We start from the raw sequence: 57671 nt of genomic DNA, 5'->3' as shown, positions 1-57671 counted from the left end.
CATGAGAACCCGGGCGGCGCCGGTCTGTCCCCGCTCCGCCGTCACCGTGGCCACGTCGAGCGCGCGCGGGCGGTCGCCGTGCCATTGGTAGGGATCATCGATGGTGAAGCGGAGTGTGCGCTCGCCCGCGGCTGCGGGGTCCGCGTTTCCCGCCACCCAGGGGAACAGGAGAAAGAGCCCGGCACCCGCGGCGAGAAGGGTGGAGGGGAGGAGCGCCGCGGGGCGGACGGAGCGGATGAATCGCCACGCCGCCCAGAGCGCGACGGGGGGGGCGAGGAACGCGCACAGGTCCCAGTCGCGGTTGCCGAGAAAGGGTTTCACGGTGACGGTGAAGGCGAGAAAGGAGAGGGCGGCGAGGGCGAGGAAGGAGCCGGTTCGGCGATCGCGGAGGTTTTCGGCGGGGCGAACGCCGCGCGCCGCGCCGGCCAGGAGCGCCGCCGCGGGAACGGGGACGAGAAGGACGAAGAGGTTGAACAGAATGAGGCCGTGCGCGGCGGAGAGATGCCCGATCGAAAAAGGATGACCATGGCTTGTCCAGGGATGGAAGGCGACGAGCATCCGGAGTTGCGCGCCCGTGGGGGGGAGGAGGAGAAGGGCGACGACGCCGGACCACGCGAGAATCCGCGCCGGGCGGAGAAGAGCGGGGCGGAGCGTCGCGGCCATGAGGAAGAGGACCGCCGGCAGGAGGAGAACGCTTGCTGTGTGAAGAAAGACCGCGACGGCGAAACAGAGTAGGGGGAGGAGGGGGCGACGCCCCGAGAAGAGCGTCTCCGTTCCCGTCGCCAGGAAGGCGAGGAGGGGGACCTGAACGAGGGAGTAGTTTTCCACGTGTCCGAAGAAGAGCTGCATCGCGCCGGTCGTGAGCAACAGGCTCGCGCCGATCGCCGCGCCGACGCGCCTTGCCTCCGGGGGCAGATCCGCCGCGACGGCCCGCGCCCCCCTCGCCGCCAGGAGCACGGAGGCCGCGCCGGCCAGAGAGGAAAGAAGGGCGAAGGCGTAGAGCTGCGCGCTCGCCGCCCCGAGCGAAAGGAGGGCGCGGTAGACCAAGCGGTGGATCCAGATTGTCCCCCAACCGGGGCGAAGCGCGATGGGGTCGTTGTTCCTCTCTAAAAAGGTGGTGAGGAGCCAGCCGTCGCCGTGAAAAAGGTTCCGGGAACGAAAATGGAAGAAGAGCAGAAAAGCGGCGGCGGCGACCACGGTCATGACGAGGGGGGGCGGGGGTGTTCGCCGCCTTCCCCCGGCCGGCCGTTCGCCGCCACCGGTCCGGCGCGCGGCGAGGAAGAGGAGGAAGGGGATCGGGGCGCAGGCCGCCCAGACCGCGCGCGCCGCCGGGCCGAGATCCGCGCCGTTCGAAAGCGCCCAGAACGTCGTGGAGGGATGAAAGGCGAAGAAGACCGCCGTCGCGACCGCCGCCGCGACGAGGGTCGCGAAGATCCCTTCCCGGCGGGTCATCGCGACTCCCCCGCCGTTTCGTCCTTCTCCTCGGGGAGACGGGCGAGCGCCGCCACGTACCACGCGGTCCGTCGTCCCTTCCTTTTCCGTCCGGCCCGCTCCATCCTCTCCAACCGGTCGCCGGCGAAGCGGTCCGCCGGGATGCGAAGAACCCGGAGCGCGCCCAGCAACGCGGAACACCAAACCCTTGGTACGTGAAATATGTTCCTTCGGTCGAGCACGCGGAGCCCGAGCCGGGCCAGCTCCTCCTCGAGCCGCTCTCCGGACAGAGTCTCGCCGAGGCGGAAACGCAACACGCCGAGCCGATCGAACAGCCGGGCGAGCGGATGGAAAAGCGCCTCCGGGTTGTCGAGCGCGACGATGAGGCGCCCTCCCGGCCGCAGAACCCGGGCCGCCTCGGCGATCCCGCGGAGCAGGGCCGCTCGTTCCGGAAAGTGATCGAGTGTGGAACAGCTATATACCACGTCGAAGGCGCCGTCCCGGAAGGGGAGGCGAAGGGCGTCTCCCGCGGCGACGTGGACCGGCCTCGATCGCCGCCCGCCGAGACGCCGCGCCGCGCCCGCGGCGATGCGCGGCGCGATGTCCACGCCGAAGACGCGCGCGTCCCCCTCCGGGTCGGGCCAGTCGGGAAGGATCCGGTCTTCGGCGAGGGCCTCCTCGAAGAGGTCCGTTTTCAGAACCCGCTCCCCGGCCGTGGCGGGGCACCACTCGCGGAGAAGGTCCAGGTGGACCTTTCTCTTGTGGCGCGCCATCACCGGGTCCAGGTGGTAGCCCGCCTCCATCCGCTCCGCGACGCGGTCCCAATAGCCGCTTTCCAAGGTTTCTCCGGTCTCCGAAAAAGATTGCCTCCGCCGCCGCCGGCGGATAAGGTTGCACAAACCTTACGTTAGGTTATCCATCGGGCAAAGGACAAAGCGAGAGGGTCCATGCTCTCCATCATTATCCCCACTTACAATTCCTCCCGGACCCTGGTCAAGCTGCTCCGTTCCATCCGCGGGTCCGGTTTCGACGACTGCGAGATCCTCGTGGTGGACGACCTTTCCACGGACGACACGGTGGAGGCGATCCGCCCCTTCGGCGTCCGCTATTTCCGGATGCCGCGCAACGGCGGACCCTCGGCGGCGCGCAACCTGGGCGCCCGGGAGGCGCGGGGTGATGTCCTTCTTTTCCTCGACGCGGACGTGGTCGTTTGGTCGGATACGCTCGAGAGAACGGCGCGCTTTTTCCGGGAGCATCCGGAGCGCTCGGTCATGATCGGCGTCTACGACCCGGAGCCGGCGAACCGGGGCGCCTGGCCGCTCTACAAGGCTCTTCAGTGCTACAGTTATTACCGCTCTTTCCCCGAGGTGCGGCGGGTGACGTTGCTCTGGGCGGCGGTGGCCGCCTTCCGGAGGGACCTCTATCTCGAAAGCGGCGGGTTCGACGACCGCTACGATCTCCCCTGCATGGAGGATTTGGAGCTGGGCCGGCGGATCTCGAAGCGAACGCCGATCTATCTGAATCGGGCCGTGCGGGTACGGCACCACTTCCCCGTCACGCTCCGTAAGAACGTAAAGGACCACTTCACGCGCGGATCGCTCTGGGTGGAGATCTGGTTCACGCACCGGATTTTCGACGATTACCTGAGTACGCCCCGCCGTGCGGTGGGCAGGCTCGCCGCGACGGCGGCGGTCGTCGCGCTCCCCTTCGCGGCGCTCGCTCCCCACGCCCTCGTCCTCACCGGGGCGGGGCTCGCCGTCTACCTCGCCTGCAACCACGACCTCTGGCGCACCGTGGCCGAGAAGCGCCCCCTCTTCCTCCCGGCCGCCTTCGGCATGGATTTTCTGCTCGGTCTCGTCCTCGGAGCCGCCGCCTTCCATGTATTCGCCCGGGAGAGCCTGCGTCGCCTGCGCGCCGTTTTCCGCGGTCCGGCGGCGGCGATCGAGCCGTTCGGGCCCGACGCGGACGCGGAGCCCGCCTCCTATCCCTACGGCGACGATTAACTATTTAAGTACGAATCGCATCGATGTCGCGCGCCAGGCTCTTCGCGAGCCCGGCGGCGTAACGCCGCGCCGCCGCCCGCCGCGCCGCGGGGAAGAGAAGGCCGGTCCGTTGCAGTACGAGGCCGAGGAGGAGAAGGCGGGGGCGGAGCCCCCGGACCGCGCGTTCCCTGCGGGTGTGGGCGAGCCGCTCCGCGAGAGCCGCCGGCGCCGCGCCGAGCGAGTCGGACCGCCGGAGGAGATGCTCCACGACGTCGCCGATCAGCGCCGACGTTCGCTCCAGAACCTCCGTCTCGCCGATGCCGGCGTGGGCGAGCGCGCCCCCGAGAACACCTCCGGCGTTCACGACGAAGTCGGGAAGGACGAGTACGCCCCGCGCCTCCAGCGCCGATCGGGCGCCGGGGGCGAGGGGGTCGTTGGCGCCGGGGACGATCACCGGCGCGGCGAGGCGTCCCGCATCCTTCTCGTCGATGGTATGGATCGTCGCGCACGGAAGGAAGGCCGTCACCGGTAGGGCGAGAAATTCTTCGTGCGTCAATGGAGTCGCGCCGGGAAACCCGGCGATCTTCTCACAGCCGGCGCGGCGGGCGAAACCGGCCCAGTCCTCGGGATCGATCCCGCCGGCTTTCGCGATCCGGCCGTAGGCGTTCGCGATCGCCGCGATCCGTACTCCGCGGCGGGCGAGCATCCGCGCCGCCTCCAAACCGACGGCGCCCACCCCTTCCACGGCGACGGACAGGTCCTTTTCCGGAATCCCGAGGGCGGCGACGGCGCGAAAGAAGCTTTCCGTTACGCCGGCGGCGGTGAAGCGTCCGGACAGCTCGTAACGCCACAGGTCCCCCGGACGGAACGGAGCGCCGCTCGCCCGGAAGAGGGCGCGGATCCTCTCGTCGTCGGTTCCCATGTCCGGTCCGGGTATGTACGCGCGAGAGAGAATGAGCGGGCGGATCACCCTGCCGAACCGGGCCAGTAGATCGAACACGCGCTCCGGGTCGTCCTCGGGGTCGTGACGGATCCCCGCCTTGGCGCCCCCCTTCGGCATTCCCAGGAATGCGTACTTGCGCGTCATGGTCCGGGCGAGGAGACGGAGTTCGGTGTCGTCCACCCGCGGATGCATGCGGAGGCCGCCGCTCGATTGTCCCGCCACCGCGCTGTCGATAACGACCCAGCCGAGGAGCCCGGCCTCGCGGTCCTCCACGGTGATGACTCGTGGCTCCTCGCCCTTCAAGACGTTCCTCGGCCGGGACGGCGGGGCGGCCCGCTTCTGCCCGCGGCGGAATGGGTCAATGGGTGATCAGCCGGCCGAGCCGCTCCGTCAGCCGCCGGTTCTCGGAGTAGTCCACAGGGACGACGACCACGCTCGGCCGCTCCCGCTCGGTGAATGCCTCGCGCATCGCTTCGGAGAAACCCTCGGCCGACTCGACCCGGAAAGCGCGGGCGCCGAAGGCGGCGGCGAGGTTCACCAGGTCCGGGTTCCGGAATCGCACGTGGGAGGAGCGGCCGAAGTGCAGCTCTTGGTTCCACTCGATCAGTCCGTACCCGCCGTCCTCCCAAACCAGGATGACGCAGGGGACGCGATACTGCACCGCCGTGGCCAGCTCCTGCAGGTTCATCATGAAGCCGCCGTCGCCGGAGAGGCCGACCACTTTCTGTTCCGGATAAACCATCTTGGCGCTGATCGCGCCGGGGAGCGCGATCCCCATGGAGGCGAACCCGTTGGAGATGACGCAGGTGTTCGGCGCGTAAACCGGATAGTGGCGGGCGATCCACATCTTGTGGGCGCCCACGTCGGAGATCAGGATGTCCTGCTCGTCCATGAGGAGCCGGAGGTCGCGGAGAATTCTCTGCGGCTTCATCGGAAAACCGTCCGACCGCGCCTTGGCGGCCGCCTCGCGATCGATGTCGTCGTGGGGACAGCAGGCGAGTTCCGGAAATCCGAGTTCGTAGACCAGGTGGTCGCGGATATGAGTGAGCAAGGGATAGTCGAAGCGGACCGAGTCGCCGATCCGCTCGTTGATGCGGGCGAGCGCCGAGGCGATGTCGGAGACGATCTCCACTTCGCATTGGTAGTGGTCGTCCACCTCGGCGGGCTCGAAGTCGATGTGAATGATTTTCTTGTCCAGCCCCCGGTTCCACCGCTCCGGGTGCCACTCGATCATGTCGTAACCGATGCAGATCACCACGTCCGCCTTCTCGAAAGCCTCGGTCACATGGTCCCGTGAGCCGAGTCCGGCGGTGAAGAGCGAATGGGCGTCCCTGTCATCGATCGCCCCTTTACCCATAAATGTGTGCGTCACCATCACGCCGGTGCGTTCGACGAAACGTTTGAGCTGCTTCGAGGCGCGCCGGCGGATGCATCCGTTGCCGGCGAGGACGATCGGCTTCTTCGCCGCCCGGAGGATCTCGACGGTCCGCTCCACCGCCTTTTCGTCCGCCGCGGGCCTTCGAAGCTCCATGGACGGCACCGGCAGGGGGACCGCGTCGGTCTCGCTTCGCGCGATGTCCTCGGGAAGCTCGATGTGCACCGCTCCGGACTTCTCGGTGGTGGCGAGCTTGAATGCCTTGCGAATAACCTCGGGGATGTTCTCCGCCCGGCGCACCGACGTAGACCATTTGGTGATCGGCGCGAAGAGAGCGACGGCGTTCATGTTCTGGTGCGATTCCTTGTGGAGGCGGCGGGTCGGCGCCTGTCCGGTGATCGCCACCACCGGAGACCGGTCGAAGTGGGCGTTCGCCACGCCGGTGACCAGGTTGGTCGCCCCCGGTCCCAGCGTGCCCAGACAGACGCCGGGCTTGCGCGTGAACCGCCCGTACAGATCCGCCTGAAAAGCGGAGCCCTGCTCGTGCCGATTCATGATGAACCGGATCGGCGAGTCGAGGAGGGAGATCATGATGTCCGCGTTCTCCTCGCCCGGGACTCCGAAGATGTACTCCACTCCCTCCTCTTCCAGGGCGCGGAGAAACAGGTCGGATGCCTTCATGAAGCTCCCCCCGGTCCGTGACGGCGGCGGTATCCGCTCGGTTTCGGCGCTCCGCTCCCGGGCGTTCTCTCCGTCCCCGGCGGGCGCGTCTCCGATTCGTCACGAGAAAATCATAATACAAGGAAGGGCGCGATCCAACAGGGCTCTCGCCGAGCGAGTCTTCGTCGCGCATCCGGTCCGGCGAATCGAAAGAGAAGCGCGCGGGTGAATACGAGTTAAACCGAAAGGATACCGTTTGAAAACCTCAACACGGGAAATCTCTTGATTTCATGCTGTTATAGACAGAATTCTGTTGATCAAGGGGGGGGTGTTTCGACTATTCTCGCGGGAGGCGAGCGGAAATGTTTTCCCCCGCTGGTGGGGGAAGGAATGGGGAGGTACCGAATGAAGAGAACCATGTTGGTTTCCGCGATCTTGGCGGCGGTGTTGATCGCGGCGCTGCCGGCGATCGCGTCGGCGGGGAAGGACTGTTCTTTCACCGGCTGGAAGAACGGTTTTCAGATCGTCGATGAAACGGGAAATTACTCTTTCCTCTTCACCGGCGGGATGCAGCAGCGTCTCCAGGTTTACATGCCCGAGGTAGGGGAAGAGAAGCCCGAGCTCAGCGTCGAGAAAGCCAGGATCATCTTCAAAGGTAGCGTGGTCGATCCGCGGCTCAAATATTATTTTCAATATGAACTGTCAAACGCGACCACCACGCAGGTCAAGCTCCTCCACGCCCGACTGGATTACGAGTTCGCCGACGAGTTCCAGCTTCGCGCGGGCCGCCAGAAGACCGGGTATTCCCGCGGCTACCTGACGGGATGGATGAAGAGACTCACGCCGGACGTCAGCATCGTAACGGGTGAGTTCTCCCTCAAGTTCGACACGGGCCTCAAGGCGGTCGGCTCCTTCCAGGATCACCTGGTCGAGTACGAAGTGGGGGCCTGGAACGGGAACGGCGGCAGCGCCAGGGTGAACGACGACACCAACTTCCTCTATGCCGGCAAGGTGCTTCTCCATCCCCTCGGCGCGCTCGCCTGCGACGAGACCGGCCTGGCGAAGCCCGAAGATCCGCTCCTCTCCATCGGCGGCAAGTTCTACCTGAACAAGACCGACGCCACCACCACCGATCCGGTGACGGACATGACCGGTTTCGGCGGCGAGGCGGTCTTCAACTGGCGGAAGGTGATCGCCCAGGCGGAGTACTTCAGCCGGAAGACCGAGCCGGACGGCGGCGCCGAGTCGACGGACAACGGCTTCTACGTCCAGGCCGCCGTTTTCCCGATCCCGACCGCGGAGAAGGTTCAACTCTTCGGCCGCTTCTCCACGATCGATTACGAGGGGGACCCCGAGGACACGGAGATCACCGCCGGCGCCAACTACTACTTCCACAAGAACAACTGGAAGGCGAGCGCCTCTTTCTCCACGGTGACCGAGGACGACGGGCAGAACGAGGTCACCAACGACAAGTTCGTCGTGCAGATGCAGATTTTCCTGTAAGCCGGCGAATCGGCTTGTTCGACATCAAGGGCGTCGCGGGCGAGAAGGCCGCGGCGCCCTTTTTTCACCCGCCGCGCCTCTTTCGCGGACTCGATCGGCCGCCGCATCGTCCCCGGCGGTCCGATCAAAAAAACGGGGATCTTTCTCCGACCGGCTCCGTCTTAATAAGTGATATTGTTCCATGGAAGCCACCGGCGGCCCACCGGATCCTCCCGCGGGAAGGGAAAGGAGAATCAAGAAGGATGAGACACTGGAACACCTTGTTTATTCGTCTGTTCGCGCTATCGGTCGCCCTCTGCGCCTTCGGGGCGGCCGCGCCTTTCGCGGAGGCCCGTTCCGGGTATCTGATGGACCCGGACATCCACGGCGATCGGTTGGTGTTCACCGCGGAAGGAGACCTCTGGACCTGCACATCTTATGGAGAGCAGGTGCGGAGGATCACCACCCACGTGGGATCGGAGGTCTTTCCGCGTTTCTCGCCCGACGGGAAGTGGATCGCCTTCACCGGATCCTATGACGGCAACACGGACGTGTTCGTCATCCCCGCCGACGGCGGCGAGCCGCGGCGGCTCACCTGGAGCCCCTTCATCGACCTGGTCGTCGACTGGTCTCCCGACGGCAAGAGCGTCTTCTTCATCAGCAACAGGAACACGCTGATGAGGACGGCCGCCCTCTGGTCCGTCCCCGTCGCCGGCGGCGATCCCCAAGAGGTCCCCATCGGATACGTGCATGATTTCTCCGTCGATCCGTTGACCGGGCGGTACGCATTCACGCGGCTCCGCGGCGGCGGCACCTGGAAGCGGTACCGCGGCGGCACGGCGCCCGAGATCTGGGTCGGCGATCCGGAGAGGTCGGATTACAGGAATGTGACCGGTTTCGACGGGATCGACCATAACCCGATGTGGCACGGCGGGAGGATCTGGTTCCTCCGCGACCAGGGCGGGACGATGAACATCTGGTCCATGCGTCCCGACGGGAGCGAGCTCAAGAGACACACCGATTACGGCAAATGGGATATCCGGCACGCCGCCATGGGGCCGGAGGGGAAGATCGTCTTCACCGCCGCCGGCGATATCCACCTCTTCGATACGGCGAAGGGGACCGACGAGGTGATCCCCATCGATATCCCCAGCGAGCGGCTTCGCACCCGCGTTCGCTATCCCGACCCGGGGCGCTATGTGTCCTCCTTCGCCCTTTCGCCGGACGGTGAACGGGTGGCGGTGGTCGCCCGCGGTGAAATCTTTTCCATTCCCGTCGAGAAGGGGATCACCCTTCCCCTCACCCGGGGGAGCGGCGCCCGCGAGCGTTGGATCGACTTCGATCCGAAGGGGAAGCGCGTCCTGTACGTCTCCGACGACAAGGGGGAGGAGCGCATGGTGAGCGCCGACGCCTGGGGTCGCGGAGAGGAGAAGGAGATCGCCGTTCCCGTGGAGAGCAACTGGCTCTTTCCGCCGATCTATTCGCCGGACGGGAAGTGGATCGCCTTCGCCGATCAGACCCAGAGCCTGAGGGTCGTGCCCGCCGACGGCGGTGAGGCGCAATTGGTGGACCGCGGGACGATCGACGAGATCCGCGAGTACGCCTGGAGCCCCGACGGCCGCTGGCTCGCCTACGCCAAGAACCATGAAACGGAATTCTCCTCCATCTTCATTTACGACACGAAGGATCGGAAGACCCGCCGGGTCACGAGCGAGCTGGCCGACGATTACTCCCCCTCCTGGGATCCGGACGGCCGCTATCTCTACTTCCTGAGCCAGCGGGCGGTGCAGCCCTTCCAGGGGATGCGCGATTACGAGACGGTCACCCTCTACCCGTCTCTCGTCTACGCGATCCTGCTCCGGCCGGACGTGGAGAATCCCTTCCTCGAGATGGAAGGGCTCCCCCCGGGCGACGAAGAGGATGACAAAGCGGAGAAGGACGAGAAGAAGAAGGACGACGACGAGGAGAAGGGCGGGGAGGACGAAGCCGTCGAGCCGGTGGAAATCGACTTCACCGGAATCGAGGAAAGGACCCTGGAGCTTCCCGTCGACCCGGGCCGCTACTACAACCTCCAGGCGACGACGGACAAGGTCTTCTTCGAGTCTTGGCCCCACTTCGACCGCACCGGCGAGTTCCGGAAAGGGAAGCGCTCCGCCGAGCTGATGGCCTTCGATTGGGAGGAGAAGGAGGCGGAGAAGTTCCTCGGCGGCGTCACCCACTTCGAGCTGAACCCGAAGGCGGGGAAGATGGTGGTCGCCAAGGGGGAAGGGGACCTGTACGTGATCGGCGCCTCCTCGAAGCCCGGTGACGATCTCTCCGACGCCGCCGTCTCCTTCGAGAACGTGCATATCGAGCTGGACCCGCTCGACGAGTGGCGCCAGATCTACTACGAAGGCTGGCGGATGATGCGGGACTTCTACTGGGACGAGGGAATGCACGGCGTCGATTGGAAGGCGGTGGGCGACCAGTACGCCGCGCTCCTGCCGCGGATCTCCACGCGCGAGGAACTGCAGGATCTGATGAAAGAGGTGATCGGCGAACTCTGCAACTCCCATACGTACATCTGGGGGGGCGATTCGGGCGTGAAGGTTCCGAGCCGTTCCAACGGCGACCTGGGCGCCGTGCTGGTACGCGAGGGGAGTGCCTACCGCGTGCAGCGGATCTACCGCGCCTCGATGGTCGATCGGATCCGTTCGCCCCTCGACGAGCCGGGCGTGAACGTGAAGGAGGGTGAATACATCCTCGCCGTGAATCGGCTTCCTTTCCCGGCGGATCGTCCCTTCGAGGCGAGCCTGGAGGAACTGGCCGGCAAGAAGGTGCTCCTCACCGTGAACGACCGCAACGATCCGAAAGGGGCCCGCGAGATCGTGATCGAGCCGATGGATAGCGGGGACGCTTTCCGGCTCCATTATCACGATTGGGTGCGCCGCAACCGGGAGTACGTGGCGGAGAAGTCGGGCGGAAAGATCGCCTACGTCCACATCCCGGACATGGGAGGCTGGGGACTTTCGGAATTCGACAAATGGTTCTACCCGCAGCTCGACAAGGAAGGGATGGTCGTCGATTTCCGGTGGAACGGCGGCGGCAACGTCTCGCAGATGATCGTGAGCCGCCTGCTTCGGAAACCGATCATGTGGGGCCGCTCCCGCGGCGGCGGTGTCTCGAGCTACCCGGACAAGCTGCTGAACGGTCCCTTCGTGGCGCTCACGAACGAGTTCGCCGGATCGGACGGCGACATCGGACCGAACGCGATCCAACTCACCGGCGCCGCGCCGGTGATCGGCAAGCGCTCCTGGGGCGGCGTGGTCGGCATCCGCGGCGACAAGCCTTTCGTGGACGGCGGGATGGAAACGCAGCCCGAGTACGCCCACTGGGACCGGGTCCGCGGCTGGGGGATGGAAAACCGCGGCGTCGATCCGGATATCGAGGTGGAGAACCTGCCCCAGGATCTCGGCCGCGGCGTGGACGCTCAACTCGATCGCGCGATTCAGGAGGTGCTCCGCCTGCACGCCGAGCATCCGCCGGTGAAGCCCGAGTTCGGGCCCGCCCCCGACTACAGCCGTGAAGCCTTCCGCAAGGAGCTGAACCGGTAATGCGATTCGCGGGAGGGCGGCGGTCCCCGCGGCCGCCGCCCCCCTTCTCCTTTCCCGATGGAGCGTTTGCAGGAGAGACGCATGCCCCCCGTCGAAATTCGATATCGAAAGTGCCGGAAGAAGGACCTGCTCGCCGCCACCCGCCTGATCCTGTCCACCGCGAACGATCTGCGGGTCCGGACCGGTAAAGAGGTGATGCTGAGCCGCGTCACCGGGCCGTCCCCTCTCATCCGGCACGTGTTCGAAACCGATCCGGACAAGATGGTCTGCGCCTGGGCCGGCTCGCGATTGGTCGGTTTCGCCGGCGCGCTGCAGCGCGGCCGCCAGTGGTATCTGGCCTGGCTTTTCGTCCATCCCCGCTACCAGGACCGCGGCGTCGGCGGCCGGTTGCTCCGGAAGGTGTGGCGCGACGGCCCGGGCATGGTCCACTCTCTCGGCACCTTCACGTACAACATGCAGGCGGTCGGGCTCTACAGCAGCTTCGGCATGATCCCGAAGGAGCTGATCACACTGATGGAGGGTCGCCGGGAGAAGATACGCCTCCCCGAACCGGCCGGCCTGGAGAGGGTTCTCGACCTCCGAGAAGAAGACTTCGCCTGGATTCACCGCCTGGAAAAGAGGATCCGCGGCTTCGCCCGGCCGGAGGAGTGGGACTTCTGGCGCGGCGAGGGGGGCGGGCGAATCGTCCTCTTCCGGCGCGGGGGGCGCCGAGTCGCCTACGGCATGCTGGATGAAAGGGGCTTTCTCGCCCCCGTCGGCGCGGCGGATCCGTCGGACCTGATCCCGGCGGCGGCGGAGACGGCGCGTTTCGCCCTGGAAGAGGGGCGGGACGGGATTCTCGTCTTCTGCCCGAACAAAAATGGAGAGATGTACCGGTTTTTCCTCGGCGCCGGTTTTCGGAACAGGGAGATGCTCCTCTTTCAGTCCGACCGATCCTACGCCGACATGAGCCGCTACCTGCCGGCCACCCTCGCGTTCTTCTAGCCCGGGCCGCGTCGGAAGATTCCGTCACGGGCCCTTCCCGCGCGCGGGGGAGCCACTTTCCTTCATCGCTTCTCGAGCCCGCCCCCTCGTTTGAAGAGAAGGGGCCGGTAATCGGTATTCGACGCGGCACCGGCATCGGCGCCGGTCCTCATCGACCGGAGGAAGCCGAAATCTGAAACGTTCCGCCGGGAATGGTCGTCTCAAAGAGAGGAAGAGGGACCCCCGGTCTCATGGAACCGAATCACCGCAGGGACCGTATTCTTTCCGGACTCGGCAAATCATCTCCTTCGCCGTGGAGGCTTTTCATGCAAACCCATAGGCCCACTCCCCCCCGGCCGGGAAACCAGCCACGCCGCCGCCCGGACGCTGTTCGTGGGGCGGCGCGAGCCGGCTCTCTCCGATCCCTCGGGTACCGGGAATGCTTCCTTTGGATTTCTTCGATTCTGGTACTCGCGCTCCTCCTTCTCGCCCTCGGGTCGGGATGCGGACGATCCGAGGAGCCCCGCGTCGCCCAGGCGGCGGTGGAAGCGACGGGAGACAGCGCGGCGGCGATTTCGGCGCCGGACTCGGCTTCGGCGCCGGACAGCGCCGCAACGGACAGCCTCGCCGCCCCCGCGGACCGGGGCGGTTTCCTCAGCCGGATCTTCAATAGGAACAAGGAGAAGCCCGAGGAGGAGAAGGAGGAGGCGGTTCCGGTCGAGCTGGTCGCGGCGGAGACGCGGGACCTCCCGTCATACATCGGCGCCACCGCGACGTTGGAGCCGGAGAAGCAGGCGGACGTTCTCGCCAAGATCGACGGGACGATCCGGAAGATCCTGGTGGAAGAGGGGGACTTGGTCCGGGAAGGGCAGATCCTCGCCGTGCTCGACGGCGCGGTCCAGCGAGTGGCGCTCGAGGAGGCGGACGCCCGGGCGCGCGCCTTCCGCGGGGACCTGGAGCGGGCCGAGGCGCTGCACCGTCAGGAGTTCACCAGCGACAAGGACCTCCACGACGCCCGCAGCCAGTTCGAACAGGCGGATGCCCAGAGAAAGGCGGCCGAATTGCGGCTCTCCTATACCGAGATCCGGGCCCCCTTCTCCGGCCAAATCGCGGCGCGCCTCGTCGATCCGGGGCGGACCGTCGCCGTCGGCGCGGCGCTCTTCACGCTCGTGGACACCGAGCCGCTCCTCGCCTGCGTCTATCTCCCCGAAGCGGTGGCGGTCCGACTCTCGCCGGGCCAGAGGGTGATGGTCCGTTCGGACAGGGACGGCGGGGAAGAGGTGGAGGGGGAAGTGGTCCGCGTCGCCCCGGTGGTGGACAGCCGCACCGGCACGATCAAGGTGACCTGCATCGTGAGGGAGCGAAAGGGCTCGCTGCGGCCCGGCTCCTTCGTTCGCGTGAAGGTGGAGACGGACGTTCACGAGGGGGTGCTCGTCATCCCCAAGAGGGCGCTCGTCCCCGAGGGATCGGAGAGCTACGTTTTCCGCGCCGTGGGCGATTCGGTCGTGAAGATCCCCATCATCGCCGCCGGCGGAAACGACACGCTGGTGGAGGTTTCCGGAGGGCTCGAACCGGGCGACCGCGTGGTGAGCGTCGGCCAGGGCGCCCTCAAGAGCGGGTCCAAGATCCGCGAAGTGAAACGGCACGAGGAACAATCCGATTCGGAGGAGGAGGCGGAGACGGCCGACACGACGAGCCGCTTCGACAAGTAATATGCGAATCGTCGAAGGCTCGATGAAACGGCCGGTCACCGTTACGATGGTCACGCTGGCGGCGGTGCTCTTCGGGGCCGTCGCTCTTTCCCGCCTCCCCCTGAACCTGCTCCCGGAGATCTCCTATCCCACACTCACCGTTCGCACCCTCTACCCGGACTCGGCGCCGGCCGAGGTGGAGAAGCTGGTCACCGAGCCGCTGGAGGAAGCGGTCTCGGTGGTGCGGGGCCTCCGCAACCTGCGCTCCGTGTCGCGGCCCGGCGTATCGGAGATCACCCTCGAGTTCGCCTGGAAGACCAACATGGACTACGCGGCGCTCGACGTGCGCGAGAAGATCGACCTGGTCGACCTCCCCGAGGACGTCGAGCTTCCCGTCCTTCTCCGTTACGACCCCTCACTCGATCCGATTCTCCGCATCGGGCTCCACGGCGAGAAAGACCTGGTGACGCTCCGTTATCTGGCGGATCGGGTCTTGAAGAAGGACCTGGAATCGCTCGAGGGGGTCGCCTCCGTGCGCGTGCGCGGCGGGCTGGAGGAGGAGATCCACGTGGAGGTGGACGAGGCGAAGCTGGCCACCCTCGGCATCCCCATTTCCACCGTCGGTCTCTTCCTGGAGGGACAGAACCTCAACGCCGCCGGAGGGCAGCTCCGGGACCGCGAGGCGGAGTTCCTGGTCCGGACGGTGAACGAGTTCGTGGACATGGACGAGATCGGCCGCTCGATTCTTTACGAGGAAGAGGGGCGGCGGGTTCTTCTCGAGGACGTGGCCTCCATAGTCCGCGGGTATAAAGAACGGGAGATGATCGCCCGGGTGCAGGGGGAAGAGGCGGTGGAACTCGCCGTCTATAAGGAAGGGAACGCCAACACGGTGCAGGTGGCCCGGAGCGTAAAAAGGCGCCTGGCGGCGCTCGCCGGGAACCTCCCGGATGGAGTCGATGCGCGCGTTCTTTTCGACCAGTCGACCTTCATCGAATCGTCCATCGGCGAGGTGCGTTCCAACGCGTTGATCGGCGGCATGCTCGCCGTGATCATCCTCTTCCTCTTTCTGCGGGATCGGCGGAGCACGGGGATCATCGCGCTGGTCATTCCCCTCTCCGTGCTCGGCACGTTCTTCGTGATGCAACAGCTCGACGTGTCGCTCAACATCATGTCCCTGGGCGGTCTCGCTCTCGGCGTGGGGATGCTGGTGGACAACGCCATCGTGGTGCTGGAGGCGGTGAGCCGGCACCGTTCCCTGGGCCTCTCCGTCTGGGATGCGACCCTGGAGGGGGCGTCGGAGGTTTCACGGGCGGTGACCGCGTCCACGCTCACCACGGTGGCGGTTTTCGTGCCGATCGTATTTGTCGAGGGGATCGCCGGACAGATCTTCCGTGATCAGGCTCTCACCGTCGCTTCGTCGCTGCTGGTGTCGCTCGCCGCGGCGCTGACGCTGATTCCGGTGTTGTCGAGCCTGGGGGGGCGCGCCGCCGAGTCCGCTTCGGTCGGGCGGGCGACCGCGGCGATCGGCGCCGGCGCGCAAGTGAGGGCCGCGGAGAGCTCCCCCTCGCGGGCGGCCCGTTTCTTCCGCACCGCCGCCCGCCCCTTCCGGCCGTTGGGGCGCGGTCTCCGTTTCGTCTTCCGCTATCCCGGGCGTTTCCTCTTTCTGCCGATTCTCCGGGGGATTCGCTTCCTTCTGGTTTGGATCGGGCGCGCCCTGGTGGTTCTGCTCCCGGGCCTGGCGATTCTGGCCTTCCGTTACGTCTTCCGATATATAAGCGCCGCTCTCGGCATTCTCTTCCGCCCGGTGCGGCGGGTTTTCGATTCGGCCTGGGGCCGTCTCGAATGGGTTTACCCGCGGATTCTCGAGGGGGCGCTCGCACACCGGTGGCGCTCGCTGGCGGTCGCGGGGGCGCTCACGGTCTCGGCGGCGCTGCTCATCCCGCGTCTCGGCGTGGAGCTGGTTCCCCCATTCTCCCAAGGGGAGTTCAGCTTCGAGCTGGAGATGCCCCCCGGCACGCCGCTCGACGTGAGCGAGAGACTCGTCCGGGGGATCGAGGCGGATCTGGTCGGCGATCGACGGATCCACTCGCTCTTCACGACCGTCGGCGAGAGCCCGGAGCTGGGGAGCGCGACGGCGGAACGCAGGGAAAACGTGGCGCGCCTCAACGTGGCGATCGAAAACCCGGGGGATCACCGCCGGGAAGAGGCCGTGATCGAGACGGTGCGTCGCCGGCTCGACCGGGAGCCTTCCGTCGACTACACTTTCCGGCGGCCCACTTATTTCAGTTTTAAAACTCCCATCGAGGTGCACGCCTTCGGGTACGATCTGGACGAGTTGGCCCGCTACTCGGACATGTTGACCGCCCGGCTTCGCGAAGTGGAAGGACTCCGGGACGTGAGGAACAGCCTGGAGGAGGGGAGCCCGGAGGTGCAGATCTCCTTCCGGCGGGACCGGATGGCGGCGCTCGGTCTCGATCTGGAAACCGTTTCCCGTACGCTTCGCCACAAGATCCGCGGCGAGGTGGCGACCCGCCTCAAGGAGCGGGATCGACAGATCGACATTCTGGTGCGGAACGCCAACGCCGAGGAAATCCGCGTGGATCAGGTGGCGGGGCTCGTGGTGAACCAGGTGGACGGGATCCCGATCCCTCTCTCGTCGGTGGCGGACGTGGCGATCGGGCGCGGCCCGGCCCAGATCACGCGGGTCGGTCAGGCCCGCGCCGCGGTCATCCAGGCGAACCTGGTGGACCGGGACCTGGGTAGCGCCGGCGAGGAGATCGAGGCTCTGCTGCTCCGCACGCCCGCCCCCCCCATGTTCTCCGCCGTGCTGAGCGGTCAGAACCGGGAGGTGGCCACCTCGTTCCGCAGCCTGGCGCTGGCGGCGTTCCTCGCCGTCTTCATGGTCTATCTGGTCATGGCGAGCCAGTTCGAGTCGTTTCTGCACCCGCTGGTGATCCTCGTCACCGTCCCCCTCGGCATCGTGGGAGTGGTTTTCGCCCTCGCCCTGACGGGGACGGCGGTGAGCGTGGTCGTGCTGATCGGCGTGGTGATGCTCACCGGCATCGTGGTGAACAACGCCATCGTCCTGATCGACTTCATCAACCAGCGCCGCCGCGCCGGCATGGCGAAGATCGACGCGATTCTGGAGGGGGCGCGGGCGCGGCTCCGTCCGATTTTCATGACCACGTTGACCACGGTGCTCGCGCTCCTGCCGATGGCCCTCGGCCTCGGCCAGGGGGCCGAACTCCGTGCGCCGATGGCGATTGCCGTGATCGGCGGGCTCACCCTCGGCACCCTGCTCACCCTGGTGGTGATCCCGGTGGTCTACGCCACCCTCGACCGCAAGCCGTAGTATGGATTATGCGCGAAGGAATAATCTTGCGCATGCTCCGGACTAAGGGGACGGACAAACGATGAAGCTCTCGGACCACGCGCTCCGCCGGCCGGTGACGGTCATCGTGGCCACCGCGGCGCTTCTCGTTCTCGGCGCCGTCTCCCTCTCCCGCCTCAAGCTGGACATGTTTCCCAATCTCGACGCCCCCTTCCTCGGCGTCTACATCCCGTATCCGAACGGCGTCCCCACGCAGATGGAGAAGGAAATCGCTCGTCCCCTGGAGGAAGTGCTCGCCACCCTCGGGGACCTGCGCGAGATCCGCTCCTATTCGGAGGAGGACTTCGTCTGGGTGGCGGTGGAGTTCGAGTTCGGCCGCAACGTGGACGTGCTCCGCATGGACGTGAGGGAGAAGATCGAGCAGGTCCGGCCCCTCCTCCCCGAGGACATCCGGGACATCTTCATTCTCACCTTCAACACCAACGACATCCCGGTGATGGTCGGCCGGATCAGCTCCAAGGGGGAGGATCTCTCCGGCTCCTACGATCTATTGGAACACCGCGTGATCAACCGGCTCCGCCGCACCGAGGGGGTGGGCCAGGTGGAGGTCGACGGGATCGCGCCGAAGAGCATCCGGATCTATCTGATGCTGGACAAGATCGTGGAGCACGCCGTCGACGTGGAGAGGCTCTTCCGCGACCTGAACGGGAACAACCTGGACCTTTCGGTGGGGCGGGTCGTGGACGGCCGGCGGGAACTCACCGTGCGCGCCCTCGGCCAGTTCCGCGAGTTCGACGAGATCGGCGAGATGCCGGTGAACGACGCGGGTGTCCGCCTCGCCGACGTGGCGGAAATCGATTACGGCGAGCCGGCGCCGCATTGGTACAGGCACATCAACGGTGAGCCGGCGATCGCTTTCGAGATCAAGAAGGCTTCCGGCGCCAACATCGTCGAGCTTTCCCGGCGCGTGAGGGAAGAGCTGGACCGCATCGACAAGGACCCGGCGTTGGAAGGCGTCGACGTGGTCCTCTTCTTCGATCAGGCGGAGCAGATCAAAAACTCGCTGAACAGCCTTTTCCAGTCGGGGCTCATCGGATCGATCCTGGCGGTGGCGGTGCTCTTCGTCTTCCTCCGGCGGCTCCGTCCCACGCTGATCGTCAGCATCGCCATCCCCTTCTGCGTGATCGCCACCTGCGTCTATCTCTATCTGTCGGGGCGGACGCTGAACGTGCTCACCATGATGGGGCTCATGCTCGCCGTGGGGATGCTGGTGGACAACGCCATCGTGGTCCTCGAGTCGGTGTTCCGCCGCCAGGAAAAGGGGGAGACCCCCGCCGAGGCCGCCGCCGGCGGCGCCCGTGAGGTGGCGATGGCGGTCACCGCGTCCACCCTCACCTCCGTCATCGTTTTCGCGCCGATCATCCTGTCCAAGGGGAGCATGCTCACGGTTTGGCTTTCATCGGTGGGGATCACCATCTCGGTCACCCTCGTCTTTTCGCTCTTCATCTGTCTCACCCTGGTGCCCGTCATGGCGGCGCGAACCACCTTCGGCGGCGCGCAGCGGGAATTCCGTTTTCTCGCCCGCCTCCGGGAGCGTTACATGCGCATGCTCCGCTGGACCGTCACGGAGCACCCGAAGCGGACCGGCCTCGTTTTCGTTCCCCTCTTTCTGTTGGTGACCATCGGCGCGATCAAGGCGACCGGATTCGCCCCCGAGGAGATGGACGGAAAGGGGGTCAAGCAGGAGGAGCTTTACTTCAACGTGGAGTTCACCGACAACACGAACATCTACGGCGTCCACGACAAGGTCCTCGCGATCGAGGAATTTCTCGTGCCGCGCCGGGATTCGCTGAACATCGAATCCGTTTACGTCTATTACCGAGACAACCAGGCCGGATTCGGGCTCTATTTCCCGAAAGACTACACCCCGACCGAGGAAAAGCTGCGGGATCTGCGGCAGTATCTCCGGGAAAACCTCCCCGAGCTGGCCGGGACGCGGTACCGTTTCGGCACCGACGAGGACGTCGGCGGAGGCGCGCGGGGCGTTTCGGTCACCCTCTTCGGCGAGGACACGGACCTGCTCCGTGAGCTGTCGGAGGAGGCGGCGCGCCGAATCGGCATGTTGCCGGGTGTCACGGAAACGCGAACCGGCGTCGAGGAGGGACGGGACGAGGTGCGGGTGGTGCTCGATCGGGACCGGGGAGGCCGTTTCGGAATCAGCCCGGCCACGCTGGCGCAGATCCTGGGGCTCACCTTCCGGGGGGTGCCTCTCAGGGATTTCCAGGGGCGGGACCGGGAGATCGAGATGGATATCGTGCTCGAGCCGTCGGACCGCCGCAACATCGACAACCTCGCCAAGCTTCCGATCACCTACCGGGAAGGGCGGCCGATCCTGCTCGGCCAGGTGGCGCGTTTCGAGTTCGGTAAGAGTCCGGCCCGCATTTACCGGGAACGGCAGAAGACGGCGCTCACGGTGACCGGCGTCTACGAGGGGGAGGATTTCGGGGAGATCACCGGCCGGGTGGAGCAGCTGATGAACGGCATGGATCTCCCCTCCGGGTACCAGTGGTCCTTCGGGCGTGAACTACAGGAGGCGCGGGCCGAGCAGAACGAAATGATGGTGAACATCCTGATCGCGCTCTGTTGCGTCTATCTGCTCATGGCGGCGCTTTTCGAGTCTTTCCTCCATCCTTTGGTGATCATGCTCTGCATTCCCTTCGCCGCGCTCGGCGTCGTCTGGACGATGATGCTGACGGCGACCCCCTTCAACCTGCTCGCCATGATCGGCGTGGTGATTCTGATCGGCGTGGTCGTCAACAACGGCATCGTCCTCATCGACCACGTGAACGGCCTCCGCCGGAGCGGTCTTCCCCGGGAAGCGGCGATTCTCGAGGGGTGCCGGGACCGGTTCCGGCCGATCCTGATGACCGCGTCCACCACCATACTCGGCCTCACGCCCCTCGCTCTCGGCAAGGCGGACATCACCGGCGGCTACTATTTCCCGCTCGCCCGGGCGGTGATGGGCGGCCTCGCCGCCAGCACGATCCTCACGCTGGTCGTGCTCCCCACCTTCTACGTTCTCGCCGAGGGCGCCGCCGCCTACCTGCGGCGGACCGTCGCCTGGGGGATGGGCCGGAGCCCTCTCCCCTGGCGGGAGGCGAAGCGGCCCGGCCAGGCGATGGGGGGAGGCGCGCCGGAATAGCGCGGGGAACCGTGCTTGCGCCGCCGCCGCCGCGCCCGTTAGAATCGATGCGATGAAACCCGCGCGAATCCGCCGGCCGGACCGGCCATGAAGAACGAAATCCTCCATCGCCTGAACGAACGCGTCAAGGAGCTGACCCTCCTTCACCGCGCCGCGCGTGTTCTCCAGGACGACGACAAGCCGGTCGACGCGGTGTTGCGGGAGATCCTCCGCTTGCTTCCTCCGGCTTGGCAGTATCCGGAGGTGACGGAGGCGCGTCTCCGCTTCGGCGATCGGGAGATCACCACCCCCGGTTTTCGCGAAACCCCTTATGCGCAGACCGCCGATTTCGTCGTCCGCGGCGGCGGGCGGGGACGGGTGGAGGTGGTCTACCGCGAGGAGCGCCCACCGGCGGACGAGGGGCCCTTTCTGAAGGAAGAGAGGGATCTCATCGGTTCGCTGGCGGAGATGCTGCGCGTCCACTTCCAGCGGCGGGCGGCGGACGACGCGCTCCGGGCGGCCCACGACGACCTGGAACGGCAGGTGAGGGAAAGGACCGCCGAGCTGGAGAGAGTGGTCGGGGCGCTCCGCGCGGAGATCGACGGGCATCGGGCGACTCGGGAGAAGGTGGAGGCGCACCGGCGGCAGCTGCGGCGGCTCGCGTCGGAACTGGTCCTCGCCGAGGAGAGGGAGCGCCGCGCCATAGCAGCGGACCTGCACGATCATGTCGGTCAGGCGCTCGCGTTCATCCGCATGCGCGTGAACGAATTTCAGGGGGACGCGGTCTTTTGCGGGTTTGAGCGTTCCTTGGCGGAGATCGTCACTCTTCTCGACCAGACCATCCGCTACACACGCACGCTGACCGGCGAGATCAGCCCGCCGGTGCTGCATCAGTTCGGGCTCGACGCCGCGCTGGAGTGGCTCGCCGGGTGGTTCCGCGAGAAGAGGGGCCTGCCGGTGGAGGTCCGTTCCGCCGGCTCTTTCGAGGGGCTTTCGGAGGAGATGCGGATCATGCTCTTCAAGTCGGTCCGTGAGCTGCTCTTCAACGTGCGGAAGCACGCGGCCGCCGAACGTGTGGAGGTGGAAGTGCGCGGCGAGGGGGAGCGCGTGACGATCCTCGTCCGTGACGACGGCCGCGGCTTCGATCCTTCGCGCTCCGGCTCGAGCGACGGCTTCGGTCTCTTCAGCATTCGCGAAAGGATGAGCCAACTCGGCGGCCGCCTGGAGGTGAACTCCGACCTGGGCGCCGGAACCGTCGTGCGTCTCGAAGCGCCGCTTCGCGGCCGGGGAGGGGGCGGCGAATGAGAATTCTCATCGCCGACGACCACAAGATTTTTCGCGACGGGCTCCGCCACCTGTTGGACGGGTGCCCCGGATTCCGCGTGGTCGCCGAGGCGGAGGACGGGGCAGCCGCGGTCCGTCTCGCCCGGGAACATGCCCCGGATTTGGTGGTGATGGACATCTCCATGCCGTGCATGAACGGCATCGACGCCACGGCGCGGATCGTGGAGGAGATCCCATCGGTTCGGGTGATCGTCCTTTCCATGCACGACGACAGGCGCTTCGTGGTCGAGGCGCTGAAGGCGGGCGCACTCGGTTACCTTCTCAAGGAATCCGCCTTCGAGGATCTGCTCCTCGCCATCGAAGCGGCGCGCGAGAGCCGGGTCTTCCTCAGCCCGCGGCTCGCGGAGTCCGCGCTTCGCGACTACATCCGCATCGCAGGTTCGGGGGAGGAATCCGCCTTCGCCGTGCTGAGCGGTCGGGAAAGGGAGGTCCTGCAATTGATCGCCGAGGGATCGGCGACCAAGGAGATCGCCGCGCGCCTGCACGTGAGCGTCAAGACGATAGAAACCCACCGCGGCCGGATCATGGAGAAGCTCCACCTCCGAAGCGTGGCCGAGCTAACGAAGTACGCCATCCGCGAGGGACTCACAACGCTGGAGTGATTCCGCCGGCGCCCGCGCGGACCCTCCAGCCGTGCCGCCCCGTTTCCCCACCGGTCCACGCTCCCCGGCTAAGGGATTTCGAACCCCGGAAACCGGTTTCCCCTGATTGCCCCCGCCATCTTCCGGACGGGAAAATCCGTCTATGGGCGAGAACCGTCCGCGGCACGATTTTGTAACGGGAGGGAAAAGGAATGTTCAACACCGGAAACACAGGATTCATGCTCGTGGCGACCAGCTTGGTCATGCTCATGACGCCTGGCCTGGCGTTCTTCTACGGCGGGCTGGTCGGCCGCCGCAACGTTCTCTCCATCATGATCCAGAGCTTCGTTTCACTTGGCGTCACGACGATTCTCTGGTACGCCGTCGGTTTCTCGCTCTGCTTCAGCGGCGGCGAAGGGGGGATCATCGGCAACCTGGACATGGCCTTTCTCCGCGGTATCGATCCGACCACTCCCTTCGGCGCCGGCCAGATTCCGATGTTCGTCTTCATCGCCTACCAAATGATGTTCGCCATCATCACGCCGGCACTCATCACCGGCGCCTTTTCCAACCGCGTCCGCTTCTCCGCCTATCTGATCTTCCTCGTGCTCTGGCTGCTCTGCGTCTACTTCCCCTTCGTGCACATGGTTTGGGGGGGCGGCCTGCTCGCGAAAATCGGCGTGCTCGATTTCGCCGGCGGAATCGTGGTCCACAACATCGCGGGGATGGCGGCACTCGCATCGATCCTCTACGTCGGGCGGCGCCGGATCAAGGACAGCGTCCCCCACAGCATTCCTCTGGTGGCGCTCGGCACCGGTCTTCTCTGGTTTGGTTGGTACGGGTTCAACGCCGGAAGCGAGCTTCAGGTGGACGCGATCACCTGCCTCGCCTTTCTGAACACCGACATCGCCGCCTCCTTCGCGGCGATCTCCTGGCTCGTCATCGCCTGGTCCCTCGAGAAGAAGCCGAAGTTCGTCGGCCTCTTGACCGGCGCCGTCGCCGGTCTCGCCACGATCACTCCCGCCGCGGGTTTCATTTCCCCGGGTTATGCCGCGGTTATCGGCGTGATCGCCGGTTTGGTCTGTTACGGCGCCGTCGGTTTAAAGAACCGTCTCGGTTGGGACGACGCGCTGGACGTCTGGGGAGTTCACGGAGTGGGCGGCGCCCTGGGTATCATCTTGCTCGGCCTATTCGGTTCCACCGCGGTGAACGCCGCCGGCGCCGATGGGCTCATCTACGGCGGCGCCGCCTTCTTCGGGAAACAGGTCGGCGCGGTGGTGGGATCCTCGGTGTATGCCTTCGCCTTTACCTATGTGATGCTCTGGTTGATCAACAAGGTCACGCGGGTCAGGACGAGCGAAATCGAGGAGGGGACTCTGGACGAGTCGCTGCACGGTGAGAAAGCCTACTACGAGGAGCTCTAGCCGGAGAATGGACGCTTGCCGCTCGGCTCCCGATTTTCCAGGATTCGCGTGGAGCGGTAACGGTCCGTTCCGCCGCGCGATCGGGCGCGCGAAGCAAAACAGGGAGGGGAATGAGATGATTCGACGATCGCTCGGAGCGGCGGGATCCGTTGTTTTCGTCGTCGCGGTTCTCGCGGGATCGGTTCGGGCCGGGGAGGAAACGACGATCAGCGGTTTCGTCGACGCCAGCTACTTCGGCAACGTGGACACCAAGGAGGAGACCTTCGGTCTCGACCAGGTCGAGGTGGACGTGGAGAGGGTCTTCGGGGAGAACGGAACGCTCCATGCGGACCTGGAATGGGTGAAGAACGGAGACGATTGGACGCTCGCCGCGGAACAGGGCTATCTCACCTACCGGCCGGATGGTGCGGAGCGCCTCGCCTTTACTCTCGGTAAGTTTAACGCGCCCATCGGTTTCGAGCTTCTCGACGCGCCGGATATTTACCAGTATTCCCACGCCCTCGTTTTCATTTATGCGCTGCCGACCAATCTGACGGGCGCCATGGTGAACGCCGATCTGGCCGAGGGTTTCGATCTCGCCGCCTATCTGGTCAATGGGTGGGACAACAACCAGGAGTCCAACGGGGTGAAAACCTTTGGCGGGCGTCTCGGCTACATGCCCGGCGAAGTCGTCGCCGCGGGGCTCTCGGCGATCCGCGGATCGGAAGGGGCGGACCAGCAGGACATGCGCACCGTCGTCGATCTCGACCTGACCGTGAAGCCGCGGAAAGACTTGTTTTTCGGCGGCGAGTTCAATTACGGAAAGGTCGAGGCGGGCGGCAATGAGGCGACCTGGACCGGATGCCTCGCCATGGCCCACTACGACATCACCGGCCGGATCGGACTGACCGGGCGTTTCGATTATTTGGACGACCCCGACACCTACGTCTTCGGGGGCGCCGCGGGGGAGACCCGCACCGCCTTCACCATCGCCCCCACTTTTACCCTCGGCGACGGCATGGGCGCGCTCATCGAGGTTCGCGTCGATCAGTCGAGCGAGGACGTTTTCATCGACGGGGACGGCGAGACGGACGGATCGGAGACGACCGTCGCCTTCGAGATGACCTACACCTTCTGATCGGCCCGCCGGGAGGGGGCGCGTCGGCCGGGCGCGCCCCTCTTCTCTTTCCCCGCGTGAGTCCGGAGCCTCCGGTCTGTATACTGCGGGGGATCGGCCCGCGCTCCGGGCGGGGAAGGAGAGGATCGAGTCGTGGAATGGTGGCACATCCCCGCGTTGCTGGCGGGCGGTTTCCTCTGCGGGATCATCAACGCCGCCGCCGGCGGCGGCAGCTTCATCACGCTCCCGATCCTCCTTCTCTACGGCCTGCCGCCCCAGATCGCGAACGCCACCAACCGGGTGGCGATCACCGTGCAGACCTTCGCCGGCGTCGCCACCTACCACGTCCACGGGGTTCGCCCCTGGCGCGCCCTTCCGCCGATCGCCCTCGTCACCGCCCTCGGCGCCTTCGGCGGCGCCTGGCTCGCCGCGACCGTGGACGAGACGCTCTTCCGCCGCGCCGCGGCGATCCTCTTCGCCGTCATGCTCACCACGGTCTTCATCAACCCGAGGAAGTGGGCGGGGACCGGCGCGAACGCCCGCATTCGCCCGGCGCTCTATCCGATCTTCTTCCTGATGGGGATCTACGGCGGCTTTCTACAGGCGGGGGTGGGCGTACTCCTGATCAGCACTTTCGTGCTCCTCGGCGGTTACGACGTGGTGCGCGGAAACGCCCTTAAATTTTCCCTCGCCTTCGTCTTTACCGGTGTCTCCCTGGTCGCCTTCGCCGGTTTCGGGCAGGTGCGATGGGGGGTGGGACTGATTCTCGCCATCGGCACCGCCCTGGGCGGGATCATCGGCGCCCGCCTGGTGATGCTGAAAGGGGCGACCTGGGTGCGGGCGTTGGTGGTGGTGGCGGCCGTGGCGGCGATCGTGAAGCTCCTCACCGGATAGGGGGCGGACGGTGGCGCGGTTCCCCCGTTGGTGCATCGGTCCCCGGGCGGTGATCCCCGGTCTCTCCTGGCTCTGGGGCGCCCCCCGCCTTGCCCGTCACCGGCCGAAGAATCGGCGAGACCTACCGGGAATACCGACGGCGGCCCCCGGCCCCGGATCCCCCGATTCGGCCGTTGCCTTCTGTCTTCCTAACTTCAATTAATGCAAGGGTCTTCGCGCAGACTCCGCGCGCGATCGGCGATCTTGACATTCTGAAACGGCTTGACTTCGGGCTCCCGGGGTGATATGCTACCTCCGTCGTAAAAGACCCGACGGCCTCCCGAATCGATCATCTTAGGGTTGCCGACTATCGACGGACTTAAGGCGGTCCGTCGTGTTGGCGGGTGCCCGTTGGGTTCCAACGTAGATTCTGTCCAGAAACGGACAAGGGGGAAGAGAATGAAAAAAGCTACTATCCTGCGGTGGGCACTCCCGCTCGCCGTGCTCGCCCTTTTCGCCGGCGCCGCCTCGGCGCAGCTCGTCCTCTGGGAGGAGGACTTCTGCTCCGTGAGTGACTGGTCGGGTTTCCAGGCGAGCCTTGTCACCGACGGATTCCTCGGAACCGTTACCGCCGACGTCGACTACGGGAAGGTGGAGCCGAACGCTTGGACCACCGCCGAATTCGGCTGCGGACCGCACTCCGATTCGCTTTACGTGAGTTGCACCGCCGTGACGGGGCGTTTCCACGTGCGGATCATGGAGGAGGTACCGCCCTACTCCGAGATCAATCTTCTCACCGCGGACGCGCCCGGTGATTACGCCGTGGACGTGAGCGACATCACCGGCTGGACCGGCCAGAAGTCCTTCAAGGTGGTGATCTGGGTGGAGTGGGCGACCCCCGCGTCGGCCACCTTCGACCATATCAGCCTGGTCAACACCGACGGCTGGGCGGACGACTTCGAGCCGATCGCCGTCGGCTGGCGGGACGAGGACACCAATCCGGGTTACAACGCCTACATCAATGACCTCGCCGGTCCCTACGCGATCGTCCAGGAGGCGGCTGGCGTGGATTACGGCAAGGTGCTCTCGCCGGTGCTCACCATCGACGTGGACGCCGCGCCGACGCTGACCGTCGTCTGCGTCTCCGACGAGCTCAACTCCAACTTCGTCATCGCGATCCAGGAGGAAGAGGGCGCGTACCAGTACTTCGAGCTCGGCCGCGGCTACGAGGCGGGCATCTTCGTTTACGACTACCAGGCGATCACCGGTTGGAACGGGGAGCACAGCTTCTCGATTCAGCTCGGCGTCGAGTCGCAGGACCTGGACGGATGGGCGATCTTCGACTCGGTCATTTTGGATTGTTCCGACGCTCCGCCGCCGGTCTCCACCGAGGACACCAGCTGGGGCCAGGTGAAACAGCTATTCCGTTAGCGTTCCGATCACGGCCCGTTCCGCGGACCGTGTTTGCGGGATCTTAGTCGGAGTCGGAGAGGAGCCTCGCAAAGGCTCCTTTCCGCTATCCCCCCGGTCGGGCGAAAGGAAAAGACAACTCGAAAGCAGCCGAGGGTACATCGTGAGAGAACGGACGCATCCGATCATCTCGAGGACCGCGCTCGCCATCTGTTTCGCCATTCCGATCCTGTTCGGCGCGGCCGGAACCGCCGGGGCGGCGGTTTACTTCCAGGTCTCGCCGGACACCCTTGTTCTGGGGAACGACGGTTGGTATGAGATCGGCTTTCGCGCGGACGACGGAGGAATCGCGTACCTCCGGGACAAGACCACCGGGGAGGACGTATCGCCGGGGAACGCCTACGGCGACCTCTGGAGGATCCAGTACGCCGCCTCGGGCCTCGTGCAGAGTTCCTCCTTCAGTGGCGGCTCATCGGTGCTCGCCTTCTCCTATGATTGGAATCCCGCGGACACCGTTCTCACCTTCGTTTACGAGAAGGATCTCTCCGGCGACCGGCTGGAGGTGACCGTCACGATCCGCGCCTCCGAGGAGAACCGTTCGGATTGGGACATCCACGTCGAAAACCACACAGACGACGAAGTACTGAAGGTCTACTTCCCCGGTCAGATCTCCTTCCGCCAGGACGACGTGGAGCGGTTCTACTTCCCCTATTACGAGGGGGTCGCCTTCAATCGCTCCTTTTTCCAGGAGTACCGGAGCACCTACCAAACCTACCAACACGTCTTCATGGATTTCGGCGCGCTCCAGTCCGTGAACGGGAATTGGGCGCTTTACACGCTTCCGGACGACGACTTCCGGCCGGCCAATCTGGGGCTCAGTTTCAGCGGCTGGAACGGCGGCGTGAGCGTGTACCACCACATGTTCTATGCCTACCTCCAGGAGAACGGCGAGTGGAAGGGGCCGACGCTCCGCCTGCGGATCGGCGAGGGGATCGAGGAAGTCCTCGAGGACGTGCGCACCGACAGGGGCTGGGACGCGACGCCGGATCTCGAGACGAGGGCGGGCGATCTCTACAACGGGATCCGGCAGGGGGTGCTCGTCAAGTTCGACTGCCAACACGTGAACGACTGGGGCTGGGCGCAGCCGGGCGAGACCTTCGCCTGGGTGGACAGCGTCGCGGGCCGGCTCTCCTCGAACGCGATCGTCCATCTCGTCTCCTTCTGGCCGGAGGGGTTCGACAACAACTACCCCGACTACGTCCCGCCCAACGAGGATTACGGCACGGAGGCGGAGTTCCTGGCGATCTTCGACAATTCCCACAACCGCAAGCAGCTCGTCATGCCCTATACCAATCCGACCTGGTGGGACGACGAGTCGCCCACTTTCGATTCTCTCGGCATGGAGGTGACCGTCCGGGATCTCTCGGGCAATCCGGTCTATGAATGCTACGGCGCGAACTGCGGCTACATCGTCTCGCCGGCGCACCAGGCGGTGAAGGACCGTGTCTACATGACCGCGGAGGAGTTCACCGACGTCTTCCCCGCCGACCTTCTCTTCGAGGACCAGGTGGCGGACCGCCCCTGGCTTTACGACACCAATCCCTCCGAGACGGACTACCTCTCCTACACGGACCATCTGATCGACAACGCGCGCCGGAGCGCCCGGGACATCGGGCTCGCGACGGAGGGGATGCTGGACGCCCTGATGGGATCGGAGCTCCTCTTTTTCGATTCCGTTCTGCTCGACAAGAAGGCGGGATGGGTTTCCGCCTGGGGCAACGACAACTGGTCCGTCTATCCGCTCACCATGCGGCTGGCGCACGATAAAATGGGCTTCTACCAACACAACCTCGCCGTGGAGGTGATGACCCACGACAAGGAGAAGCTCACCTACAATCTCGCCTACGGGTTCGGACTCAACTTCGATATGACCGGCCAGCCGGGAATGATCGACAACGAGTGGCTGGAGATCGACGAAGTGTTCCAGAGAACCGTCGCGGCGCGTTGCACCGGAAAGCGGATGACCGAGTTCGAATACCTCGATCCGGGGGAGACCGTTAGCCGGAGCGTTTTCGAGGACGTGACGGTGATCGGCAATCACGGGACCTCGTCCTACGATTGGGGGGAGCACCAGATCGCTCCGCAAGGTTTCTACGCCTTCAGCGACGCCGGCGATCTCGAGGCGGGCGTTTTCACCCGGTGGAAAGGGGCCGATCTGAGCGGCGAACATTTCCTCGCGGTGGAACGGTTCAAGGCGAACCGTGTCCGTATGGAGCATCCCTCCGGCGGAGACGGCGTGTTCAAGGAGGATCGTCCGGCGAACTGGGTCGTCTCGAGCCAGATCCATGTGATCGCCGTCACCGAGGACGGGGGGTGGGTCGATCTCAGCAACGATCCGAGCACGGTCGTGCGCCCCTCCTTCATCAAGTTCCCCTTCCGGAGCGAGGAGGAGGGCGAACCGGTGCGGGAGATCCTGCTGTCCTACGGAGGACTTCCGGAACATGATCCGCAGACCGGAGTGGCGGATTCCGCCCCGCCGAAACGGCTCTCCCTGGCCGCGGCGCCGAACCCGTTCAATCCGGAGACGCGCGTCGCCTATGAGTTGCCGCGGCGAACGACGGTCCGCCTGACGGTGCACGACGTGACGGGGCGGAGCGTCCGCGTCCTCGTCGCCGGCCGCGTCGAGGAGGCGGGCCGGCGGATCGCGGTCTGGGACGGGCGGGACAACGCCGGCCGGCCGGCCGCTTCGGGCGCCTACTTCCTGCGGCTTCGCGCCGGAGAGGAGACGCTCACCCGCAAGGTCGTTCTGGTTCGCTGATCCGGCGGGAAAAAGAAAAGAGAAGAGGGCGTCCGCGGTGATGAGCGGGCGCCCTTTTTCGTCCGCCGAGTAAAGGGGGAGGAACGGGCGCGCCGAACCGCCGCTACAGTTCGGCGGGTATCATCTCTTTTGGCATGAAGTGGCCGGTGTGGTTGGCGATGACCCGGCCGGTCTTGATGTAGAACTTCCAGCCCGTTCCGTCGCCGGCGTTCCCCTCGGCGACGGTGATGTCCGCCTCGCTGATGTCGCAGGTCACGCCGGAAGCGCCGTTGAAGGGATTCACCGGAAGGCTCTTTTTAATGTAGGGCCCGTAGCGGTAGGTCGCGTCCTTGGAGTTGCTCGCCCGGCCTTGGGAGTCGGTGTAGAGGGTGAGCTGCTTCTCGAAGGCCTCCTCCGCTTGCGCTTTGTTATCTACCTCCGTGCCGTCGCTCGCCTTGAAGGCGCCCGGGTAGCGGCCGCCATGCTGGTGATAGTACATCTCCACCGCGTTCTGGAGCGCCGTCAGGTCGCTCTCCGTAGCCGCGTCCTTCGCCTGATCCGACGAGTTGGTGAACTGCGGGATGGCGATGCCGGCGATGATGCCCAGAATCATCACGACGATCAGCAACTCGACGAGCGTGAATCCACGCATCCTCTTCCGTACCATACCCTTATATCCACCGCGGGGGGTTGCGACCTCTCGATGTTTCTCCTCCCGGATGATCGGCCCGCGGAGGGACTTTCTGTATCAGATTCGACCGAGAGCGCGAGACGGGGCGGGGGCGCGGATCCGATTGTGCTATAATCAAATATCTCCGTGTATGAAGAGAACCGACCCACCTCGCGACCCCGAGGGAGCCATGCCCGCCCGATCGATTCCGCGGATCCTGCTTTTTGCACTCCTGATCGCGGCGAACGCCGCGGCGGCCGCGGAGAGCGAACCGGCGACCGGCGCGGATCTCTCCTACCTGGCGAGAATGCTCTCCCTCGGCGCGGAATATCGAGAGGACGGCGCGCCGGTCGATCCTCACGCTCTCTTCCGCGCGCGCGGATACGACATCGTTCGCCTCCGTCTCTGGCACACGCCTCCGGAACCGTGGCACGCCCTCGACTCGACCCTCGCCGCGGCGCATCGTTTCGAGGGCGCCGGATTCGATCTGCTTCTCGATTTCCACTACTCCGACGGATGGGCCGATCCGGGACAACAAACGAAGCCGGCCGCCTGGGCGGCGCTCGACTCCGCGGCGCTGGTCGATTCGATTCGCGCGTACACCGCGGCCGTGGTCGCCCGCTTCCGTGACGAAGGGATCCTTCCCCGCTACCTGCAGATCGGCAACGAGATCGGCGGCGGTTTTCTCTGGGACGACGGCCGCGTCGGTTGGCCGGGAAGCGTCTGGGACACGCCGGAGCGGTGGTCCGCCTTTACGGCCCTCCTCGGCGCGGCGATCGACGGGGCGCGCGCGGGGGCGGCGCCGGACGATCCGCCGGAGATCCTCATCCATATCGCCGAGGGCGGGGATGTCGAGCGGTGCCGCTGGTTCTTCGACAATCTGATCGCCGCCGGAACCGACTTCGACGGAATCGCCTTCTCTTTTTATCCCTGGTGGCACGGCACGCTGGCCGACGCGGGCGCCGCACTGCACGACGCGGCCGCGCGATACGGCAAGCCGGTCTGGATCATCGAGACTTCCTATCCGTGGACGCTCGAGGACTTCGACGGCGACGGAAACTTCGTCTCTTCGTCGGATCAGCTCCACCCGGGAGATGACGCGACGCCGGAGGGGCAGCTCGCCTTTCTTCGCCGGCTGCGCGCGGTGGTGCGCGGCGTCCCCGGAGGGCTCGGCGCGGGTGTGCTCGTCTGGGAGCCCGCGTTCCTCGCCGTGGTGGGCGGCCCATCCAACCCGAACGACAACCTCACCCTCTTCGACTCGGACGGCGACGCGCTTCCCGGACTCGACTTCGCCGCACCCTGGGACTCTTCCCCCCACGACCGCGTCCAGGTGATCGGCGACTGGAACGGCTGGGACCCGGACGCGCCGGACATGAGCCAAACCGAGCCGGGGCTCTGGTTCGACACGCTCCTGGTCGAAGCGGGGTGCCACCTCCTCAAGTTCCGCACCGACGGCGCCTGGGACGACCCTCTCGACTACGGCTCCTGCGACGGCGAGCATCCCGGCTGCGTCGTCCCGCCCGCCGGATCCCTCTGTCCGGCCGCCCATGCCGGAACGGCGCTCGGCCGGATCGAGTTTCCCTCCACTGGCTCCTACGTCTTTCGCCTGGACGAGAGGGAGTGCTCCTACCGGATCGCTCCGATCGAGGAGACGGCGGCCCCGGACGGGGAAGGGGCGCGGCGAACGGGATGGCTTCGGGTGGAGCCGAACCCGGCGTCGGACCGGGCGACGATCCGCTTCTTTCTGAATCGCCGCGAGACGGTGCGGCTCGCCGTATACGACGCGGCGGGGCGCCGGGTGGCGCTCCTCGCCGAAGGGAGCCTGGACGCGGGGGTCCACGACCGGGTCTGGGACGGACGGAACGGCGCGGGGCGGGACGCCGCGGCGGGGGTCTACTTCGTCCGCCTGATCCACGGGTCGGGCGAGAGACTCGGCCGCCTCGTTTTCCGGCGCGGTTGATCCCCGAGAACGATTAAACCGTAAAAGAATTAGCCTCGACCTAGATGGTCTGCAGGCGCTCCCGGAGGGGCTTGAATCCCTCGCCTAAAACCTCATGCGCTTCACTCACCACCAGGAACGCTTCCGGATCCGCCGCGGCGACGAGCCGCTCCAGGTGGATCAGGTGCTTTCGGTTCACCACGCAGAGAATCACCGCCTTTCGCCGGCCGCGGTAGAGTCCCTGCCCCTCCAGGTAGGTGCCGGTTTTGTCGAGCCCGAAGAGGATCGCCTCGCGAATCTCTTCCCCCTTTTCGGTGATGATCGTGACCGCCCGGGAATAACTGCGGCCCGCGAGTATCTGGTCGATCACCTTGCCGGTCACGAAGATGGTGACCACCGCGTAGAGGGAGAGATTCAGGTCGTGGAAGAACCAGGCGGCGAGGGCGACCACCGACGCGTCCGTGATCATCATCCATGCGCCGACGCTGACGTTGGTCTTCCGGCCGAGGATCTGGCCGACCACGTCGGTGCCGCCGGTGGATCCCATGTGCCGGAAGATCAGGCCGAGACCGACGCCGATGGCGAGGCCGCCGAAAAGGCTGGCGAGCATCGGGTCGAGCCGGAAGACCGCCTCCCCCCACCCGAGGCGCGGGATGAGCCATCCGAGGAGGTCGATGAAAATCGACGCGAGCACCATCCCGAAGACGGTGCGGGAGATGAATCGTCCGCCGAGCGAGTGAAGCCCCCAGAGGAAGAGGGGGATGTTGAGCACGAGCGCGACGGCGCCGACCGGCAGGGGCCGGCCGATGATCCCCGTCGAGGCGTAGTGGATCACGGTGGCGATGCCGTAGACGCCGCCGGGGGCGATCCTTTGGGGAACCATGAAAAAGGCGTAGCCGGCCGCCATCACCAGGCAGCCGAATGCCATGACGGTGTAGGCCCGGAGGATCCGGGGGAAGGCGGAACGGCTCTTTTCGAGAAAGGCGCTTCGCCGCGCTTCGAATTCGTCGGGCGTGAGCGCCGGCAGGCGGAAACGACCGATCCGCGCGCCCGCTCCGCCGCCTCGGGTTAGGTGGCTCCATCGCATCTTCGCGTTCCTCGCGCGCGCCGTCCCGGGCGGGGACGGGCGCAAAGGAGCGGCCGGCGGAACCGGCCGCTCACGTCGAAATCCGGGGGTTCCTTCGGGCGTCCGCCGGACCCGGTTCGGGCCCGGACGCAACGATCCGGCCGGGGAAACCGGCCGGACGCATGAACTATTCTACCAGAAACGAGGGGGAAAACAACCGCAATCGGTCCGGCTCCGGATCAAACGGTTCAGATGAGGGCGGTGCTGAAATAGCGCTCCGCGCGGTCCGGAAGGACGGTCACCACGTTCCGCGTCGGCCCCATGGCGCGGGCGATGAAGGTGGCGGCCCAGACGTTGGCGCCGGAGCTGGTGCCGGCGAGGAGCCCCTGCTTCCGGGCGAGTTCGCGGGTGGTTTCGATAGCGTCCTCGTCGCTCACCGTGATCAGGTCGTCGATCAGGCTCGTGTCGAGGCACTCGGGGACGAAGCCGTCGCCGATCCCCTGGATGGCGTGCAGTCCCGGTTCCTGCCTGAGGAGGGCGGCCGTCTTCTTCGGCTCGACGGCGATGATGCGGACCGAAGGGTTGCGCTCCTTCAGAAAACGTCCCACGCCGCCCAGGGTGCCGCCGCTCCCGATCCCCGCCACGAAGGCTTCGATCCGTCCGTCGAGACGGTCCCAGATCTCCGGTCCCGTGAAGAGGTAATGCGTTTCGGGATTCAACGGATTGGTGAACTGACGGAGCTGCCAGCCCCCCTCGCGATCGCGGATCTCGTCGGCGAGGCGGCACGCCTCCTCCATCGAGCCCTTCGCCGGCGTAAGAATCAACTCGGCGCCGAGCGCTTGGATGATCTTCTTCCGCTCTTCGCTCATGTTCTCGGGCATGACGATGGTGACCGGGTGGCCGCGCTGCACGCCGACGAGGGCGATGCCGATTCCGGTGTTGCCGCTGGTCGCCTCGACGATGCGCGTTCCGGGGGGGAGTTCGCCGTTCTTCTCGGCGTGGAAAATGATGTGCTTCGCCACGCGGTCCTTGATGCTGCCGCCCGGATTGAGAAACTCCGCCTTGGCGAAGACCGCCATGTCGGTCATCCGGGTGAGCTTGACGAGCGGCGTATCGCCGATCAGATCGCTGACGTCGGTGGAATAGTACACGTCTGCCTCCTCGGACCATGTATCGGACGGGAGGAGAAAAGAGGTGAGAGTTCTATGAGGCGCCTCTACCCGCTCAGGGGGCAGATGCGCGGGAGGTCGAGGAGGGCCGCGACGCCGGCGACGGTGTTGCCGAAGAGGAGGTAGGGTTTCCCCGCGTCCCGGAAGAGGCGGATGATTTCATCCGCCGTCCCGTTCACCACGCTCGACCCGGTGATCAGCCCGATGTCGGAGGAATCGACGAGGCGCTCCATCTCCCTGTCCCCGTCCCAGACGGGAACGCCGGAACTCTCGGCGCCGATGTTGTCCGGATTCCGGTCGACGACGCGCACGCGCTCCGCCCCGAAGCGCTCCACGAGCCCCCGGAGAATGGCCGGCTGCAATCCCACCATGCCGATCCGAACCGCCCCGAAGCGTCGTTCCAGTTCCTCCGCCAGCAGAGGTCCGCAGCGAGTGGGGTCCTCGTCCCGGCAGTGAACCGTCCCCTCCACCCGGCCGAGCATTCGGAGGGCGCCGTTCAACACCGCCGTGAAGACCGCCCGATCTTCGATCCGTGAGAGGTCGAGGCGGAGAGCCTCCGCCGGCGTTCCCCTCCAAGAGGTGGGGCGGTCGGTGAAGGCTTGGCCGCGGGCGCCGCCGATCCGCGCCTCGATTACGCGCTCCTTCCCCTTTTTCAGGACGAAGTTTTCGTCCGCGCGCGCGCCGATGGCGTCGTCCGGGTGAAGCGGCGTCACCTCGACCGGCGCGCCGCCGTCGAATCCGCTCTCCCGCAAGAGCGCTCGCAGGCGCTCCCGCGCCTCTTCCAGAAGGCCCATGCTTCTTACCTCCGGCCCGGGAAATCTCCATCCTAACGCTCGCGGCGGGGCGCCGCAAGGCCTATGCTCCGCTTGGCGCGCGGGTTCGGCGGTGATAGGATCGTGCGAAACGACACAGGATCCGGCGCGGGCTCGGAAAGGCCGGGAAGGGGGGATCGACTTGCGATGGAAAACGAAGGCGTTGGGGACGCTCGGCATGCTTCTGGCGGCGGCCGTCCTCTACGCGGGAACGCAGTGGACGGTGCAGGTGAAGAGCACCAAGCTTCGCAAGGAGCCTAAGTTTTGGGCGGGCGCGGTGAAGACCGTGGAGATCGGCGCGAAGCTGGAGGAAACGGGCCGGCAGGGTGAGTGGATCCGCGTGAGCGCCGGAGGCGCGACCGGTTGGGTTCACGAGAGCGCCGTCACCACCAAGAAGATCGCCCTCTCCGGAGGAGGCGGCACGGTGGATCGGAACGCCTCGGACCACGAGGTGAGCCTGGCGAGCAAGGGCTTCACCGAGGAGGTGGAGGCGGAGTACAAGAAGAGCGGCAAGGGGCTGGACTACGAAGCCGTGGACCGGGTCGACCGCATCCGAGTTTCGGACGAGGAACTCCGCAAATTCCTGGAGCAGGGGAAGCTGGGTGATTGGAGGGGGCGGTCATGAGAAGGACGGTCTTCATCGGATTTCTCGCGGTGGTCGGGGCGGCCGCGTTGCTGATCGCCGGTTGCACCGCCACCGATCTCGGCAAGATCGGCACGAGCATCGCGGCGAATCAGGGTTACATCTCCGACGACCAGAAGGGAGCGATCGACCGGACCGGCGAGGCGTTCCGGAAGAGCTTCGAGGAACTGACCGAGGAGGAGGAGTATTACATCGGCCGCGCCGTCGCGGCGACGCTCCTCGGCCGTTATCCCCTCTATAAGAACGACGAGGTGACCGGCTACGTGAACCGTGTCGGCCGAGCGGTGGCGCTCTACTCGAGTCGCCCCGAGATCTACGGCGGCTGGCATTTCGCCGTGCTCGACGTGGACGAGGTGAACGCCTTCGCCGCGCCGGGGGGAACGATCCTGATCACGCGGGGGATGCTCGCCATCCTCCCGGACGAGGACGCGCTCGCCTGCGTGCTCGCCCACGAGGTGGGTCACGTCGCCGGCCGCCACGGCCTCGCGGCGATCCAGAAGAGCCGTCTCATCGACGCCTTCGCCATCCTCGGTCGCGAGGCGGGGACCGCCTGGAACAAGGAGGAGTTGGTGAAGCTCACCGACCTGTTCGACGGCGCCGTGGGGGACGTGGTGCGGACCTTGGTGGAGCGTGGTTACAGCAGGAGTCAGGAGAAAGAGGCGGACCGCATGGCGGTGGAGTTCGCCTCCGCCGTCGGTTATCGCGCCGACGGCATTACCCGGTTCCTGGAGCGGATGGATGAATCCGGCTCCGGCGGCGCCGGTATGTTCGCCACACACCCGCCGGCGAAGGACCGGATCCGGGACGTGGAGCCCGTCGTGAAGAGCCGCTTGGCCGAGGGGACCGACCCGTCGGCGCGGACGGAGCGCTTCAAGCGGAGCACCCGGTCGATCGGATAGGCGCGAGCGCCGCGCCGCGGAGGAGATGGATGAGGCGGATCGGCCTCGGCGCGATGATCGGGGCGGCGGCGGGTCTCGTCGCGTTTCTGCTCTCCCTCGCCGGGGCGCTCGACACGCTCGAGTGGAAAACGCTGGACTGGCGGCTCGCGCGGCTCGCCGGGCCGGGGCGGGTCGCGGAGCGGATCGCGATCCTCCTCGTGGATCAGAAGAGCCTCGACCACATGGCGGCGGAGGAGGACCTTCCGTGGCCGTGGCCCCGGTCGCTCTACGCCCCGGTGATCGAGTACTGCCGCGACGCGGAGGCGCGTGCGGTCGTCTTCGACCTGCTCTTCACCGAGCCGTCGGTCTACGGCGAGGGGGACGACGCCGAACTGGGAGCCTCGGTAGCCGGCGGCGGGGTGATCCTCCCCTTCCTCGCCCACGCCGGCGACGAGGGTGCGCCGCCTCCCGCGCGTTTCCGGCCGGCGCCGGAGGGGGATGGAACCGTTCCCGCCGTCCCCTTTCTCTCGGCCACGCTTCCGGTCGAATCGATCCGCGACGGAGCGGCGGGCCTCGGCAACGTGCTCTTTCTTCCCGACCGGGACGGCGTTTTTCGCGGCGTACCGGCGGTTTTCCGTTCCGGCGGCGGAGCGGAGGCGCTCGCCCTCCCCTTCGCCGTCTGGTCCGTGACGGAGGGAACGCCGGTCCGCGCGGACGGCGGCCGTCTTTTCCTCGGCGATCGGACCGTCCCCCTGGACGGCGAGGGGCGCATGCTGGTCCGCTTCCGTGGTCCGGCGGGAACGATCCCTTCCTATTCCATCGCGAGCGCGATCCAGTCGTGGGTGCGCGAACGGGAGGGGGGGGAGATCTCGCTCCCGAAAGAGCTGCTCCGGGGGCGGATCGTCTTCATCGGATCGAGCGCGCCGGGGCTCCTGGACCTTCGACCCACGCCGATGAGCCGGGTCTATCCCGGCGTGGAGTTGCACGCCACGGTCCTGGACAACCTTCTCGCCGGAGACTTCCTCCTCCGGACGCCCCGCTGGATCGAAGCGCTCCGTTGCGTTCTCGCGGCGGCGCTGCTCGGCTTCCTCGTCGGGCGCGCGCGGAGCCCCTGGCGGGGCGCCCTTCTCCTGCCGCTCTTCGTCGCGGTGCTCGCCGGCGCCCCCCTTCTCTTCTTCCGTTTGGGCCGGTGGGTGCCGATCGTTTCCCCCGTGCTCGCCGTGCTGCTCGCTTTTCTCGCCGCGCAGACCGCGCAGTACGCCGTCGAGGGCCGCCGCCGCCGTTTCCTGAAACACGCCTTTCGCCATTACTTGAGCCCACAAGTGATCGAGAAGATCCTCGAGAACCCGGACCGCCTCGCCCTGGGGGGCGAACGGAAGGAACTGACCCTCTTCTTCTCCGACCTGGCCGGCTTCACCTCTCTCTCGGAGGGACTCGATCCGGAGCGGCTGACGGCGCTCCTCAATCGTTATCTTTCGGAGATGACCGATCTGATCCAGGCGGAGGGGGGGACGGTGGACAAGTACGAGGGGGACGCGATCATCGCCTTCTGGAACGCGCCTCTCGACCAACCGGACCACGCGGCGCGCGCCCTCCGCGCCGGGATCGGCGCGCTCCGCCGGCTCGATGAGATCAACCCGGAGCTGGAGCGGGACGCGGGAAGGCCGCTTTGCATGCGGATCGGCATTCACACCGGGTCGGTTGTGGTGGGGAACATGGGCTCCCGCGAGCGGTTCGATTACTCCGTGATCGGCGACGCGGCGAACCTCGCCTCCCGGCTCGAGGGGCTCGGCAAGGTGTTTCGCTCGCCGATTCTGGTGAGCGAGGCGACCTGGAACGCGGCGGAGGGAGCGGCGGCGGGGCGTGAAGTGGGGCGGGTGCGCGTGGTGGGGAGGCGCGAACCGACGCGTGTATTCCAGGCGGCGGGCCCGGCCGGAGGGCCTTACCTCTTTCCCTGGTGGCGCGAGGGGGACCGCTCCTTCGAGGAAGGGCTGCGCGCCTTCGAAGCGGGGGACCTCGCGCGGGCCGGAGAAATCTTCGCCGCCCTCGCCGACGACCCGGTCGCCGGCGCCTATGTCGACAGGATCGACGCGCTCTCCGGGGGCGCCTTGCCGCCCGGTTGGGACGGTGTATGGGAAATGACGAGCAAATGAGACGCGGGTCGCTGACCGTGCTCGGCGCGCGCGGGAGCAATCCCACGCCGGGCGCGGCCTTCGCGAAGTACGGCGGCCACACCACCTCCCTCGCGCTCCCCCTCCGGGAGACGACGCTCCTCATCGACGCGGGGACAGGCGTCGTCCCCTTCGGCGCCCGGCTGCTCGGGTCCCCCGAGGCTCCGCGCCGGGTGGATTGGGTCTTCACCCATTTCCATCTCGACCACGTCGTCGGCCTCCCCGCCTTCGCGCCGCTTTATCGCGAGGAATTTCGGGTGAGCGTTTATCTCCCCGCTGAGCGGATGGAGGACGGAAGGCGGGCGCTGGAGAGAATCGCTTCACCGCCGTACTATCCCGTCGGCTGGGACCGCATGGAGGCGCGGATCACCTTTCACCCATTGCCGGAACGACTCGAGATCGAAGACGTGGCGATCACCCACGCGCCTCTCCGGCATCCGGGCGGAGCCCTCGCCTATCGCTTGGACGGGCCGGTGGGGAGCGCCGTCCTCGCCACCGACACCGAGCATCCGGAATCGGGGATCGACGAGGGGCTTCTGGCGCTCTGTTCCGGCGCGGGCGTGATCCTGTATGATGCGCAGTACGACGCCTTCGAGTATGAAGCCCACCGAGGCTGGGGGCACAGCACGTGGGAAGCGGGGGCGCGCCTCGCCGAGGGGGCGGGCGCGCGGCGGCTCGTTCTGGTCCATCACAATCCGGAAAGGGAAGACGGCGGCATGGACCGGCTCGTTCAGGAGGCGCGCCGGCGGTTCGCCGGGGCGGAGGCGGCGCGGGAGGGGATGACGATCCCCGTCGCTCGATCGTAATAAGGAGGGATCGGATTGGACACGCAGGTCGCGGATGCATTGACCCAAGCGGTGCCTACATGGACGCAGGCGCTCCGGTTTCTGGCGATTTTGTCGCTCGCCGGCGCGCTCCACGTCGGCGCGCGATACGGATTTCGACGGCGGCCCCTGCATGCCCTCCTTCTCCGCGTCTCCTTCCCGGCGTCGGTCCTCCTTCTCACGCTGGTCGCCACGCTGCTCCGGAGCCCCTGGGGTTTCCGCGAAGGGGCGGTCTTCTCGGACCGCGTCCTCGCCTGGAACATCTTCTGGATCGTCTTTTGCCTCGTTCGACTGTTGGACGGCGTCATCTATCATGTCCATCAGAGAAACCGGGAAATCCCCTTTCCCGTGCCGACCCTTCTCCGGCGGATCCTCCTCGGCGTTCTCTACCTGGTCGCCGCGCTCGCGGTTCTCCGAACCATTTTGGGTGTGAATATCACTCCCCTGCTCGCCACGTCGGCGATTCTCTCCATGGTGATCGGCCTCGCGCTGCAGGGAGTGCTCGGCAATCTCCTCGCCGGCATCTCGCTGAACCTGGTGCGCACCGTGGAGACGGGAAACCTGATCGGGATCGGCGACAAGGAAGGGAAGGTGGTGCGCACCAACTGGCGGGAGACGGTGATCCGCACGCGGGACGACGACTACGTGTGTATCCCGAACAGCGTGCTCGCCTCGGAGACGATCGTCAACTACAGCAAGCCGGACCAGCTCCACCGCCACAATATCGAAGTGGGGGCGAGCTATTCCGACGCGCCGGCGGATGTCATCGCAGCGCTGGAAGAGGCGGCCCGGGAGGCGTCTCTCACGGCCGACACGCCGCCGCCGGTCGCGTATGTCGTTGATTATCTCGACTTCGGGATCAACTACCGGCTTTATTTTTGGTCGCGCAACTACTGGCGGAAGAACCCGATCCGCGGTGAAGTCGCTCGACTGATCTGGTACAAGTTCAAGCGTCGCGGCATCGAGATCCCTTTCCCCATGAGCGATCAGCTACTGAACGATTTCATGGCGGTGGTTTACAACCAGCGCCGCCTCCCGCCGCCGGAGGAGTCGACGGAGGAGGCGGCGCGGGTCCTCGCTTCGAGCGCCTTCCTCTCCCGCCCGCCCGCCGTGGAGGGCGGCACGCCGGAGAGGCTCCTGCCGGAAGAAGCGATCGGGGAATTCGCCCGAGGCTGCCGCGCCGTCCGCTACACCAAGGGGGAGGTCCTCTTTCGACAGGGGGACGCGGGCGAGGCGTGTTACGTCGTCGCCCGCGGCGCCGTGGACGGCTTCATCGATTACCGTGAGGGGGGCGAGGAACACCGTTTCGCCTTCCGTACCGGGCCGGGGGAGATTATCGGTGAGATGTCCCTCTTCACCGGCATGCCTCGGACCGCCACCGGTCTCTTCAAGGAGGAGGCGGAGCTGATCGAGATTCCGAGGGAGGCTTTCGCGAAGCTCCTCGCGCGGCACGAGGAGGTGGCCGCCGAGATCGCCCGTCTCGTCGCCGCGCGCAACGAGCAGAACCGCGCCTTCCTCGAGAAGATCGCCTCCCTTTCGAAGGAGGATCTGGAGGTGGGGTGCGACGAAGGACGGATCATCGCCCGCCTGAGGAACCTCGCCGCCTGGGGGCGGAAGCTGATGAAAGGATGACGGGAAGGGGGGAGGTGGATCGCACCGGTCCGTTTCCCGTCGATCCGTTCATTTTTGATCGGTCTCACTACCAACCGTTCCGGTGGACGCGCTCCGGCTCGTAGCGGTCGGCGCGCGTTTTCGTCTCCGCCCGATAGCCCAGGCAGACCAGGGCGTGCGGCTCGATCCCTTCGGGGAGCGCGAAGACCCGCCGGAAATTTTCCATCCTCTCCCGGTTCGGCCAGACGCCGCACCAGACCGCGCCGAGGCCGGAGGCGTGGGCGGCGAGGAGAAGGTTCTGCGTCGCCGCCGCGCAGTCCTGAGGCCAGTTGCCCGGGTACTTCTCGCGGCCGGGTTCCGCGCAGACCAGCACCGCGGCCGGGGCGCGGGCGGCCATCTTCGCGTGGGGGTGTATTTCCGGGATCGCGTCCAACAGCTTCCGGTCCGTGAGAGTCAGGAACGCCCAGGGGCGAGCGTTCCCCGCGCTCGGCGCGGCCATCGCCGCCCGGAGCAGCGCTTCCATCGTCTCCTCCGACACCGGTCGCTCCTCGTACTCGCGGATGCTCCTTCGATCGTGAATCGCCTCGAAAAGGTCCAAGGGGCTCCTCCTTAGGGGTAAGAGTCACTTTGTTGTAAAGCTGGAACGAGCACGCCGGGAAAACCCGCTGCAGGAGACGTGTCGGTCCCAGGTAATATTCCGGAAACGAATCAGGAGATGAAGTAGGTTTCGTCCTGGAGTTCTACTTCCCTCCCGCACTGGTTCGCGCGATTGTACTCGTTGGCTATGAAACGATCGGTCATTCCGGTTACGTGCTCAATAATTCGGCGAACAAGAGCATAACGGTTGCTCGTTCGCCATTTTTCCTCAATGTAACCTTCCATTTCGGCTGTGGGATCTTCAAGAAGCGACATGAGTACGTCTTGAGGGATCGTGTCGGTTTCCCGTTCTACCGTCGATTTGTCGATGTAGCGTTTCACGATAGGATGAACGTTCGGCATTTCCTGATAGGCTCGAAGTCTCGACCAGACGCGGTCATGCATGGTCCGAGGATTCTCAAGATACATATTCAGCAGATATCGTATAACCTTTTCTCCCATGTGATTCATCCGGGCGACACGGGAACTCGAATGGATCCGCTTCTTGATCAAACCTTTTAACTCTCTGTCGAGCATGTGGACATGATCGTGTAAATCGATCAGACGCTCCACATCCGGATATCGGACTCGACTCGAGTAGAAGGGGCATTGATCCGTGTTCTTGTCGCAGACCTGGGCATGACCTCGACCGATTTTGCAGGGGGGCTCGTCGATGCCCGGGCAGAGATCGCGGTAGCCCGTAAAACAGATCTTAACGTTCTGCAGGGGAATCGGGGGGACTTGTTGCCCGGCGCTCCCCATGTCGAATTCGACCCATTCCGTCTCTTGAGGAGACGACGACTTATTAAGCCAGCAGATCCGCTCCGGCTTGGAATAAAGACGTTCCTCGACGGAGCCGTCGACAAGCGCCCTTCCATTGCTTTCCAGAATGATCGGATAGTAACGGCGAATAAAGTTCGTCATCTGTTTTTCCGTTTGGAAACGAAAGCAGAAACGCCGTTCTTTATCCCGGTCTTTGTTATACGGCTCGAAAGTAGCATCGTGGTGAGTGATCCCGTCGACGATCACGAACACCATGTAATAGAAGTGGTTTGCTTCGTCTTCCGGAGAAAGCGTCTCCGGTACGTGTTGATTCTTCTCTACTCGGTACGTGTCGTAGTGGAGGCGAAAGCTCGGATCGAGAAGGGAGTGGATATTCCAAAAAGAGTGCTCGATGGCGTTCGCGAGCATGACACCCCTTAGAAAAGCGATGATGTGGTATGAAGGAGGATACTCCGTGCCCGTCGTTCGGTGGGTGCTTCCTCCTTCATCGCCGATAATTCGAAGGAGGAGTTTTAAGTATTTCAGGACTCGGCTGCGTGCCCAGCGTTGATCTTCCTCGCTCATTTGCCAAGTCAGGTATTCTTCGTCCCTCCACATATGAAGCAGGAAAGCGACCATGGCGGCCTTGAGAAAGAGTCCCCTGTATTTCGCATCGTCCATCAGCTTTCTATTTATTTCGTCGATTCTCTCCTGGCGTATTTTCTCTTCGTTTTGATCCTCACGCTTCGGTTCCGCACCTTCCGACGGGTTCCCCTCCGCTCCAGGTTTCCTTTTGTACGTGTACATATACTTGCCGATGGAGTCTTTCTCCTCGCCGTGGTATTCCACCATTGTCACGATCTGGTCCAAGAAAAGCCTGGAGACCTTCGTGTGAAGAGTACGGTGTATGAGATGATCCCCCCGGCCGAGTGGATCTTCGTGGATCAGAGAGGTTTGATCCGGCTGGGTTTTCGGTGCGGATCGCCTACGGTCAATGATCGTTGGCTCCAGTTTATCCAAAAACCCCTTTAAGAGGCGACGAATGTGCTCCTTCTTCAGTATTCCCGAGCGGAAGCCGTCTTCAAGATCGTGGATCCTCTGGGCGAGCCTGTCTGCGATGCATACGACCTGGGCTTCCAGGGAGCCGGGGAAAAACAGATTCTTCTCTCGGTGGTTTCGAGCTAATTTTCGAATTGCTGTTTCAAAGGACTTGTCGAAAACCGCATTTTCATGGGCGGGCCCTCGATAACCGTTTCGGGAATGAACAAGGAGGCCCTCGCGGACCCCCGTTGTAAGATTCAACCCCTGCCCGAAGCCCTCTCGAAACATCCGATCATCCCAATCATAGCCGGGCTCAAGGTGCTCGACAATTTCGACGGATTGGCGATTGTGACAAAAATAGTATCCGTGACGATACGCATCGCCGAGAGAACGGATCCAATCGTTAATCGCCTTTTCCGCCACGTGGCCATAAGGAGCGTGACCGAGATCATGGCCGAGAGCGATTGCCTCAACCAGATGCTCATTCAAACGCAAACCGCGGGCGATATGGCGGGCCGTTTCCGCGACTTCAATAGAGTGAGTGAGTCGGGTACGATAGTTGTCGCCTTCATGGGTTACAAAAACCTGGGTTTTGTATTCCATTCGCCGGAAAGCCTGGCTTTTGGCGACACGATCCTTGTCGATTTCGAAAGCCGTTCGGTACCGGCTGCGCGTGCCATGACGGTCCAGTGCATACTCGACGGTGTCTCGGATGTTACGATTGGTGTACCAGGGGTGATCGCTGTGCACCGCGTATGGGGCCAAGTTTTTCTTTTCCCATTTTAGCCAGAACTGACTGTACACGCACATGTTAGCCACCTCGACCCTGTTGTCATGGTGATGAAATCGGGTCAAAAGACCGCGCAGCGGGACAGTGGACGGCGGAACGGGAAGTGATTCTTTTGATAGTGCGACCGCGCGCGTATCCCAGCTAAGAAAAGAACATGAATAGGATACACGCCAAGCACATTCCGGTCAAGAGAGGATAAAGGTCGAGTCGTGCGCGCCGGAAAACCGGCTCTGGCGATTTGCGGCGAAAACCTTGCGTCGCTCCGTTGCGCGAACCGGCGCGCCGCGGTATGATGGCCGGGATTTCCATCCCCTCCCCGGACGGACCGTTTCCACGAAGGATCGAGAGGACCCGAGGAACCGATGAACGGAAACAACCACGTGCTCGCCGGGGACCGGCTCGGCCGGCTGCTCTTCCGGCTCTCCACTCCCGCCGTGATCGGCATGCTCGTGATGGGTCTCTACAACATGGTGGACACCGTTTTCGTCGGCCGCGGCGTGGGAACCCTCGGCATCGCCGGGATCATCGTCGTCTTCCCGATTCAGGTCTTCACCATGGCGATCGGCCAGATGCTCGGGATCGGCGCCGCGTCGATCATCTCGCGGGCGATCGGGGCCGGGGACCTTGCGCGGGCGGAAACCGCCTTCGCCAACATGCTTCTCGTGACGGCGCTCTTCTCGGCGGCGCTCACCGTGGCCGGCTACGCCTTTTTGGAACCGCTTCTCCGCGCCTTCGGAGCGAGTGACGCGATTCTTCCCTACGCCCGGGACTACATGTGGGTTCTTCTCATCGGCACGCTCCCCCACACGTTCGCCATGGCGGGAAACAACGTGATCCGCGCCGAGGGGAGCGCCCGAACCGCCATGATGACCATGCTGGTCGGCGCGGCGCTGAACATCATCCTCGATCCGATCCTGATCTTCGGTTTCGGCTGGGGAATTCGCGGCGCGGCTTGGGCGACGACGATTTCCAAGTTCGTGTCCATGGGGTGGATGGCCGCCTACTTCCTCTCGGCGAGGACCGGCTTGAAGCCGGGAGCGCGGCGTTACCGGCCGGACTGGCCGGTGCTCCGGGAGACATTCGCCCTCGGTTCCTCCGCCTTCGCCCGCTCCGTCTCGGGGAGCGTGCTCGCGGTGGCGTTGAACCGGACCCTCGGTTCGGTCGGCGGTGATCTCTACGTGGCGGTATGGGGGGTTGTGGGGCGGCTCGTGATGTTCACGCTAACGCCGCTCATCGGAATCGCCCAGGGGTTGCAGCCGATCGCCGGGTTCAATTTCGGCGCCGGCCGGCTCGACAAGACCGATCGGGTGGTGCGGATCGCCCTCGCCGCGGCCACCGTCTTCGCGACCGGGGCGTTCCTCGTGCTTCTTCTTCTTCCGCGCCCGATTCTTTCGATTTTCACACGGGACGCCGCGCTGATCGACGAGGGGGTGCGCGCACTCCGCTGGATCATACTCGCCCTCCCGTTGGTGGGTTTGCAGATCGTCGGCTCGACCGTCTTTCTCGCCGTCGGCCGGGCGCTGCCGGCGCTCTTTTTGACCCTGTCGCGGCAGGTGATCTTCCTTCTTCCGCTGGTGCTCGTTCTCCCGCTCTTTTGGAGCGTGCGCGGCGTTTGGATCGCCTTCCCCGTCGCCGACACTCTGGCGACGGTGGTCACGCTCGCCTTCCTTCTCCCCCAGCTACGCGCCTTCCGCGCGCGCGCGGCGGGGGCGGCCTAGAGATACCCGGAGTCGGATTCTCCTTCCACAACCGCTACGAGAGGGTGAAGGAAGGGAGTGGGAGAAACGGAAGCCCCGCTATTCCGGATACTCCTCGAACAGCCGTCCCCAGGGGCTCTCTTTCTTCCATCGCTCCACCACCTTCCGCCCCTTGAGGGGATACCAGAAATGGTCGTGGTAGTACTCGCTGGCGAAGACGAAGATGTTCACCAGAGGCGTGCGGAAGAAGAGCTTCTGGAAAACTTTCAGCGGGGAACGCCAGAGGAGCATCCCCGTGCCGGTGCCGAGGTTGACGCCCACCTTGAAGTTCCAGCGCTCGGCGGCTACGTCCTCGTCGCCGACGATCTCGATCTCCCGCGGGTCCCCTTGGCCGAGACCTCTCTCGGTGGCGTGGGCGATGTATTGCATCGACATCGGATCGAAGCCCATCATCCGCGCCGCCACGGCGTCGATCGCCACCTGGTCCGCCGAGGCGAGGATCACGTCCTTCCGATGGGGGATGAGGGTGCGCGGACCGGGCCCGCTCCCGGCGGTGGTGCCGTCCATGGTGCAGAAGATTCCCGTGTGAATCTCCTTCTGAATCGCCAGCAGGTCGACGATGGTGTCGTGGATCCATGTATGGGTGTAGTGACGATTCACGTTCAGAAGGCCGCCGAAAGCGTTTTTCAAGGCGCCGGTGGTCACCGTGTAACTGTGGGTCTTCACGGTGGGGAGGTGGACGATGTTCTTGCCGAAGAAGTAGTCGGGCAGAAAAATCCCGTCGGGAAAGATCCTGTCGAGCACCGCCATCTTCGCCTTCGGCTTGTACTCGACCCAGGTCATGTCTTCGGGTTTGAAGTTGTACTTCTTGGGGATCCCGTATTTCTCCAGAACCGGACCGAACTTGTTGTAGCGGTCGCCCAGATCGGCGATGGTGACCACCGTTTTGTTGTGCACGTCCACCAGATCCTCGAAGCCGGCGTCCTTCAGCCCGAGGATCGTCCCCTCGAGTTGCCAAGGCGTCGTGTTGGAGCCGGGGAAGAGCAGGTGCCAACTGATGTTGTCCTTGAGAATGGTGGTCGCCGACTGGTCCATCGCCCCGCGGATCCCCGCCAGGTCGCAAAGCCGACGGTAATCGTCCAAAACCGTCTCCGGCTTCGTCCGGATGACGGCGACTCGTGATTTGGTCATCGTCGTTTCCTTGGTTCGGGTCTCGGCACGGGCGTCTCTTCTCCGCCGCCCCGCCGGGACCTCCGTTCGTCGTCGCGCTTTTCTCAGTATACTACGGCGCCCCGTCCGCCGACAGAAGGGAGCGCTTCCCCCCGGGCCCCGATTCCGCGGGAAAGGCGTTCGCTGAGTGGACAGGGAGCCCCATTCCTGATCATCTTCGGTTCGATCCGAGGGCCGGTTTCTCCCCGTCCTTGGGAGAAAACAGTTGGAATGGTTGATGTAAATCCTTTATAATCAGGCTGTTCATTGGAGTAGGCGTCCGGGATCTCCCCATCCGTTTCTTTCTGGACCGCCCCTTGCCGTAGACCGACGCAGACTCGCCGCGGAAACCCCGCCGGCGGTGGAGACCGCCGGCGAGAGGAGGTTGTTTATGTTCGCGTGCCTCATCGCCCTCGTTCTCTGTTGTCTCGTGCTTCCCCCGGCCGTGACCGCGGCAGGGGCGGAGGCGATCATCGCCGATCATGTCGCGGTCTCCCGGTTCGAGGAGATCCCGGAGGCGGTGATCGAAAGCGTGTCCACGCAGTACACGGTTTTCTACGGGCACACCTCGCACGGGAGCCAGATCGTCACCGGCCTGAACCAGCTCTACGCGGAAAACACACTCTACCAGAAGCCTTTGTTCCACGAGATCAGCGACGATCTCGGCCACAACGGCGATACCTCTTGGGTCGCGCCGACCCGGACCTGGCTGGACGCTCACCCCGAGTACAACGTGGCGATGTGGTCCTGGTGCGGCGGCTGCTCGGACAACACCGAGGCGGGAATCGATATCTACCTAAACGCGATGGAGGGATTGGAGGCGGAGTATCCGAACGTCCTCTTCATCTACATGACGGGGCATCTGGACGGAACCGGCGTGGAGGGCAATCTCTACGCCCGGAACAACCAGATCCGCGCCTACTGCCAGGCCCACGACAAGATCCTCTTCGACTTCGCCGATATCGAAAGCTGGGACCCGGACGGGAACTACTACCCGGACGAATCGGACTATTGCAACTGGTGCACCTCCTGGTGCGGGAATCACGAGTGCCCATCCTGCGCGTGCGCCCATTCCCAGTGTTTCAATTGTTACTTGAAGGGTAAGGGGTTTTGGGCGATGATGGCCGAGGTGTGGGGCTGGGATCCCGCGACGTCCGTCGCCGGAGAAACATCCGCCCCCGCTCCTTTCCGGCTGGAACCCAACCGACCCAATCCCTTCAATCCCTCGACGGAAATCTCGTTCGTCCTCGTCGAGCCGTCACGCGCGAGGATCGACGTGTTCGACGCCTCCGGGCGACTCGTCGCGACGCCGCTCGACCGGGATCTTCCCGCAGGCGGACAGTCCATCCTCTGGAAGGGCGAGGACCGCTCCGGACGATCCCTCCCCGCGGGCGTTTACTTCTACCGGCTTCGCGCCGGCGGCTTCGAGCGCGTCCGCAAGATGACCCTGATCAAGTAATCTTTTCTCTCGGGGGCGCCCGCCGGCCGGGCGCCCCGCCTATTCTCCATAGAAACAACCAGTTCCGGCGACTAGCCGTTTCCTTTCTCCACCGCCCACCCAAAGAAAAAATACAACTGTTCTTGATGTAAACCGATGCGCCCCACCGGCCGATGATTAGAGCGACGTGAGGGCGGTTCGCCGTGCGTCTCCTGAATGCATCATGGCTCTGCATGGAAGAAGAAGAGACGAGACCGGAGCGACCGATCTTCGAACCGGAGAGCGGAGACCATGATCATCTCGCAGTTGGCGAAACCCGCACTGAAAGATTTCGTCCTGAAGATTCACGCCGACTGGCGTTTCGCCTCCCGGTTCTTTCGTAATCTCCGGTTAGCCGGTTGGGGAGAGGCGGAAGGCGGCGCCTCCGGGGAAAAGGGCGCGCCGGTTCCTCCTGATTGCAACGGGGATCTGCTGCTTTATCGATACATCGCCTCTCTGCGGAACCGGAGCGAATGCGACCGCTCGTTTCTCGCGATCACCCTGAACGACCGACTCGATCCCGCCACCATCTGGAGCGACGGTTTTCCCGATTCCGAAGCGGCCGCGGGTTGGGCGGAGGAGAACTGGGCGTTCCTCTCCCGTGCCATCGCCGAGGGCGGCGCCGTTTCCGCCCACCTCCCCGCCTCCGAATCGCCGGAAGGCGCCGGGGCGCCCGTTCTGGCGATCCCCGTTTCGGCCGGGCAAAGCACGATCGGTGTCGTGGCGATCCGCGGCGCTCCCGGAACCGACTTCGATCCGAGGGCGACGAGGGTTCTCAAGTCGGGCGCCTTCCTTCTCGGTCAGACCGTTCTGGAGGTTGTGGGAGAGGACCAAACCAACAACGTCCTTTACGCCATGATTCAGTCCCTCGCCGCCGCCCTGGACGCCCGGGACGCCTACACCCGGGGACACGCGGACCGGGTCGCCATGTACTCCATGGTCCTCGCCAACGAGCTGGGCGTGGAATCGGACGCGGACGATCCCGGCGGTTTTCGGGACAAGCTCCGTCTGTCGGCGCTCTTCCACGATATCGGCAAGGTCGGCGTTCGCGACTGCATTCTCTATAAGCCGGAGAGCCTGAGCGACGAGGAGTACGACATCATCAAGCGCCATCCCATCGTGGGGGAGGAGATTCTGAAGAGTTCGGGGATCCTCGACCACGTCATTCCCGGCGTTCTATACCACCACGAAAGGATCGACGGAACCGGCTACCCGATCGGGCTCATGGGGGACGAGATTCCTCTGGTGGCCCGGATCATCGGTCTTGTCGACACCTTTGACGCCATGACCACGGACAGGGCCTTCCGCGCCGGTATGCCCCACGAAGAGGCGATTCGGCGGATCGTGGAGGACGAGAAGCGCGGCCTCTTCCCCAAGGACCTCGTGGAGGCGCTGGTGCGCGCCCAGGAAAAGGGACTGCTCGCGCACGTGCGCGTCGGCTTCGTCGCGCCCGGCTATTCCATGGATGATGAGGGCTCTCTCATCGAAAGCACCCATTCGGGAATCGGCGATCGGATCCCGGTCATGCCGGCGGCGGTCGCCAAACTGAACGCGATGGTGCGCGATCCGGAATGCGACGTGAGCCGCCTCGCCGAGGTGATTCAAACCGACGAGGGGTTGGTGGCGCGCATCCTCAAGTACGCCAACTCCGCTTTTTACGGGCTCCCCGGCCGGATCGGGACGATCCAACTGGCGGTCACCATTCTCGGCTTGGTCACGCTCCGCAATCTGGTGATCGTCGCCGCCCTCGCCGAGTTGGCCCGCAAGCTGACGGACGAACCGCGGGACGCGCATCATCTCTGGAACCACGGGATCGACGTGGGGGTCTGGTGCCGTTCGCTCTCGCGCCGCACCCAAGGGGTCGATCCGGAAGAGGCGTTCACCGCCGGGTTGCTGCACGATATCGGCAAGAACCTCATCCTCCGGGAACTTCCGGAGGACCGGCTGAAGCTGAAGGAGTGGCTCCTCGGAGAAGACGAGGCCCGCAGCCTCGAGAGGGACAGCATCGGTTTCGACCACGCCCAGGTGGGTGGATGGGCGGCGGGGCGCTGGAAGTTCCCCGAGTCGCTGGTGGAAGCGGTTCGCTGGCATCACGAGCCCACCGGCTCGCCGACCGCCGATCCGGAGCTGGAGCGCCTCATCTGGGTCGTCCATACGGCGGACATCCTCGCGCGGGCCGAGTCGTTCGAACCTCCCGTCCTCTTCGACGCGCTCGTGCGGAAAGCGAACCCGACGGTGCGCCGCGAGCTGGAACCGATCAAAGACGAAAGCTCCTTGGAGGAGATCGCCGGTGAGGTCTCGGAGGACCTGGAGATGGCGCGTACCCTCTTCGCCGGCGAAGTCCGCGTCGGCGTCTGAGCCCGATCCTCCCCTTTCCCCGTTCTCACGGAAATATCCGGAAAAAGAATCTCGCGCGGAGCCGTGGAGGGAAGAAGAACTCTTCGTGGTTCGGGGATCTTCCTTCGCCGCCGCTTCAAAAGACAGCTTCGCCGTTTTCAACGAAACCGCGTCAATCCGGCTCAACTTTTCTCCTTCCCGGACGATACGCGGGGTGTAGGCGAATCGAACGCTCCGGGCCGGTGTGCCCGATTCGGGAGCCGCCGGCGAGCGGCGCGGGAGGAACTCATGGCCGGTATCGCGGTGATCACCGTCAACGACAGGTGCTGCATGGGCGCGCGGCAGCTCTCGTCGCTCGTGAAGGACAGGCACGCTTTTCATCTGATTTGCTACGGCGAGTACGACCACTCCCGGTTCGGCTACACGGCGGAGCCGGGACACGCCGCCGACGAACGGCTCCTACTGGACCTCATCGCGAGGCTGCGCCCCGATCTGATCGGCTTCTCCTACCGTTCCGTGCAGGGGGAGTTGGTGATGCACCTGGCCGGTCTGCTCCGTGAGCGGTTCGACATCCCTATTCTGATGGGGGGAATCGGCGCCACATCCGATCCCGAGGAGGCGATGGAACGCGCCGAGGCGGTTTGCATCGGCGAGGCGGACTTCGTGCTTCCCCGGCTGCTCGACCTGATGGACGAGCGCGGCTCCCTCGCGGCGGCGGCGCCGGACGTGCCGAACCTGTGGCACCGATCCGGCGGGGAGATCGTCCGGAACCCTTTGGAGAGGTTGGTGACCAAGGAGGAGCTTTCCGATCTCCCCTATATCGACTACGCGCCGGACAACAAATACTCCATCGTGCGGGGCGAGCTGAAGGAGAACGACGGGCGCTACGACAACGACGTGGGCGCCTATCCGATGCTCACCTCCCGTGGTTGCCCTTTCGCCTGCACGTACTGCCACAACTCGAACGTGCACGACCTGTACCGGGGCCAGCGCTATTGCCGCCAGAGGAGCGTGGAGAGCGTGATCGGCGAGATGGAACGCGCGAAGGCGGTCCCCGGCACGACGATGATCTCCATTTACGACGACCTCTTCAATTTCAACCGGGAGTGGACTCTCGAGTTCGCCCGGCAATACAAAGAGAAGATCGGTCTCCCGTTCTGGTGCTACACCTACCCGAGCCGCGTGTTGAAGGACGTGATGGAGGCGCTGGTCGACGCGGGCCTGAACAACACCGCCATGGGCGTGCAGTCCGGCAGCGAGCGCACGCTCTTCGAGGTGTTCAACCGGAAGACACCTCGGGCGAAGATCCTCGAGGCGGCTTCGGTGCTCAAGGGACTCAAGTGCCGCGTCCAGATCGATCTCATCACGGCCAATAATTTCGAGACCGACGACGACCGGCGCGAGACCCTCGACCTGATGCTTCGCATGGAGAAGAACACCAGATTCAACGGGCCCGATCGCGCCTGGTACTACTGCCAGAGCCGTCTCACCTACTTCCCCCACTCCACGATCACGCACATGGCGGTGGAGAGGGGACTCACGGACCCCTTCGATCCGGACTACGCCTCTTTCTGGGAGATGCTGAACGAACTCGCCTTCTACGATCCGATCCCGCGGTCGGCGGTGATGGCGCTCTCCTACCGGTACGAGGCGTATCGGGCCTCGGCGAAGGACTTCCGAACCGAGACCGGCGCGCTCTGGATCATGAAAAACGTGCTGCACAAACCGATAAGGGAACTCTCCGCGCTTTTCGACGGCGACGAAAACGCCCTTCGGGAGAAGGCGGGCGGTTGGGTCCCGTCGCCGGAGGAAGTGAACCTGGACGAGATCCGGACCCTTCTGGACGGGGCGCTCGCCGCGAGCGGCGAGGGAGACCCGGAGAAGCGGGGCGAACGGATCATGCTCGCCCGGAACCTACTCGGCCGCCTGACGCCGGAGGTGCGGTCCCTCCGCCTGAAGGAGGAACTGATCGAGCGGTCCGATCTGGTGCTTCGACTCGCCGACGACATCGGCAGGCGATCGGAGGAGAGGATCAAGCTGTGGCGCGAGGTGGAGCAGCGCGGCAAGTGGGCGCTCGACCTGGACCGGACGGTGAAGGAGCGGGACCGGAGCGTCGAGGAGCTGCAAAAAGAGCTGAAAGCGCGCGGCGAGTGGGCGCTTGGTCTCGACCGAGCGTTGAAGGAGCGGGACCGGATTATCGCGAGCCTGCGCGCCGAACTACGCCGCGTGGGGAACGGATCCTCGCTCTCCGCCGAGGAGTCCCCGGGGATCCACACCGCGTCGTCGCCGGAGGAGCGGGTTCGCTGGGAAACGGAGTTGTTCGGGCTCGTGCGGGAGCGTGAACGGATGATCCGCACCCTCCGCGAGGGGCCGCCTCCCGGCGAGACGTCGGAAGGTCTGCAGGCGCGCATTCGGGAGAGGGAGAGCCGTATCGTCGAACTGAACGCACGCCTGGAGGCGCTCCCGGTGATCTGACCGTGGAGCGAAAAACCGGGGACGGATGCCGAATCGTTCCCGGGATTGTGGAGAGAGAAGAGAGGCCCGGCCAGCGCCGGGCCTTTCGCATTGCTTTCGATCGGCGAGGAATTTATCGGTAAGAACGCCGGCGAGGAATGGTTAGGCCGGTCGAAGAGCGGGGCTCGTCGCCGCGGCGACGGGATCGGGGACGAGACCGACCCGTGAGACCGAGACCCCCAGCTCCCGCAGGTCGGGTGGGGAGTGAAAGGAGTGGTCCAGGCGGAGGCGTACGCGGAGCAGTCGCTCTCCGCGGAGGTTTTCCGGTAGCTCGAAAGCGACGGTGAACCCGGATTCCTCGACGAACGTCTCGCCGATCGTCTCGCCGTTTACGCTCACGTCGATCCGGAGTTTCCCATCGGGGTGCCGATCCGGGAAGGCGTATCCGGCGATCTCCAGACGGCCGAGGTTCGCGCCGCCGCGGAGCCAGGTCGTCGATTCCCGGCCCATCCACCGGAAGCCTCCCCCCGATTCAGAGCCCTCCCGGTCGTACCAACCGTCGCCGATCTGCAGGTTTTGCCCGTCCGTATCAAAGTCGAGCGCCGACAAAATCCGCTCCGGCCGTTCCCGCAGTGCCGTATCCAGCACCCGCTCCTTGGTAAGTCCCCACTCGCGCCAGAGGTCCTCCTGCTCCGGTCGAAGAAGAATGCACCGGTCCCGGTGCTCCTCCAGCATGGCGCGGAACTCCCTCTCCGGGATTCCGCCCATGTAGATCTCCCGGTCCCGGATCCGGTTCCAGTTCATCGTCTCCGAAACGAGCCCGGCCCGCTTCGCCTCCTCCCAGACCGGCGTCCCCGGATAGGGAGTGAGGACCCCTTCCTGCCACCGCTTCAACCGGCCGTCGGCGAAGTTGCGCTCCAGCGCCTCGAAAGTGGTCCTGAGATCCTCTCGGGTCTCGACGGGCGAGGCGTGAATCATCTGCACGAAGGCGGTCAGCCCGTTCCGATGAAGCGTGTCGAGGGCGCGCTGGTTTTCTTCGGGGCTTACGGTCCCGCATTTGAGGTAGTCGAGCACTTTTTTCGAGAAGGATTCGGCGCCGAACATGACCGCCCAAAAACCCATCCGGTTCAGGGTCTCGCAAAGGCGGTCATCCACTAGATTCGCGCGCACCGTCCCGCTGAAGCGGATCGCTCCGGCGAGGCCGCGCTCCTCCAGCAGGGAGGCGATCTTCTCGAGCCGCCTGCGCGGCGTGATGAAGAGATCGTCGTGGAAGTGCAGTTCCCCGAGACCGAGATCTCGGTGAAGCGTTTCCACCTCGTCCGCCACCCGCTCGGCGGAGAAGTGCCGCATCGATCCCCAGAAGCTCGAGCTGGCGCAGAAGACGCACCGGTAGGGGCAGCCGCGGGTGGTGGAGAGGAAGGCGCGTTCGCTCGGCCGCCCGATCCACATGAACTCCCTCTCCGGGATCGGCAGGTCGTCCAGGTTCGCGATGAGCGGGCGCGGCGGTGTGCGGACCAGGGAGGCGCCTGAGCGGAAGGCGATCCCCCGGACGCGCCGGAGGTCCTCCTCGGGGAAGCGGCGGCCGCGAAGGGCGAAGAGGCGGAGAAGCTCGTGGAGCGTCTCCTCTCCCTCGCCGAGCACGGCCACGTCCATGTGGGGCGAGAGATTCTCCGGAATCGCGGTGATGTGGACGCCGCCGACGAGGACCGGTACGCCCGCCTCGCGGCAGTCGCGCGCCATCTCCTTCGCCGACTCGTACTCTTCGGTGGAGGAGCTGATCCCGACGATGTCGACTTTTTCGGCGAGAAGATCCTCCACGGTGTAGCGATAAACCACCTCGCACTCCGGCATCTTCCCGCGCAGATAGGAGCGGAAGTGGCCGAAGGCGGCGGGGCTCTGCTCGTTGTAACGCTCCTCGGGCGGCGTCGAGTCGGCCATCAGGAGACCGAGACGAATCCCGCGCCGCGCCGCGGCTTTCCGCGGGGCGTCCTCCTCGGGACGCGTGCTCGTCCGGCCCGCGACGCCGCTCCCGATGTAATCGAATTCTTCCATCGCCTCGCCCGCCTGCCGTTCACATCCGCGGAGAAGGTCCTCATTGAGGCGGCCGCGGTGCAGCCCGATGCTCTCCGTGTTGATCGGGAACCGGAGCTTGCGGTGGTACGGCAGTTCCAACAGAGGGGGGCGCCGTTTCTCCGGGAGGAGCATCTCCTCTTCGTACTCCACGCCCAGGACGGCGCAGATTCCGCGGAAGACGCGCTCCGGTTCGCGCGCCATGTCCTCATAGCGGACGAACGCGTACCGATCCGGCATCGATTCGCCCATGCGGCGAAGGTAGAGGTTGTTCTCCGACCACATCCGCGGGAAGTAGCTGTCGAGACCGGCCGCCCAGCCCTGTCGAAGCAGCGACTCCATGACGTCCCGGATATCTCTTACGATGTGAATGATCCGGCACGGATTCGAGAAAGCGCCGTTCACATCGAGACGATGCACGCTCTGGAGATCGTCCGGCGATTTGTCCCCCGCCGACGTCTTCCCCGCCTTCCGGGCCGTCTCGGCGTAGAGGGCGTTTAGAATCGCCGGCAGGGAATACTCGCATCCCCGCACGACGCGTTCGATCTCGTCCGGTGAGAGATGCTCGGCGAGGCTCCACCCGGCGCGGTACAGCTTTGTGCTCGGGATGAGCCGGGAGACGAGATCCCGCCCAATCTCCGGATCGACGACCCTTTCCAATAGGAAGGCGAGGGGAACGATGAAATCGGATTCGTGGGGAACGGCTAAACGGCTGTGGGCGTTCAGCGTCTGCGCCAGAAGAGTGGTCCCCGATCGGGGCGAGCCGAAGACAAAGAACAACGCGAGATCCTCCGCGTTCGCATTTTCCGTTCACGGGTCCGCCCGGACCCTTCTTTCCTTTTTATCGGCCCGGCGGGCACGATTCTGAAAAACCGGACAAAAACGCGCTCTTTTTTACGCCCGGCTCGGCTCCGGAAGCCGCCCCTTCTCCGCACCGGCGCGTTCCGGAACGCCCGCCCCCGCGGAGACGGCGATGCCGCTGATCCGGACGGAGAGGCGCCTTCGGTCTTCGTTCAGGCCGAGGATGGCGGGAACGAAGGAGGCCGTGCTTACGAGGCGGACCGGTGCGTGGCGCGGCGTTTTCTCCCAATCGAGGCGGACGATGCGGCTTGTGCCGGGCCGGTCGAAACGAACCGTGCGCGGGGGAATGCCCGCGGTCTCGATCCGCACGTCGAAGGGGAAGGTGTCGTAATGCTCCGCCTCGCCGCAGGCGAGCGTGAACCGAAGATCCGAGGGGGCGTCGTCGCCGAGCACGTGG

General features: G+C 65.3%; 37 protein-coding genes (2 of these 37 cut by a window edge). 24 read left to right on the top strand and 13 right to left on the bottom strand.

The window, feature by feature from the left end:
- Together JW958_11650 and JW958_11645 are read right to left on the bottom strand one after the other, a co-directional pair.
- Nucleotides 1-1452 carry the 5' portion of a hypothetical protein gene (locus JW958_11650; protein ID MBN1826911.1) on the bottom strand. Its footprint begins 525 nt before the window's first position, so 1452 of the gene's 1977 nt are visible here — the first part of the coding sequence; its start codon is at nt 1450-1452; its stop codon lies beyond the left edge, outside the window.
- Complete coding sequence (locus JW958_11645) at nt 1449-2234, bottom strand: methyltransferase domain-containing protein (GenBank protein ID MBN1826910.1); 786 nt, start codon at nt 2232-2234, stop codon at nt 1449-1451. Before JW958_11645 ends, JW958_11650 begins: the two co-directional genes overlap by 4 nt.
- Before the next feature lie 144 nt (nt 2235-2378).
- Between JW958_11645 and JW958_11640 the strand changes: the two genes are divergently transcribed.
- Nucleotides 2379-3434 (top strand): glycosyltransferase family 2 protein, encoded by a 1056-nt coding sequence (locus tag JW958_11640; protein MBN1826909.1) that lies wholly within the window; start codon nt 2379-2381, stop codon nt 3432-3434.
- 4 nt (nt 3435-3438) lie between these two features.
- Here the strand turns inward: JW958_11640 and JW958_11635 are convergent, their stop codons facing one another.
- Together JW958_11635 and JW958_11630 are read right to left on the bottom strand one after the other, a co-directional pair.
- Nucleotides 3439-4659 (bottom strand): Glu/Leu/Phe/Val dehydrogenase, encoded by a 1221-nt coding sequence (locus JW958_11635; protein ID MBN1826908.1) that lies wholly within the window; start codon nt 4657-4659, stop codon nt 3439-3441.
- A 55-nt stretch (nt 4660-4714) separates the two neighbouring features.
- Nucleotides 4715-6412 carry an acetolactate synthase large subunit gene (locus JW958_11630; GenBank protein ID MBN1826907.1) on the bottom strand — a complete coding sequence of 566 codons (1698 nt, stop codon included), beginning with the start codon at nt 6410-6412 and terminating at the stop codon, nt 4715-4717.
- A gap of 384 nt (nt 6413-6796) precedes the next feature.
- Between JW958_11630 and JW958_11625 the strand changes: the two genes are divergently transcribed.
- From JW958_11625 to JW958_11565, 13 genes are all read left to right on the top strand, one after another.
- The gene (locus JW958_11625) at nt 6797-7894 is read left to right on the top strand and encodes a hypothetical protein (GenBank protein ID MBN1826906.1); all 1098 of its coding nucleotides are present in this window, start codon (nt 6797-6799) and stop codon (nt 7892-7894) included.
- 242 nt (nt 7895-8136) lie between these two features.
- Nucleotides 8137-11466: a PD40 domain-containing protein gene (locus JW958_11620; GenBank protein MBN1826905.1), complete on the top strand. Its 3330-nt coding sequence runs from the start codon at nt 8137-8139 to the stop codon at nt 11464-11466.
- An 81-nt stretch (nt 11467-11547) separates the two neighbouring features.
- Nucleotides 11548-12450, top strand: a complete 903-nt coding sequence (locus tag JW958_11615) for a GNAT family N-acetyltransferase (GenBank protein MBN1826904.1) — start codon at nt 11548-11550, stop codon at nt 12448-12450.
- 305 nt (nt 12451-12755) lie between these two features.
- Entirely contained in the window at nt 12756-14141 is a 1386-nt protein-coding gene (locus JW958_11610) for an efflux RND transporter periplasmic adaptor subunit (GenBank protein ID MBN1826903.1), read from the top strand.
- A 1-nt stretch (nt 14142) separates the two neighbouring features.
- Nucleotides 14143-17472 carry an efflux RND transporter permease subunit gene (locus JW958_11605; protein ID MBN1826902.1) on the top strand — a complete coding sequence of 1110 codons (3330 nt, stop codon included), beginning with the start codon at nt 14143-14145 and terminating at the stop codon, nt 17470-17472.
- Nucleotides 17473-17533: 61 nt separating this feature from the next.
- A complete protein-coding gene (locus JW958_11600) occupies nt 17534-20653 on the top strand; it encodes an efflux RND transporter permease subunit (GenBank protein ID MBN1826901.1) in 3120 nt (1039 codons plus the stop codon).
- Nucleotides 20654-20740: 87 nt separating this feature from the next.
- Nucleotides 20741-21937: a sensor histidine kinase gene (locus tag JW958_11595; protein MBN1826900.1), complete on the top strand. Its 1197-nt coding sequence runs from the start codon at nt 20741-20743 to the stop codon at nt 21935-21937.
- Nucleotides 21934-22578, top strand: coding sequence for a response regulator transcription factor (locus tag JW958_11590; protein ID MBN1826899.1), 645 nt, complete (start codon nt 21934-21936; stop codon nt 22576-22578). The genes JW958_11595 and JW958_11590 overlap by 4 nt, the downstream gene beginning before the upstream one ends.
- A 191-nt stretch (nt 22579-22769) precedes the next feature.
- Entirely contained in the window at nt 22770-23981 is a 1212-nt protein-coding gene (locus tag JW958_11585; protein ID MBN1826898.1) for an ammonium transporter, read from the top strand.
- A 115-nt stretch (nt 23982-24096) separates the two neighbouring features.
- A complete protein-coding gene (locus tag JW958_11580) occupies nt 24097-25098 on the top strand; it encodes an outer membrane beta-barrel protein (GenBank protein ID MBN1826897.1) in 1002 nt (333 codons plus the stop codon).
- Nucleotides 25099-25230: 132 nt separating this feature from the next.
- A complete protein-coding gene (locus JW958_11575; protein ID MBN1826896.1) occupies nt 25231-25971 on the top strand; it encodes a sulfite exporter TauE/SafE family protein in 741 nt (246 codons plus the stop codon).
- 438 nt (nt 25972-26409) lie between these two features.
- A complete protein-coding gene (locus tag JW958_11570; protein ID MBN1826895.1) occupies nt 26410-27381 on the top strand; it encodes a hypothetical protein in 972 nt (323 codons plus the stop codon).
- A 142-nt stretch (nt 27382-27523) separates the two neighbouring features.
- Nucleotides 27524-30178 (top strand): T9SS type A sorting domain-containing protein, encoded by a 2655-nt coding sequence (locus JW958_11565; protein MBN1826894.1) that lies wholly within the window; start codon nt 27524-27526, stop codon nt 30176-30178.
- Between the two features lie 103 nt (nt 30179-30281).
- On the opposite strand, the gene JW958_11560 is transcribed toward JW958_11565, so the two are convergent.
- The gene (locus JW958_11560) at nt 30282-30824 is read right to left on the bottom strand and encodes a prepilin-type N-terminal cleavage/methylation domain-containing protein (GenBank protein MBN1826893.1); all 543 of its coding nucleotides are present in this window, start codon (nt 30822-30824) and stop codon (nt 30282-30284) included.
- A 193-nt stretch (nt 30825-31017) separates the two neighbouring features.
- On the opposite strand from JW958_11560, the gene JW958_11555 reads away from it, so the two are divergent.
- Nucleotides 31018-32787, top strand: coding sequence for a glycosyl hydrolase 53 family protein (locus tag JW958_11555; protein ID MBN1826892.1), 1770 nt, complete (start codon nt 31018-31020; stop codon nt 32785-32787).
- A 40-nt stretch (nt 32788-32827) separates the two neighbouring features.
- Here JW958_11555 and JW958_11550 read toward each other — a convergent pair whose 3' ends face one another.
- The 3 genes from JW958_11550 to JW958_11540 form a co-directional block, all read right to left on the bottom strand.
- The gene (locus JW958_11550; protein MBN1826891.1) at nt 32828-33853 is read right to left on the bottom strand and encodes a YitT family protein; all 1026 of its coding nucleotides are present in this window, start codon (nt 33851-33853) and stop codon (nt 32828-32830) included.
- A 227-nt stretch (nt 33854-34080) separates the two neighbouring features.
- Nucleotides 34081-34983 (bottom strand): cysteine synthase A, encoded by a 903-nt coding sequence (gene cysK, locus JW958_11545; GenBank protein MBN1826890.1) that lies wholly within the window; start codon nt 34981-34983, stop codon nt 34081-34083.
- A 65-nt stretch (nt 34984-35048) separates the two neighbouring features.
- Entirely contained in the window at nt 35049-35795 is a 747-nt protein-coding gene (locus tag JW958_11540; GenBank protein ID MBN1826889.1) for a hypothetical protein, read from the bottom strand.
- 160 nt (nt 35796-35955) lie between these two features.
- Between JW958_11540 and JW958_11535 the strand changes: the two genes are divergently transcribed.
- Genes JW958_11535 through JW958_11515 form a run of 5 tightly spaced genes read left to right on the top strand, consistent with a single transcriptional unit; the run spans nt 35956 to nt 41961 of the window.
- Nucleotides 35956-36438 carry a hypothetical protein gene (locus JW958_11535; protein ID MBN1826888.1) on the top strand — a complete coding sequence of 161 codons (483 nt, stop codon included), beginning with the start codon at nt 35956-35958 and terminating at the stop codon, nt 36436-36438.
- The gene (locus JW958_11530) at nt 36435-37355 is read left to right on the top strand and encodes a M48 family metalloprotease (protein MBN1826887.1); all 921 of its coding nucleotides are present in this window, start codon (nt 36435-36437) and stop codon (nt 37353-37355) included. Before JW958_11535 ends, JW958_11530 begins: the two co-directional genes overlap by 4 nt.
- A gap of 29 nt (nt 37356-37384) precedes the next feature.
- Entirely contained in the window at nt 37385-39487 is a 2103-nt protein-coding gene (locus tag JW958_11525) for an adenylate/guanylate cyclase domain-containing protein (protein MBN1826886.1), read from the top strand.
- On the top strand, nt 39484-40311 hold the full coding sequence (locus JW958_11520; protein ID MBN1826885.1) for an MBL fold metallo-hydrolase: 828 nt from the start codon (nt 39484-39486) through the stop codon (nt 40309-40311). The genes JW958_11525 and JW958_11520 overlap by 4 nt, the downstream gene beginning before the upstream one ends.
- A 15-nt stretch (nt 40312-40326) precedes the next feature.
- Nucleotides 40327-41961, top strand: a complete 1635-nt coding sequence (locus JW958_11515) for a mechanosensitive ion channel (GenBank protein MBN1826884.1) — start codon at nt 40327-40329, stop codon at nt 41959-41961.
- 67 nt (nt 41962-42028) lie between these two features.
- Here the strand turns inward: JW958_11515 and JW958_11510 are convergent, their stop codons facing one another.
- Together JW958_11510 and dgt are read right to left on the bottom strand one after the other, a co-directional pair.
- Nucleotides 42029-42538, bottom strand: coding sequence for a nitroreductase family protein (locus JW958_11510; protein MBN1826883.1), 510 nt, complete (start codon nt 42536-42538; stop codon nt 42029-42031).
- Nucleotides 42539-42648: 110 nt separating this feature from the next.
- Complete coding sequence (gene dgt / locus JW958_11505) at nt 42649-45189, bottom strand: dNTP triphosphohydrolase (protein ID MBN1826882.1); 2541 nt, start codon at nt 45187-45189, stop codon at nt 42649-42651.
- Nucleotides 45190-45531: 342 nt separating this feature from the next.
- Here dgt and JW958_11500 point away from each other — a divergent pair, with 342 nt between their 5' ends.
- Nucleotides 45532-46887: an MATE family efflux transporter gene (locus JW958_11500; protein MBN1826881.1), complete on the top strand. Its 1356-nt coding sequence runs from the start codon at nt 45532-45534 to the stop codon at nt 46885-46887.
- Between the two features lie 78 nt (nt 46888-46965).
- Here JW958_11500 and JW958_11495 read toward each other — a convergent pair whose 3' ends face one another.
- Complete coding sequence (locus JW958_11495; GenBank protein ID MBN1826880.1) at nt 46966-48057, bottom strand: DUF362 domain-containing protein; 1092 nt, start codon at nt 48055-48057, stop codon at nt 46966-46968.
- A 409-nt stretch (nt 48058-48466) separates the two neighbouring features.
- Here JW958_11495 and JW958_11490 point away from each other — a divergent pair, with 409 nt between their 5' ends.
- The 3 genes from JW958_11490 (at nt 48467) to JW958_11480 (ending at nt 54364) form a co-directional block, all read left to right on the top strand.
- A complete protein-coding gene (locus JW958_11490; protein MBN1826879.1) occupies nt 48467-49534 on the top strand; it encodes a T9SS type A sorting domain-containing protein in 1068 nt (355 codons plus the stop codon).
- 270 nt (nt 49535-49804) lie between these two features.
- Nucleotides 49805-51910 carry an HDOD domain-containing protein gene (locus JW958_11485; GenBank protein MBN1826878.1) on the top strand — a complete coding sequence of 702 codons (2106 nt, stop codon included), beginning with the start codon at nt 49805-49807 and terminating at the stop codon, nt 51908-51910.
- A gap of 267 nt (nt 51911-52177) precedes the next feature.
- Entirely contained in the window at nt 52178-54364 is a 2187-nt protein-coding gene (locus JW958_11480; protein MBN1826877.1) for a radical SAM protein, read from the top strand.
- 141 nt (nt 54365-54505) lie between these two features.
- Here JW958_11480 and JW958_11475 read toward each other — a convergent pair whose 3' ends face one another.
- On the bottom strand, nt 54506-57193 hold the full coding sequence (locus JW958_11475) for a sulfotransferase (protein MBN1826876.1): 2688 nt from the start codon (nt 57191-57193) through the stop codon (nt 54506-54508).
- A gap of 114 nt (nt 57194-57307) precedes the next feature.
- A protein-coding gene (locus JW958_11470) for a glycosyltransferase (GenBank protein MBN1826875.1) crosses the window boundary here: on the bottom strand, nt 57308-57671 show its final stretch. The gene runs 1679 nt beyond the window's last position; only the last 364 of its 2043 coding nucleotides appear in the window; its start codon lies off the right edge, out of view — the gene reads right to left on this strand; the stop codon is at nt 57308-57310.

This window comes from Candidatus Eisenbacteria bacterium, assembly GCA_016930695.1.
Classification (GTDB): Bacteria; Orphanbacterota; Orphanbacteria; order Orphanbacterales; family Orphanbacteraceae; genus JAFGGD01.
Note: the sequence above shows the minus strand (reverse complement) of the source record. Positions and strands in the feature narration are given on the sequence as shown.

Excerpts from the sequence above, each read along its gene's own strand:
- JW958_11645 (MBN1826910.1), bottom strand. The coding sequence starts at position 2,234 with ATGGAGGCGGGCTACCACCTGGACCCGGTGATGGCGCGCCACAAGAGA.
- JW958_11640 (MBN1826909.1), top strand. The coding sequence starts at position 2,379 with ATGCTCTCCATCATTATCCCCACTTACAATTCCTCCCGGACCCTGGTC.
- JW958_11630 (MBN1826907.1), bottom strand. The coding sequence starts at position 6,412 with ATGAAGGCATCCGACCTGTTTCTCCGCGCCCTGGAAGAGGAGGGAGTG.
- JW958_11625 (MBN1826906.1), top strand. The coding sequence starts at position 6,797 with ATGAAGAGAACCATGTTGGTTTCCGCGATCTTGGCGGCGGTGTTGATC.
- JW958_11620 (MBN1826905.1), top strand. The coding sequence starts at position 8,137 with ATGAGACACTGGAACACCTTGTTTATTCGTCTGTTCGCGCTATCGGTC.
- JW958_11615 (MBN1826904.1), top strand. The coding sequence starts at position 11,548 with ATGCCCCCCGTCGAAATTCGATATCGAAAGTGCCGGAAGAAGGACCTG.
- JW958_11610 (MBN1826903.1), top strand. The coding sequence starts at position 12,756 with ATGCAAACCCATAGGCCCACTCCCCCCCGGCCGGGAAACCAGCCACGC.
- JW958_11605 (MBN1826902.1), top strand. The coding sequence starts at position 14,143 with ATGCGAATCGTCGAAGGCTCGATGAAACGGCCGGTCACCGTTACGATG.
- JW958_11600 (MBN1826901.1), top strand. The coding sequence starts at position 17,534 with ATGAAGCTCTCGGACCACGCGCTCCGCCGGCCGGTGACGGTCATCGTG.
- JW958_11595 (MBN1826900.1), top strand. The coding sequence starts at position 20,741 with ATGAAGAACGAAATCCTCCATCGCCTGAACGAACGCGTCAAGGAGCTG.
- JW958_11590 (MBN1826899.1), top strand. The coding sequence starts at position 21,934 with ATGAGAATTCTCATCGCCGACGACCACAAGATTTTTCGCGACGGGCTC.
- JW958_11585 (MBN1826898.1), top strand. The coding sequence starts at position 22,770 with ATGTTCAACACCGGAAACACAGGATTCATGCTCGTGGCGACCAGCTTG.
- JW958_11580 (MBN1826897.1), top strand. The coding sequence starts at position 24,097 with ATGATTCGACGATCGCTCGGAGCGGCGGGATCCGTTGTTTTCGTCGTC.
- JW958_11570 (MBN1826895.1), top strand. The coding sequence starts at position 26,410 with ATGAAAAAAGCTACTATCCTGCGGTGGGCACTCCCGCTCGCCGTGCTC.
- JW958_11560 (MBN1826893.1), bottom strand. The coding sequence starts at position 30,824 with ATGGTACGGAAGAGGATGCGTGGATTCACGCTCGTCGAGTTGCTGATC.
- JW958_11555 (MBN1826892.1), top strand. The coding sequence starts at position 31,018 with ATGCCCGCCCGATCGATTCCGCGGATCCTGCTTTTTGCACTCCTGATC.
- JW958_11550 (MBN1826891.1), bottom strand. The coding sequence starts at position 33,853 with ATGCGATGGAGCCACCTAACCCGAGGCGGCGGAGCGGGCGCGCGGATC.
- JW958_11540 (MBN1826889.1), bottom strand. The coding sequence starts at position 35,795 with ATGGGCCTTCTGGAAGAGGCGCGGGAGCGCCTGCGAGCGCTCTTGCGG.
- JW958_11530 (MBN1826887.1), top strand. The coding sequence starts at position 36,435 with ATGAGAAGGACGGTCTTCATCGGATTTCTCGCGGTGGTCGGGGCGGCC.
- JW958_11525 (MBN1826886.1), top strand. The coding sequence starts at position 37,385 with ATGAGGCGGATCGGCCTCGGCGCGATGATCGGGGCGGCGGCGGGTCTC.
- JW958_11520 (MBN1826885.1), top strand. The coding sequence starts at position 39,484 with ATGAGACGCGGGTCGCTGACCGTGCTCGGCGCGCGCGGGAGCAATCCC.
- dgt (MBN1826882.1), bottom strand. The coding sequence starts at position 45,189 with ATGTGCGTGTACAGTCAGTTCTGGCTAAAATGGGAAAAGAAAAACTTG.
- JW958_11500 (MBN1826881.1), top strand. The coding sequence starts at position 45,532 with ATGAACGGAAACAACCACGTGCTCGCCGGGGACCGGCTCGGCCGGCTG.
- JW958_11495 (MBN1826880.1), bottom strand. The coding sequence starts at position 48,057 with ATGACCAAATCACGAGTCGCCGTCATCCGGACGAAGCCGGAGACGGTT.
- JW958_11490 (MBN1826879.1), top strand. The coding sequence starts at position 48,467 with ATGTTCGCGTGCCTCATCGCCCTCGTTCTCTGTTGTCTCGTGCTTCCC.
- JW958_11485 (MBN1826878.1), top strand. The coding sequence starts at position 49,805 with ATGATCATCTCGCAGTTGGCGAAACCCGCACTGAAAGATTTCGTCCTG.
- JW958_11480 (MBN1826877.1), top strand. The coding sequence starts at position 52,178 with ATGGCCGGTATCGCGGTGATCACCGTCAACGACAGGTGCTGCATGGGC.